Origin of the sequence: Novosphingobium taihuense, from assembly GCF_007830315.1 — a bacterium.
Classification (GTDB): Bacteria; Pseudomonadota; Alphaproteobacteria; order Sphingomonadales; family Sphingomonadaceae; genus Novosphingobium; species Novosphingobium taihuense.
This window is the reverse complement of sequence record NZ_VLKJ01000005.1, coordinates 113,990-171,660: the sequence shown is the minus strand read 5'-3', so window position 1 is coordinate 171,660 and position 57,671 is coordinate 113,990. Positions and strand designations below refer to the sequence as shown.

Below are 57,671 nucleotides of genomic sequence, written 5' to 3'. Positions count from 1 at the left end.
CCGGATAGCCCGCATGATTGTGCGTGCGCGGAATCAGCGCGGCGCGGCTTTGCCCGGCGTCAATCACCGCGATGCGCAAATGGAAGCGGGCAAGGTAGATCGCCGCGGTCAAACCTGCGGGTCCTGCGCCGATGATCAGGCAATCGAGAGGCTGTTCCATCCACGCCCAAACCGGCCACGCCCGGATGGTTCCACGCTCCCGCATCCGCATGGCGCTGGCCAAGCCTTGCAAGATCGTGCTAGGGGCACCCCTGCAAACTTGCCGATGGCGCAGATACAGGCACTTGGCTGCCTTGTGCCGATAGATCCAAGCCCTTGCAAAAGCGGCGAAGCGCTCCGCCTCGCCTGACGTCACTTCAATTCCCAAGGTCTTCGATTACAAATGGCAGGATACAAGGAACCCGGTTTCAACGACCGTATCGCGGCAGCCGCAGCTGCGCGTGAAAAGGCGCTCGCCAAGTTGAAGGCCAAGCCCGCCCCCGATCCGGCAGCGCTTGCCGCCGCCGCCGCCAAGGCCGAAGCCAAAGCTGCTGAACGCGAAGCCGCTCAGGCTGCCCGCCGCGCCGCGGCCCAGGCCAAGGCCGAGGCGAAGGCCGCCGAAGAGGCCGCCCAGCGCCAGGCAGAGATCGACGCCGAGGCTGCGCTCGCCGCACAGACCGAAATGACCGAAGCCGAACGCAAGGCTGCTCGCGATGCGCGCTACGCTGCGCGCAAGGCCCGCAAGAAGTAGTCCGGATCATCACAAGCACAGAAAAGGCGTCCGATGCGGCGTCGTCGGACACCTGGGCCGGGCACGACTGGATCGATACCACGTTCGTTCCCGGCGGTGGGGAAATGCGCCTGATGCAGCGCGGTGACGAGTTCACCATTCTGCTCTCCGATGCCGAACTGATGGGCACGCGCGTCAGCGCCTCCGAACAGTCGCTAGCCACAATGGCGCAGGCACGCCTCGGCGCGCGCGCCGGTGCGGAATGGCTGATCGGCGGCTATGGCATGGGCTTCACCCTGCGCGCCGCGCTCGCATGCCTGCCACGGGACGCCGTCGTCACCGTGGCCGAGATCGTCCCCGATATCATCCGCTGGGCCCGTGGTCCGATGCAGACCCTGACCGCAGGCTGCCTCGATGATCCGCGCGTTGTCGTGGTCGACGATGATGTCGCCATGCTGATAGGTTCGGCACGCGAGGCCTATGACGCGATCCTGCTCGACGTGGACAACGGCCCCGAGGGACTGACCTGCGACGACAACGACGCGCTCTATCACCCCAAGGGTATCCGCGCGGCCCTGGCCGCGCTCCGCCCTGGCGGCATTCTCGCCGTCTGGTCGGCCTGGCCGGACGACGGCTTCGCCTTGCGTCTCCACGACGCCGGTTTCGAGGTCGACGAAGAGATCGTCGAGGAATGCGCCACCGGCACTGGCGCCAAGCATGTCATCTGGTTCGCTCGAAAGCCGATCGCCTAGTCAGCAAACACCGTGCGATAGGACCGGCGCGTGAACTTCCACGCGCCGCCGATCCTGCGCAGCTCGTCGTCGTAGCGGCCGGTAGCGTGGATGCGCTTGCGTGAGGCCGGATCGTCGAAGATCTCGATGGTATAGGCAACCGCCTTGGCCGCGTCGCCATCGACCTCGATCGATCCGGGTTGCATGAAATAGACCATCGGCTTCGTGCAATTGTCGAGGCCATAGTGCTTCATCGATTCCGACCAACCCTCAACGATCGCCGCCTTACCAGAAAAGCCGCCGAGGTCGGGATACTCGGGCAGTTCCCAATAGGCATCGTCCGCCCAGATCGATCCCCAAAGTTCGGCGTCGAGCGTCATCACCCCGTGGGCGTGCGTGTCCATCAGTTCGCGGATCGCCATGCGATCCTCGAGAGGTCCGGTGAACGGCATTGTCGCGTCTCCTTACCAGGCGTGCGGTTCGCCGTTCCACTGTAGAAAGTCGCCCGAGGTTTCGAGCGTCCATTCCGCGGCAACCTTGCGAATGCCGGCAGCGCTCTCGGCCGGGGTGATATCTGCATCCGGCCCACCCAGATCGGTCTGCACGTATCCGGGGTGGAGCAGTCCCACCACCACGCCACGATCCTTGAGGTCCACCGCAACCGAGCGCATCACCCGGTTCAGGGCCGCCTTGGCCCCCGCGTAGGCATAGAATCCGCCATAGGGCCACGTCGAAGCGGCAAGCTGGCTGCTGAAGTTGATGACCTTCGATCCGGCCCCAAGCCGCGGGAGAAACGCCTGCAGGACGCGTAACGGCCCCTGCAGCATGATCCGGAAGACATTGTCCCATTCTGCCCAGTCGGAGCTTTCCAGCTCGGGCGATGTCGGTCCAAGCACGCCCGCCACATTGTAGAGCACGTCCACCGGCTCGTCCGTCGTCTGCGCCGCACCTGCACGGACCGAAGCATCATCGGCAACATCCATCGCGTGAACCGTCAGCCGTCCGCCCGACGATGCGGCAAGTTCGGCAAGCTCGGTTGCGCCTTCCAGATCGCGCACCAGCGCGATCACACGGTCGCCCGCCTCGACATGCTGGCGGGCGAGTTCCAACCCGATACCGCGCGCTGCGCCGGTGATTGCCACGGTGGTCATGTTGTCGTCTCCCAAATATCTCGGTTTATTGTCTGCAATTCCGACACCGCTGCCGGGAATCTCGGATCAGCTCAGCGGATCGTAGAGCCTGCGCACGGTGGCGATGGTCAGCTTGAGCACCTGCTCGATCCGCTCCGGCCCGAACACCGGGCGGTGCATCAGCAGCCCGGAATGGACCGCGATCGCGAAATCGCTGCCCAGCTTCATTGCCTGCCACTGGTCCTGCCACTGCGGGAAGGATTCGATCATCTCGGCGGTCCACACCTCGTCATAGCGGCGCGCCGCCGGCTCGAACGCCGCGTTCAGTTCCGGGTCGGTCCGCGCCGCCACGGCCAGTTCCAGATAGGCCGCGTACTCGCGCGTCAGCACGCTGCGCCAGTGGGCCTCGGTGGCGAGATCGATCAGCAGCGCACCTTTGCTCTGCGCCATAGCGGCGATATAATCGTCGAGAAACAGGCGCATGCGCTGGTAGAAGATGTGCTCGACTACCGCTGCAACAAGATCCATCCGCGTTGCGAAATGGTGGTGCATGGCCCCGCGCGAAACTTGCGCGCGCTCGGCCACCTGCGCGGTGGTAAGGCCCTGATATCCGCTTTCGACAAGGCAATCGACCGCTGCCTCCAGCATCTTCAGGCGCGTCTGCGCGGACTTGCGCTGCTGCCAGCGCACGGGCTCGCCTTCGCCCAGGCTTGCGGGGCGCATTGCGGCAAGCATCCGTTTCTGCATCGTGGAACCGGCCATCGTCATTGTCCTGTCATGCCTGCGAATGGCGCGCAAGACCGCCTGACAAAACGGCCAGTTCACCAGTCCCTTGGTACGAGAGCATAAAACAGGCAGAGGCGCCGGTTATTGCCGAATCGCGCTTTCGAGAACGGTGATCGGACATCAGCCCGGCGCCATGGGAGGGGAAGAGATCATGAAAAGGCATACCACGTCGCATCTCCTGAGCAGCCTCTCGGTGCTCGCACTGGCAACGCTGCCTGCGTCAGCCTTTGCCCAGGCTGAAGACACGGGTTCGACCGGTGGGCTGTCTGAAATCGTCGTCACCGCGCAGAAGAAGGCCGAAAGCATCCAATCGGTGCCCATCTCGATCGCGGCGGTCGGCGGCGAACAGCTCACTGCGATGAACGTCACGACCCTCCAGGCGCTGCAGGGTTCGGTTCCCAACGTCCAGATCGACAACTTCGCGAACACCCCCAACAACGCCGTCTTCACCATCCGCGGCATCGGCGTGATCGAGCCCGACCCTTACGCAGGCAACACGGTGTCGATCGTGGTCGATGGCGTGCCGCAATTCTTCTCGATGGGCGCACTGCTCGATACCTATGACACCGGCCGCGTCGAGATCCTGCGCGGGCCGCAGGGCACGCTGTTCGGCGCGAACACCACCGGCGGCGTCGTCAACGTCGTGACCAACCAACCCACCGGCGATTTCGGCGGCTACGTGCGCGGCACCTACGGCAACTGGAAGCGGTTCGACGTCAACGCCTCGATCGAGGCCCCGCTCGTCAAGGATGTGGTCAGCGTCAAGGTTGCCGGCATCCACACACAGCGCGATGGCTGGGTGACGAACGTTTGGAACGGCGAGGACATGGGCCGGAAGAACGTCGATGCGGTGCGCGGCCAACTCTACATCACGCCAAGTCCCGACCTCAAGATCACGCTTCAGGGCGAATATGTCGCCGCCCGCAACGGTGCGCCGATCGTCGTCAATGGCGGCCTTCCGGGCGAAGCCAATTATGTCCCGGAAGGCACGTTCTGGAACGGCGCCGTCTTGCCGATGTACCGCAGCCCCTGCGCCGTCGCGGGCCGGCCGTGCAAGGCGCCCGACAAGTACTTCTCGGGCAACAACGAAGTGCCCGACCAGTCGGACATGACCACGAAGTTCTTCATCGGCACGATCCAGTATGACAACACCCCGCTGGGCGACATCACGGCGATCACCGGCTACAAGCGCTTCACGCTGTTCGAATATACCGATCAGGACGGCACCGCGAAGACCAACAATGCCACACGCCGCCGCACCCGTGGCTGGCAGTTCAGCCAGGAACTGCGCAGCGCTTTTTCTGCCGGTGACAGCTTCAATGCGGTGGCGGGCCTGTTCTACCTCAAGACCCACTACAACCACTACCAGATGTACCATCTGGACTTCGCGCTGCCCGGGCTGATCCAGTACAACGTGCAGGATCAGGGCACCGAATCCTTTTCGGCCTTCCTGCAGAGCTACACCCAGATCACCGACGCGCTGAAGTTCTCCGCCGGCATCCGCTACACGCATGACAGCATCGACGCGCGCGCCACGCTCGATACCGGCCTCGGCAGCCAGCCGCTCACCTCGGCCCAGTGGGACAAGTTTGACGTCACCTTCCCCGGCAGCCTCGATGTCGGCGGCAAGAAGAGCTGGGGCAACGTCGGCTGGAAGCTCGGTCTGGACTACGAAACGGGGCGGAACCAGCTGATTTATGCAAGCTGGGCGCGTGGCTTCAAATCGGGCGGCTACACCGGCCGCATCGGTGTGGCGGCAGACGGCGACACGCCCTACAACCCCGAAAAGGTCGATACCTTCGAGGTGGGCCTGAAGGCGGACTTCCTCGACCGTCGCCTGCGCACGAACTTCGCCGCGTTCTACACCAACTACCGCGACATGCAGGTTGCCCAGATCTACTTCGATCCGGCCACCAACGTGCAGGGCAATCGCATCCTCAATGCCGCAAAGTCCGAGATCAAGGGCTTCGAGCTCGAGGTCCAGGCCGTGCCGGTCGACGGATTCACCCTGCGCGGCTCGCTCGCCTACCTCGACACGAAGTACAAGAGCTTCCTCTATTTCGATCCGGTGGCAGCCAAGTTCATCGATCTCAAGGGCTATGCCCTCCAGAACGCACCGAAGTGGGCCTCCACGCTCGGCGCGAACTTCACCCACGCCTTCGCCGACGACAGCAGCATCGTGGCGGACGTGAGTTGGATGTACACCGGCCAGAAGTTCTACACCGCCGTGGTGAACACCCCGCGCTCGTCCGTGCAGCCGACCTACTACGTCGACGCGCTGCTGACCTACTACGGTCCGGAGAAGCGCTACTCGATCGGCCTGTGGGGCAAGAACCTCTTCGACAAGCGCTATATCTCCACTGTCTACGACAGCCCCGGCTACATGGGCATTGTGGGCTACGCCCCGCCGCGGCAGTTCGGCGTGTCAGCCGGCTACAACTTCTGACCTGACCAAATCCTCCCTGGCCCCGGTTACTTCAACGTAACCGGGGCACTTTTTCGAATTGAGGATACTCCGCATGGGTAAAATGGACGGCAAGGTTGCACTGATAACGGGCGCCGCATCGGGCCTTGGTGCCGAGGACGCCCGCGTGCTCGCCCGCGAAGGCGCGCGCGTGGTCATCACCGACATGCAGGAGGATCTCGGCACGCAGGTCGCATCCGAAATCCCGAACTGCGTGTTCATGCACCACGACGTGCGCGATGAAGCGCGCTGGAGCGAGATCGTCGCCGAAACGCTGCGCCGCTTCGGCAGGCTCGATACGCTGGTCAACAACGCGGGCCTCGTTCGCTTCGGCACGGTCGAGGACCTTTCTTACGAGGACTACAAACTTCAGACCGACGTCATGGCAGGCGGCACGTTCCTTGGTTGCAAGGCGGCACTCCCGCACATGAGCCGAGACGGCTCGGGCTCGATCATCAACATGGCCTCGGTCGGCGGGATCAAGGGCATCAGCGTGATCCCCGCCTATACGGCCGCCAAGGCCGGGATCATCGGCATGACCCGCTCGATCGCAGTCCATTGCCGCGAACAGGGCTACCGCATCCGCGTCAACTCCATCGCGCCGGGCGGCATCGTCACCCCGATGACCGCACAGGCCCTCGCCCAACTGCCGACAGACCACGCCGGACTCGATCAGGCCAACAACCACGGCATGGGCCGGCCAATCGACATCGCCAACATGGTCCTATACCTCGCCTGCGAAGACGGCCGCCACATCACCGGCACGAACATCGTCATCGACAATGGTGAGACGATGGGCTGACGGCTAAGATTGGCTGAGAAGCCGGATCGAAGCTCATAAGCGTAACGGCATCCTGCTTCTCCCCATCCCGATAAACTAACATCTTTCACTTCAGGTATGATAGCGCTATCATGGCTATGACTGGCCTAAAGGCTACGCAACTTGGGAAGGAAGACTGTGACAAGCGCAGGCAGCATCACGCGCCGTCAAGGCCTTGGGTTCATTGCAGGCGGTGCCACAATGTTGGCCCATCCGATCAGCAGCATGGCTGCAACTCATTCCCCTTCGTTGTCCGATCTTGCTGCTGCGAAGGGCATTCGCTTCGGTTCTGCTGTCGCTGGCCAGGGAGGCGGCTCTTGGCGCAATCCCGCGCTTGCCGATTTGCTGAAGCGCGAATGCTCAATTCTCGTGGCTGAGAATGAGATGAAATGGCAGGCGATACGCCCCTCGCCAACCGCATTCGATTTTGCCGCTTTCGACGACATCGCTCGGTTCGCCGGTCAGACAAAGATGGCACTGCGCGGCCACACCCTGCTTTGGCATCGATCCAAATGGATGCCTCGCTGGCTGGAAAAGCACGATTTCGGCCCACAACCAGCGACCGCCGCGGCAAGGCTGATGGCAAACCATGTCGAGACCGTTTGCGCCCGGTACAACGGAAAGATCACCTCATTCGACGTGGTGAACGAGACTGTCCTGCCTGAAGACGGGATCTTGGCTCAAACCGCCTTGTCCAAGGCAATGGGCAGCACCGAGGCGCTGGTTGATCTCGCATTCCATACCGCGCGCATGGCCGCGCCGGGCGTAGAACTCGTCTATAACGATTACATGAGTTGGGAACCGGGCAACGCGCTACATCGCATGGGCGTGCTTCGCTTGCTGGAAGGATTTCGCAAACGGGGAACGCCGGTCGATGCACTTGGCATCCAGTCCCATCTGATAGCGCCTGTCCCGGACGCTGCGTACCAGCGCGAATGGCGGCGCTTCGTCGACGAGGTCGTCGCGATGGATTATCGCCTCGTGATCACGGAGTTCGATGTCCGCGATCGCGATCTGCCGGTCGACATTCCGAGCCGCGATCGCACGGTAGCGGATACAGCCAAGGCGTATTTCGAAACGATGCTGGATTACCCCCAGCTCCGAGATGTGCTCGCCTGGGGAATGGTTGACGCTTACTCCTGGCTTCAGGGCTATGAGCCGCGCGCCGACAAAGCCGAAGCACGCGGCTGTCTATACGATTCCCATTTCAGGCCGAAGCCGGTCTATGCTGCTTTGGCGCAGGCTTTCGTCGAAGCGAGACCCCGGACCTGAACATCATCTGCCGGGGGCGCGATGCCCCCGGCGACGCACTCAATGATTGTCGCGCGGCAGGCCCATCGTCTGGGCAATGCGCTGGTACTTTTCCGCCCCTTCGAGGATCGCACCATGCGACAGCTGGCCCACGCGCTCGCGCTGGATCTCCTGCCAAGGCGTCTGTGATGCTGGATAGGCATAGCCACCCGCCGCCTCGAGCGCTGCACGGCGCGAAGCCAGTTCCTCTTCCGGCACAAGCATGTCGGCCGTGCCCTTGCGCAAATCTATGCGAACCCGGTCGCCAGTCTTCAGGAGGGCGAGTCCACCCATTGCCGCAGCCTCTGGGCTGGCGTTCAGGATGGAAGGGCTGCCGCTGGTGCCGGACTGGCGCCCGTCGCCGATGCAGGGCAACGCCGTCACACCTGCGGTAATCAGGTATGCGGGGGCACGCATGTTCACCACTTCCGCTGCACCTGGATAGCCGATCGGCCCTGCTCCGCGCATGAAAAGCAGGGTTTCCGCAGTGATGCCGGTTACCGGATCATCGATGCGCGCGTGATAATCCTCGGGCCCGTCGAACACCACCGCAGGACCTTCGAATGCGTCGGGATCATCTGGGTTTGAAAGATAGCGGGCGCGGAACTCATCGCTGATCACGCTGGTCTTCATGATCGCGGAATCGAACAGGTTGCCCGAAAGCACGAGAAAACCTGCGTCCTTGAGCAGGGGCTCACTGAACGGGCGGATCACGCGTTCGTCCTCGATCTGCACATCGCGGCAGTTATCGCCCATCGTCTTGCCGTTCACGGTCATGGCGTTCTCGGCGATCAGGCCTTGCGCGATAAGCTGGCCGACCACGGCCGGAACGCCCCCAGCTCGGTAATAATCCTCGCCAAGATACTCGCCAGCCGGCTGCAGGTTCACCAGCAGCGGCACCTTGTGGCCAAGGCGCTGCCAATCGGTCAGCGGTAGTTCGACTCCAACGTGGCGGGCGATGGCTGCAAGATGGATCGGCGCGTTGGTCGAACCGCCGATCGCAGAGTTAACGACGATGGCGTTGTGGAACGCGTCCAGCGTCATGATGTCGGAAGGCTTCAGGTCCTCGTGCACCATGTCGACGATCCGCTTGCCGGTGCGCCAGGCGCATTCCTGCCGATCACGATAGGGCGCGGGGATGGCGGCAGAGCCGGGGAGCATCATGCCCAGCGCTTCGGCCAGGCTGTTCATCGTCGTTGCCGTACCCATGGTGTTGCAATAGCCGGTGGACGGCGCGGAACTGGCCACGAGCTTGATGAAGCCTTCCTCGTCCAGCTCGCCCTTGGCCATAAGCTCGCGGCCCTTCCAGACGATCGTGCCTGAACCCGTGCGTTCGCCCTTGAACCAGCCATTGAGCATAGGGCCAACCGACAGCGCAATAGCCGGGATGTTGACCGTGGCCGCCGCCATCAGCAGCGCGGGCGTGGTCTTGTCGCAGCCCGTGGTCAGGACCACGCCATCGATCGGATAGCCATATAGCGCTTCCACCAGCCCGATATAGGCAAGGTTGCGATCAAGCCCTGCAGTCGGCCTCTTTCCGGTCTCCTGGATCGGATGAACCGGGATCTCCAGCGCGATGCCGCCTGCCTCGCGGATCCCTTCGCGCACACGCTCAGCCAACACGATGTGATGGCGATTGCACGGGGACAAGTCGCTGCCGGTCTGCGCGATGCCAATGATCGGCTTGCCTGAACGCAGCTCCTCCAAGCTCAACCCGAAGTTGAGGTAACGCTCGAGGTAGAGCGAGGTCATGTCGATATTGTCGGGATTGTCGAACCACGCGCGCGAGCGGAGCTTCTGGGCCTTTGGAGAGAATTCGGTCATTGCAGCTTTCGGCTATTCGAGTGGAGTTTAGCGAGGGCGAGGCGCGATGCTGACGCGGTAGATCATCTGGTGGCGATAGGGCTTGCCCGGCTCGATCCGGGTCGAGGCAAACTTGGGCTGGTTGGGCGCATCAGGAAACTTCTGCGGTTCAAGCGCGATGCCATCGCCCATGCGATAGACATGGCCGCTCTTGCCCTGCACCGTGCCGTCGAGGAAGTTGCCGGTGTAGAACTGGACGCCGGGTTCGGTCGTCAGGACTTCGAGCATGCGGCCTGACGCCTGATCGACCAGACGTGCGGCGAGCTGCGGCGTTGCAGTCACCCCCTTGTCGAGCGCGAAGTTGTGGTCATAGCCGCGGCCGATGGCGATCTGTTCGTCGCGCCCATCGCGCAACCCGTCGGCGATGCGCTTCGGCCGGGAGAAATCGAATACTGTGCCGGAAACCTTGCGCAGTTCGCCAGTGGGGATCAGCGTTGCGTCTACAGGTGTATACGTAGAAGCCGGAATCATCAGACGGTTGCCCATCGCGCCCATCGGCGATCCTTCGCCCGCCATGTTGAACAGCGCGTGGTTGGTCATGTTGACGATCGTCGGCTTGTCGGTCGCCGCTTCGAAGGTGATGCCCAGATTGCCGCGCTCGTCGAGTGTGTAGGTGACCTTGGTATCGAGCTTGCCCGGATAGCCCTCTTCGCCATCGGCGCTGACATAGGAAAGCACGATGCTCGCCACCGGGCCAGACTTGATAGAGACCACCTTCCAGTTGTGCTTGTCGAAGCCCTTCACGCCGCCGTGCAGTGAATTGCCAAGGTTGTTCTGGGCAAGCTGATAGCCCTTGCCATCAAGCGTGAACCGGCCCTTGGCAATGCGGTTGGCATAGCGGCCCACGGTCACGCCGAAGAAGTTGGGCTTTGCCTCATACGTCTGGACATCGTCATAGCCGAGCACGACATCAGCCACCTTGCCATCTCGGCCGGGTGCTATGAGCGACTGCAGCGTGGCGCCATAGGTCAGGACGCGGGCCGACACGCCATTTGATGCCTTCAGCGTGATCGCAAATGCCTCGCTGCCGTCAGCCAGCCTGCCAGCGCTTTCCTGCCTTGCCTCGGCTGCGCTGGCGGACTGGGCCAGCACGGCAACCGGTGCCGCCAAAGCCAGCATCAGCAGGGTGCCGTTGTTCGGCTTTCCCGCAATCCTCATCCTCTCGATCCTTTCGGAGACTTGCATGTTCTTGCGCCCATTGACGCGAAGCGTGCACGGATATAGTCCGACAAATAGAATTTGCGCAAGACGGTAAGCTAACCAAACCGTCAGCGCGACCAGTGAGAGGAAGCGCAAATCCATGCCGCCAGTGGCTTCATCCCAGGCAAACTCCGCAATCGAGGGCGATTCCAGCGTGCGCTATGGCCCCGCGCTGACCCTGCTCGCCAGCCTGTTCTTCATGTGGGGGTTCATCACGGTCATCAATAACACGCTTCTGCCACACCTGCGCAGCGTGTTCGAACTGAACTATACACAGACAACATTGATCGAATCGGTCTGGTTCATCGCCTACTTCGTCGCCTCGATCCCATCGGCAAAGCTGATCGAGAAGATCGGCTACCAGAAGTCGCTGGTGATCGGACTGCTGGTCATGGCAGCAGGCGCGCTTGGCATGATGCTGGCGGCCTCGATTCCGTCCTATGGCGTAACGCTTGCGATGCTGTTCGTAATCGCCAGTGGCATCACGCTGCTGCAGGTCGCGGCCAACCCTTATGTCGCCGTGGTCGGCAAGCCTGAGACAGCCTCCTCGCGCCTCAACCTTGTGCAGGCGATGAACTCGGCCGGAACGATGCTCGCGCCCATGTTCGGTGCCTACCTGATCCTTGGCCGCTCGAAGGGTGGCACGGCCACCTCCGATGTCGTTCTGACGCAGGCTGAACGCATGGCCGATGCCCAATCGGTAATCCTCCCTTATGGCCTGGTTGCAGTGGTTCTCATTGCCCTCGCCGTCATCATCGGACGTTTTCCCCTGCCCGCCATGGGCAGCGCCACGCAGCGCATTGCCCCGGAAGAACGGGCCAAGCTCTCGCTATGGAAACACCGCAATCTCGTATTCGGCATTCCGGCGATCTTCATCTACCTGATCGCCGAGATCGGCGTTGCCAACCTCTTCGTGAACTTCGTCAGCCAGCCCGACATCGCCAACCTGACGCATGAGAAAGCGGGCCAGTATCTGACGTTCCTCTGGGGTGGAATGATGGTCGGGCGCTTCCTCGGCTCGGCGATCATGCAGAAAATCGATGCGGGCCTCGTGCTTGCCGCCTTCTCGGTCGGCGCCTTCGTCGTCATGCTCGTCACCGTGTTTACCACCGGCCCTGTCGCGATGTGGGCGCTGATCCTGGTCGGCCTGTTCCACTCGATCATGTTCCCGACGATCTTCACGCTCGGGATCAAGGGCCTCGGCCCCCTCACCGAGGAAGGCTCGGGCCTGCTGATCATGGCCATCGCCGGTGGTGCGCTGGTGGTGGTGCAGGGCTGGCTGGCCGATGCCTATGGCCTGCAGACCTCGTTCCTGCTGACCGCAGTGTGCGAATTGTATGTGCTGTTCTATGCGCTGTGGGGTTCGAAGACCACTTCAGAACCCGCCTGACGCATAGCTATGAACGCCACAGGGTCGGAACGCACAAGGTTGCGTTCCGGCCCTTCTGATAATATGTCAGACTAAATCAGGAGATTTTCGATGACAGAATTCCGCTCCGTGGTCGCCGCCACGGGTGAGCCGACCGGCCCTGCCTTTGCCGTGCATGGCCCTGCCGAAGTCGATGCGGCCTGCGCTGCTGCAGCCGCCGCGTTCGACACCTATCGCGCCACCACGCGCGAAGAGCGCGCCGCGTTCCTCGAAGCCATCGCCTCGGAGATTTTCGCCATTGGCGATGACCTGATCGAAGCGGCCATGAGCGAATCCGGCCTGCCCCGCGCCCGCCTCGAAGGCGAACGCGGGCGCACGGTAGGTCAGCTCCGCCTGTTTGCCGATGTGGTCCGGAAGGGCACATGGCAGCAACTGCGCATCGACCCGGCGATGCCCGATCGCCAGCCCCTGCCCCGGCCCGACATCCGCCTGCGCATGATCCCGGTGGGCCCGGTGGCGGTGTTCGGAGCCTCAAACTTCCCGCTGGCGTTCTCCACCGCCGGAGGTGACACCGCCTCGGCGCTGGCGGCTGGCTGCCCGGTCGTGGTCAAGGGCCACCCGGCCCATCCCCGCACCGGTGAACTCGTCGCAGCGGCAATCACGCGTGCCGTTGCCGCTTGTGGCTTGCCCGCTGGTGTTTTCGGCCATCTCGTTGGACCTTCCAATGAACTTGGCGCCGTTCTCGTGCAGGACCAGCGCATTGCCGCTGTCGGCTTTACCGGTTCGCGCAGCGGTGGCCTCGCTCTTGTCCGCCTTGCGCAGGGTCGCGAGGTGCCGATCCCCGTCTACGCGGAAATGTCGAGCATCAACCCGGTTCTGCTCTTGCCCGAAGCGCTGAAGGCGCGCGGGGCAGCACTCGGCACCGCGTTCGTCGGCTCGCTGACCATGGGCGCAGGGCAGTTCTGCACCAATCCGGGCCTCGTGCTCGCCATCGAAGGCGAAGGTCTCGAAGCCTTTCTTGCTGCTGCTACCGAAGCCGTCAGCGGCGCGGGCGCGCAGACCATGCTTACCGGCGGCATCTGCAAGGCCTACCTGTCAGGAGTCGCCGCGCTCGAAACTGCCAACGGGGTTGAAAAGCTCGCCGAAGGTCTGGCAGGTGAAGCCATGCAAGGTCACGCGGCACTGTTCCGCACTACAGCGCAGGCTTTCCTGGCTGACAAGGCATTGGGCCACGAAGTATTCGGCGCGTCTTCGGTTGTCGTCGTCTGCAAGAACGAAGCCGAACTCGCCACTGTCCTTTCAGGGCTCGAGGGTCAATTGACGGCCACCCTTCACATGGACGCCGCCGACGAAGCGCTGGCCGCGCGTCTGATGCCGGTGCTGGAAGTGAAGGCCGGGCGCATCCTCGCCAATGGCTGGCCGACGGGGGTGGAAGTCTGCCATGCGATGGTCCACGGCGGGCCCTTCCCGGCAACGTCCGATCCGCGGACAACCTCAGTCGGCAGCCTTGCCATCGCCCGTTTCCTGCGCCCGGTCAGCTATCAGAACCTCACCACTGGTCTGCTCCCGCCAGAGTTGCGCGATGATGCCCGCGGCGATGGCGCACCCCGCCTGATCGACGGCACGTTGACGCTCTGAGCGGCTGACAGGAGATTATCATCATGTCCCTCCGCCTCCTGCAGCATCGTGCCAGCGATGGCACGCGCAGCGTTATCCTTGCCGATTGCGATGTGGCGCACTTTCTTGAAGGTGTGGCACGCACCACGGACCTTGCCCGCCGCGCCATTGCCGCCGGAACGTCGCTGGCGCAGGAGGCGAGAGCCTGTCCGGTCGGCGCATCGGTAGATTTGGCGGCAGAGTTCGCAGCAGGGAGCCTGCTCGCGCCGGTCGACCACGAGGACCCTGCGCACCTCGCGCTGACCGGCACTGGCCTGACTCACCTCGGTTCTGCCGAAGGACGCGACAAGATGCACCGCGAAGCCGCCGCCGCAGCGCACCAGACCGATTCCATGCGCATGTTCCTTGAAGGGCTCGAAGGCGGCAAGCCTGCGGGCAGGGGTGTGGGCCAGCAGCCCGAGTGGTTCTACAAGGGCGATGGCAGCCAGCTTGTCGGCCCCGGCGAGCCACTGGAGATGCCGGCGTTCGCGCAGGATGGCGGCGAAGAGCCGGAACTCGCCGGTATCTATCTGATCGGCCCCGATGGCACTCCGTTCCGCCTCGGCTTCGCGCTTGCCAACGAGTTTTCCGACCATGTGACCGAACGGCACAACTACCTTTGGCTGGCCCATTCGAAGTTGCGCCGCGCCGCTCTCGGCCCGGAACTCCTTATCGGAGAAACGCCTACGGACATTCGCGGCACCAGCCGCATCATGCGCGATGGCGCGGTGCTGTGGGAAAAGCCGTTCCTTACCGGCGAGGACAACATGAGCCACAGCCTCGCCAATCTTGAGCATCATCACTTCAAGTACGAGCTGTTTCGCCGTCCCGGCGATGTCCACGTCCATTTCTTCGGCACCGCAACCCTTTCGTTCAGCGATGCGGTCCGTACGCAAGTGGGCGACGTGTTCGAGATCGAGGCGGCACCCTTTGCCCTGCCCTGCCGCAATCCATTGACCCAGACCGCAGGCGATGCTTCCGCGCCGCTGAAGGTGCGGGTACTCTAAAAGCATGGACCCGATCAGGATCGCCGTCGTTGGCGTGGGCAAGATCGCCCGCGACCAGCATTTGCCCGCCATCGCCGGCAATCGCGCGTTCGGGCTTGCGGCGACGGTCAGCCCGCACGACCCCGGCGTCGAAGGCGTGCCCCACTTCGCCAGCCTTGACGCGTTGCTTGCCGGTGGTCCTGCGGTCGATGCGGTGGCGCTCTGCACGCCCCCGCAGGTCCGTTATGATCTTGCCAGCAGCGCGCTCGCCCGGGGCGTCCACGTGTTCCTCGAAAAACCCCCCGGGGCAACGCTAGCCGAGGTCGCGGCGCTGCATTCGCAAGCCGACAAGGTCGGCGCGACACTGTTCGCAGCTTGGCATTCGAGGTTTGCGGCGGGCGTTGCCCCGGCCCGCGCCTGGCTGGCCGAGCGGCGCATCGACAAGGTCGAGATCACCTGGCGTGAGGACGTGCGGGTCTGGCATCCGGGGCAGGCGTGGATATGGGAACCGGGCGGCCTCGGCGTATTCGATCCCGGCATCAATGCCCTGTCCATCGCCACCCGCATCCTGCCTCGCCCGATCTTCCTGCAAGCGGGCACGCTCGAGATTCCCGCCAACCGCGCCGCGCCGATCGCTGCCGACCTGCAGTTTCGCGATACTGCCGGCGCGCCGGTTCACATGGACCTCGATTGGCGGCAGACCGGCCCGCAAAGCTGGGACATCGTCATCGAAACCGACGCCGGGACGCTGAAGCTTTCCAGCGGCGGCGCGGTGCTGACGCTTCCTTCGGGCACCAGCCACGACGAGGATCACGAATACCCCGGCCTCTATGCCCGTTTCGCCACGCTGATCCGCACGGGCCAGAGCGATGTCGACATCGACCCGCTGCGCTTGGTCGCAGATGCTTTCCTGCGTGCCACGCGGGTCAGCGTCGAACCGTTCGAGGATTGACCATGACCGGGTTTGCGAGACGCGTCATCGGAGACTGGGGCAGCACCCGGCTTCGGCTGTTCCTTGTGGAGCACGGAGAGATTGCCGCCCGGCTCGATGGCCCCGGCGTTACCCAGCTTGGCGAACCGGCCGAGCGCGTGCTGGCACGGATGCTTTCGGTATGGCTGGCAAAGGGCCCGATCGATGCCATCACCCTGTGCGGCATGGTTGGATCGCCTGCGGGGCTTGCCGTTGCTCCGTATGCGCCCTGCCCGGTTGACGCCGAAGGATGGCATCGCGCCCGCACCCGCCTGCGCGTACTCGGCCTTGATGTCGAGATCCTGCCCGGACTTTCGCTTCGCACGGCAGACGGCGTGCCGGAAGTAATGAGGGGAGAGGAGACGCAGGTCTTTGGCGCGATGGCGCTCGACCCTGCACTGCGGGGCGGAAGCCACCTCTTCGCACTGCCCGGCACCCACGGCAAATGGGTGAGCACGTCCGATGGCGTGATCACCGGCTTCCGCACCGCTCCAACGGGCGAGGTTTACGCCGCGATCACCGGCCACACTTCGTTGACCGGGCCCGAAACGCCTGGCCAAGGCAGCTTTGAAGATGGCTTTGCGCGGGGCTTGTCGCGATCATCGGAAGCGCTGCCAGGTGCCCTGTTCGAGGCTCGCGCCGCACGGCTACTGGACTCTCGCTCGAAGGAATGGGCGAAGGGATACCTCTCCGGCCTGCTGATCGGCGCGGAAGTTTCGCAGTTTGGCAGTGCCCCGCAAACGATCCCACTGATCGGCGATCCCTCGCTCACCGCGCTCTATGCGGCCGCGCTTGCGCATCATGGCGGATCGTCGCAGGTGGTGGACGGCGAAGCCGCCGTCATTGCGGGCCTCGTCCACGCCATCACCCTTGCCGAAAGCCGCCATCCGTGAAGATCGCAGACGTCCTCGCCCAAGGCACTCCTCCCATCGTTGCCATCCTTCGCGGGATCGAGACGCATGAAGCGGTAAAGATCGCCACGGCGCTGGTTGAGTCCGGGATCCGCCTGATCGAGGTTCCGTTCAATTCGCCCGATCCTGCAGGGTCGATCGCGGCGATGGCGAACACCCTTGGTGATCGCGCCGCTTTCGGTGGTGGCACCGTCACGAGCGTCGCGCTGACCAAACAGCTGGCAGATGCAGGCGGCACCTTCATGGTTTCGCCCAACACCGATCCCGCCGTCATCATGCGCTCGCTCGAATTCGGCATGGACGTCCTCCCCGGTTTCCTGACCCCGACCGAAGCTTTCGCGGCCATCGGCGCGGGCGCACGCGATCTCAAACTGTTTCCCGGCTCGGTGCTAGGCAGCGGCTATGTCAAGGCGATCCGCGAAGTCCTGCCACCATCAACCAGGGTCTGGGCGGTCGGCGGCGTTGGCGCTGCCAACATCGCGGAGTTTCGTGCTGCCGGGGTGTTCGGGATTGGTGCAGGCGGAAGCCTCTACCGGCCAGGCGATGATGCAAGCACCGTCGGCGCGCGTGCGAAAGCGCTAATTGCAGCGTGGAACGCAAGCGTTTGACGGCCGCGCTTGGCGCTTGCCAAGCAACCTGACAGCGGATAATTAGAATGCATATTTCAGATTGCCGTCAGGTTTAGGTAGCGCTATCATCGCCACAGCAATTACGCGAAAGGTCGGAAAAATCGACCTGCAAGGGGATGTCATGATGAAGGCGAGAATCACCACTGCTGCCCTGTGCCTGTCCAGCGCGCTTGCGCTTGCTGCCTGTTCTCAGGCCGGCACCGATGCCAAGCCTAGCAACGGCGGCGCGGACGCCAGCGCTTTCCGCGATCAGCCACTGGTCAGCGAGATCTATACCGCCGACCCCTCCGCCCACGTGTTTGACGGCAAGATCTACGTCTATCCTTCGCACGACATCGAAACTCCGACGGCAGACGACGATCTCGGCAACCAGTATGCGATGCGCGACTACCGCGTGCTGAGCATGGACAAGGTCGGCGGCAAGGTTACCGTCGGCCCCGTCGCGCTCGACGTGAAGGACGTGCCATGGGCCTCGCAGCAAATGTGGGCACCCGATGCCGCCTACAAGGACGGCACATATTTACTCTATTTCCCGGCGCGCGACAAATCGAAGGACAAGAACGGCCTTGGCGCATTCCGCATCGGCGTCGCCACCTCGAAAAACCCGATGGGCCCGTTCGTGGCCGAACAGGAAGCCATCCCAGGCTCGTTCTCGATGGACCCCGCCGTGTTCGCCGACGACGACGGCACCGCCTACATGTATTTCGGCGGGATCTGGGGCGGCCAGTTGCAGCGCTGGGCCACGGGCAAGTACGATCCCAACGGCTCGGACACCGATCTGATGCAGGATGACAAGCCCGCGCTCTCGGGCAAGGTCGTCAGGATGAATGCCGACATGAAGACCTTTGCCGAGGCGCCGCGCGATGCGGTGATCCTGGGCGAAGACGGCAAGCCGGTGCTCGGCGGGGATCACGAACGCCGCTTCTTCGAAGCCTCATGGGTCTTCAAGAAGGACGGCAAGTACTACTACACCTACTCGACCGGTGACACGCACTTCCTGAACTATGCCATAGGCACCAGTCCCTACGGCCCGTTCAAGTACGCCGGCCACATCCTGAAGCCCGTGCAGGGCTGGACCACGCACCATTCGATCATCCAGCACGATGGCAAGTGGTGGCTGTTCTATGCCGACACGCAGCTTTCCAACAAGAACCACCTCCGCAACGTCAAGGTGACGGAGCTGACCTTCAACCCCGATGGTTCGATCCAGACGATCGATCCCTTCAAGGCAAAGTAACCCGCGCATGTTTCTTGGCATCGATGTCGGCACCAGCTGCGTGAAGGCGGTCGTCACCGCCGAAACCGGGGAGGTCCTGACACAGAGCAGTTCGGACCTCACCGTGTCCCGCCCTCATCCGCTGTGGTCGGAACAGGCCCCGGCGGACTGGGTGGAGGCAGCACACAAGGCAGTGCTTGGCATCGATGCAGAATTGCGCAAAGGCGTGCGCGGCATCGGTCTTGCCGGGCAGATGCATGGCTCCACGTTGCTCGGATCGGACGACAAGCCGCTGCGCCCCGCCATCCTGTGGAACGATGGCCGCAGCTTTGCCGAATGCGCCGAGATCGAGGCGGCGGAGCCGCGGGCGCGCGATATCACCGGCAACATCGCCATGCCGGGCTTTACCGCGCCCAAGCTTGCATGGGTCCGGAACCACGAACCCGACGTGTTCGCCGCCACGCGCACGGTTCTCCTGCCCAAGGACTACGTCCGCCTTGCCCTTACCGGCGAGAAGGCGAGCGACATGTCGGACAGCGCAGGCACCCTCTGGCTCGATGTTGCCAAGCGGGCCTGGTCGGCTGAAATGCTTGCCGCCACAGGCCTTGATGAAAGCCACATGCCGCGCCTGCACGAAGGCCCGGAAGTCACCGGCGTGCTGCGCGAGGATGTGGCGAGGGCCTGGGGGATGGAGCGCGTGCCTGTGGTGGCCGGCGCGGGCGACAATGCGGCAGGCGCGCTTGGCGTCGGCGTGCTGTCGGATGGGCAGGGCATGCTTTCGCTTGGCACATCGGGCGTGATCTTCGTGGCCAATGCAGCGTTCCGGCCCAACCCGGCCGAAGCCGTCCACGCCTTCTGCCATGCCCTTCCCGGCGTGTGGCACCAGATGAGCGTGCACCTTTCCGCCGCATCCTGCATCGATTGGGCGGCCAAGGCCTGCAACGTGCCCGGCCCTGCCGAATTCTTCGCCCTTGCCGAACAGGCCGGAGCCGCCTGTGGACCGGAACTGTTCCTGCCCTACCTCTCGGGTGAGCGTACCCCGCACAACGATCCACACATCCGCGCCGCATTCCTCCGCATCGGCAATGAAAGCACGACGCCGCGCATGGCTGCCGCCGTGCTTGAAGGCGTGGCCTTTGCCCATGCTGACGGGATCGATGCCCTGCGCAACGCCGGCACGCAGATCGAGGAACTTAGCGTGATCGGTGGCGGCTCACGCTCGGCGCATTGGGGCCGCATCCTGTCGAGCGTGCTCGGCGTCCGCCTCGTCTACCTGCGCGGGGGCGAGGTTGGTCCGGCGCTGGGCGGTGCCAGACTCGCGCAGATCGCTGTCACGGGCGCGTCTGCCGCCGAAGTTTGCACCCGCCCGCCAGTTCGCGCCGTGATCGAACCCGATCTCGACCTTGCCGCCCGCCTCGCTCCCAAACGCGCCCGTTTCCGCGCTGCCTATGCGGCGCTCGCCCCGATCAAGGAGTAACCCGATATGTCCGCTGCCTACTTCGATGAATTTTCGACCATTCGCTACGAAGGTCCCGAAAGCACCAACGATCTTGCCTATCGCTTCTATGACAAGGACCGCGTCGTTTTCGGCAAGCGCATGGAAGACTACCTGCGCTTTGCCGTTTGCATGTGGCACACCTTCTGCTGGCCCGGCAGCGACGTGTTCGGCGCCGGCACGTTTGACCGCCCGTGGCTGAACGGCCCGCAGGACGAAAACGCCGCCCGCGCCAAGCGCGAAGCGGCCCTCGCCTTCGTCGAGAAGCTCGACCTGCCGTTCTACTGCTTCCATGACGTGGACGTCATGGCGCCTGCCGAAACCATTGGCGAATTCCGCGCCAGCTTCGCCAAGGCGGTCGATCATCTCGAAGAACTGCAGGCCAGGCATGGCCGCAAGCTGCTGTGGGGTACGGCCAACCTGTTCGGTCATCCGCGCTACCTTGCAGGGGCCGCCACCTCCCCCCGCCCCGAAGTCTATGCCTGGGGGGCCAGCCAGGTTCGCGACGCGCTCGAAGCCACGCATCGTCTTGGCGGCTTCAATTACGTTTTGTGGGGCGGCCGCGAGGGTTACGACACGATCCTCAACACCGATCTCAAGACCGAGCAGGAGAATTTCGGTCGTTTCCTCAGCCTCGTGGTCGAGCACAAGCACAAAATCGGCTTCAAGGGCACGATCCTGATCGAGCCCAAGCCGCACGAGCCGACCAAGCACCAGTACGACTTCGACACCCAGACGGTGTACGGCTTCCTCAAGCGTTTCGGCCTTGAAAACGAAGTGAAGGTCAATATCGAGGCCAACCACGCCACGCTTTCAGGCCATACCTTCGAGCACGAAATCGCGATGGCCGGTGCGCTTGGCGTGTTCGGTTCGATCGACGCCAACCGTGGCGACCCGCAGAATGGCTGGGACACCGACCAGTTCCCCAACTCGGTCGAGGAACTGACGCTGGCCTGCATCGAGATCGAGCGCGCCGGCGGCTTCACTAATGGCGGCTTCAACTTCGATGCCAAGGTCCGCCGCCAATCGGTTGATGCGGCTGATCTTTTCCACGGCCACATCGGTGGCGTCGACGTCATCGCCAAGGCCCTGCTGCGCGCCGAAGCCATCATTGCCGATGGCCGCATCGATGCTTTCCGCGCCAAACGCTATGCAGGCTGGAACGGCGTGCTGGGCCAGACCATCCGCAAGTCGAGCCTTGCCGAAATCGCCGATCTTGCCGTGGCGCAGGACCTGAAGCCCGCCCCGGTTTCTGGCCGGCAGGAATGGCTGGAGAACATGCTCAACCGGTTCTGATCGAATTGGTCTGAGTAAATTTAGGGCTCGTGGCGGATCAGGGTTCGCCACGAGCCCTTTTTCACGGTTATAACCCATAAATATCGTTGAAAGCCCATCCTCTTTAACTCATACTTTTCGAAAGTTTGAGAGGATATCATGATTCGATTGTCCCGCGTTCTTGCGACGGCGGCCGCAGCGTTGTGCGCTTCGGCCAGCCCCACCCTCTGCCAGACCGATCCGTCACTCGCGCCCTATTTTGAGCAAGCCACAGCCGGGAGCGCTGCGGTTGACGGGGACGGCTTCGTCCGCCGCTGGATGCTGCTTGAACCGATCGCCAAGCCGAACCGCACGAACCAGCTGTTCACCAGCGATTATGTGCGCAAGGCCTTCGCCGAGGATCGTCCTGCAAGCCTCGGCGAAAAGCTGCCGCGTGACGGACAGGCCCTGACCCACAAGGGTGCGAAGCTGGCATGGCATGCCCTTGATGCCACGCAGTGGGACGCCAAGCTGTTCTACTTCGCCGCAGCCTACGGCAAGCCGACTTATGGTGTGATCTTCTGGGCAACAACAGTGATCGAGGCGCCACGCGACATGCCCGAGGCCCGCCTCGCCGTTGGCTCGAATTCCGCCTCGATGTGGTGGCTGAATGACAAGGAAGCCGCAGCCCTGTTTGGTGACCGCCGCATGGTCATGGACGATGTCGTTTCGCCCGCCCTCGGTTTGAAGAAAGGCCGAAACGTCCTGCAGGGCGCAGTGATCAACGGCCCCGGCTTGTCCGATTTCGCGGTCCGCTTTGTCGACGGCAAGGGCCAGCCCATCCGCGATCTCAAAGTAACCCTGCGCTGAAAGAGGCCCTCATGAACCACAAGCTTCTCGCTGCAGTTGCGGCCATCGCCTGCCTGCCCGCCTCGCTCCTCGCGCAGAGCAATCCCGTCGCGCAAATGGAGGGGGAACCCTACATCCACGATCCGTCGACAATCGTCGAATCCGATGGCCGTTACTACACGTTCGGAACTGGCAAGGGCGGTCTGGTTTCATCTGATGGCTGGAACTGGACAGGCGGGCCGGTGCGCCCCGGCGGCGGCGTGGCCCCGGACGTGATAAAACTGGGTGATCGCTACTACGTGGCGTGGGCTGTTGGCGGCGGCGGGATGAACGGCGGCCACAAGAGCGATGTGAAAATCATGTGGACCAAGTCGCTCGACCCTGCGTCGAAAGACTTCGAATTTCATGACGTCGGAACTGTTGCATCCAGCGACGGCTTCGAGAACAACGACGCGATCGATCCCGCCTTTCTGCTCGCCGAAGGTCGCCTGTGGCTCAGCTACGGCACCTACTTCGGCACGATCCGCATGGTCGAACTCGATCCGAAGACTGCCCAACGCCTGCCCGGTAATCAACCCGTCGATATCGCGATTGACATGGAAGCCACCGCCCTCCTGCATCGTGACGGCTGGTACTACCTACTTGGCACCCACGGCACCTGCTGCGATGGACCGAACTCCACCTACAACATCCGCGTCGGCCGTTCGCGCAGCCCGCTGGGGCCCTATGTCGACAACTTTGGCGTGCCCCTGCTGAAAGGGGGCGGCAAGCTGGTCTGGGGATCGAACGGGCGCGGTCGCGGCGCTGGCCACTTCGGCCTCGTCGATCTGGGTGACGGCGTGGAAAAGTTCTCGTTCCATTACGAGGCTGACATGGACCGGTCTGCTCGCAGCGTGCTGGCAATCCTTCCCCTCACCTGGAAGAACGGTTGGCCCGTAGGACAGGAAAATCTTCGCCCCGGCACATACGAAATCCAGTCCGAACGCGGAGGCGCGCTGCAGCTGGCAGTCGATGAAGTCCGGCTGCCGTGGTCGTGGACCGGATTTGGCCCGCCGAAGGAGCCGGTGAAGCCAGTGCCCGACCAGACACTTGAGCAAAACCGGGCCGTCTGGCCAAAGGGCAATATCCCGGTAGACATGGGTGCCTATCAGGTTCGGCCCAACCAGCACTGGACGATTGCACCCGTAACTGGCGCTGGTGGCTGGTTCGGAGCGCCATATGTCAAGATCGTCGTCGCCGGAACCAGTCACGCCCTCGCCGCAACGCCGACAGGCGATGTCGTGGCCGTGCCGGAATACACTGGCACGCCCGAACAGCTCTGGCGGATCGATATGCTGGCGGACGGCACCTATCGCATCGTGCCCAAAGCCACGCCCGATCCGATGAAGCCGCTGGCCCTCGCCGCCGTCGGCGCCAGTACCCCGCGCCTCGTCCGCTTCGATCAGAATTCGGACGCCGCCAGATGGACTTTCCGCCTGCCCTGATCAAATGGACTGACAGATGGCCAATCGTGCTGACGACGTCGAACTGCTGGACTTTGCCGAAATTGCGCCCAAATAGGACACAGGGGCGCAAGGAGCTGATAGTGTCGCGAAGCAAGGAACAGGGCGGGGACGCGATCGACAGATCAGACAAATCACTTCGGCTGCACGGCAGCATTGCGCGCGATCTCGGCATAGCCATTGTCACGGGCAAGTATCCTCCCGGCCACGTGCTGACCAGCGAAGTAGATTTTGCCGAGCAGAATCACATTTCGCGCACCGCCTATCGCGAGGCGATCCGCATTCTCGCCGCCAAGGGCTTGGTTGAAAGTCGCCCGAAGGCAGGAACCAAGATTACCGATCCCTCGCGCTGGCACATCCTCGACCCCGACGTCCTCGCCTGGACCTTCGAGGGCGAGCCGAGCCAGGCCGCGATTGATGATTTGTTCGAACTGCGACTTATTATCGAACCGGCGGCAGCGGAAATCGCGGCCAAGCGCCGTTCCGGCACGCAACTGGCGCAGATGGGCCATGCGCTTGAAGAAATGGCCAAGCACACACTGGCTTCGCCCCTTGGCCAGGCGGCGGATCAGAACTTCCACACCACCCTGCTGAAGGCCACCGGCAACATGGCGCTGATCTCGCTGGCCAGCACGATCTCGGCCGCGGTGCGGTGGACCACGATCTACAAGCAGCGCAAGCGCAAGCTGCCGCGTGATCCCCTGCCCGATCACCGCGTGCTGTTCGATGCCGTGGCGGATGGAAATGGCCCGGCCGCGCGCGCTGCGATGCAGAACCTGATCGAGCTTGCGCTGGCAGACATCAATCCCCCAGCGTGAGGATCGAGCCTGTGCATTTCGCTGGACAGCAACGCATTTAGTCATACTTATTATCCGGTAGCGGTAACGCTGCCGGATCCGGCCACTAGCCTGATCTGCTAACAAGCCTGGAAGCTTGAAGGATCGGGAAGAGCAATGTCACTCACACGCAGGCAGGCCATCGCAACAGGCGCGGCGGTGGCCAGCCAAGGACTTGTCAGGCTTCCGGCCGGAGCCACCACGCCCCGTCGCCCTCGCAACGATATCCTCTGGTATCGCCAGCCTGCCAAAGAGTGGACCGAGGCGCTCCCTGTTGGCAACGGCAGGCTTGGCGCAATGGTGTTCGGCGGCACGGCCATCGAACGGATCCAGCTGAACGAGGACACACTGTGGAGCGGCGGACCGTATGATCCGCTCAATCCCAAGGCCAATCCCGAAGCCGTCGAAGAGGTGCGTCGCCTGATCTCCGAACGACGGTTCGCCGAGGCCGAGGCAATGGCCAACGATTGCCTTATCGCGCGACCTGTCGGCCAGATGTCCTACCAGACCTTCGGGGACCTGTTCATCGAGATGGATCTGAAGGACGAGCCGGAGGCGTACACCCGCCAACTCGATCTGGACACGGCAACTTCCCTGACCCGGTTTGACATCTCAACCGGCACGATAACGCGCAAAGTTCTGGCCAGCCCCGTCGATCAGGTCATCGCCATCCGCCTGTCCGCGACAAAGGGGGCGAACCTGAGGTGCGTCCTCCGCCTCGAAACCCCGCAGGATGCAACGGTCGTCGCCACGAGCCAATCCCGAAGCGGCGAAATCCGCGTCGAAGGCCGCAACCGTTCAGATCAGGGTGTGCCCGCTGCCTTGCGCCTGGCCGGCCAGCTGGCGGTGAAGGCATCGGACGGCACTGTCGTTGTCCAAGGATCAGATCTCGTCATCGAAGGCGCAACTGAGGCAACCATCCTCGTCGCTATCGCCACCAGCCATTCGGGCGATCCCGTTGCTACCGTCGAACGGCAGATCACGGGCGCTGTGTCACGTTCCTGGTCTGACCTGTGCAAGCGGCATATTGCCGAGCATCGCCGCCTTTACCGCCGCGCCTCTCTCGATCTGGGCACCGCCAGCGCCTTGCCCACCGACGAGCGCATAAAGGCCAATGTCGATACGGATGAGCCAGCGCTCGCCGCACTCTATTTCGCCTATGCCCGCTACCTGATGATCTGTTCGTCGCGCCCTGGCACGCAGCCCGCGAATCTGCAGGGCATCTGGAACGAAAGCACCAAGCCGCCATGGGGATCGAAGTACACGATCAACATCAACACCCAGATGAACTACTGGCTGGCGGACCCTGCAAACCTCGGCGAATGTGCCGAGCCGCTGCTGCGCATGGTTCGCGAGCTTGCCGTCAGCGGCGCGAAGACCGCCCGGTCCATCTATGGGGCCAGAGGCTGGGTCGCCCATCACAATACCGACCTGTGGCGTGCCTCCAGCCCGATTGACGGCGCGGCCTGGGGCATGTGGCCAATGGGCGGCGCATGGCTTTGCAACGCCCTGTGGGATCGCTGGGATTACGGCCGCGATCGCGCCTGGCTCTCGGCGATCTACCCGTTGATGCGTGGCGCGGCAGAGTTCTTCCTGGATACTTTGCAGCCCTCACCACAAGGGCTTGTCACCTCGCCCTCGATCTCGCCCGAGAACCGCCACCCCTTCGGCGCTTCGGTCTGCGCGGGCCCGGCCATGGACCGCCAGATCCTGCGCGACCTGTTCGCCCGGACTGCCGCCGCAGCGGTAGTGCTGGGCAAGGACGATGACTTCGCCGAGCGTCTCCGCAAGACCCGCGCCGCGCTCGCGCCTGATCGGATAGGCGCGGCCGGGCAGCTACAGGAATGGCTCGAAGACTGGGACGAAGCCGCCCCCGAACAGGATCACCGCCACGTCTCGCACCTTTATGCGCTCTACCCCAGCCATCAGATTGACCCCGACGGTACGCCGGATCTCGCCCGGGCAGCCCGGGTATCGCTGAACCGGCGCGGTGATGAAACGACCGGATGGGCAACCGCCTGGCGCATCGCACTTTGGGCACGGCTGCGGGATGGCGAGCGCGCGCACAAGATTCTGCGCAGTCTGCTTTCGCCCACTCGCACTTATCCAAACATGTTCGATGCCCACCCGCCCTTCCAGATTGACGGCAACTTCGGTGGCAGCACGGCCATCGTCGAAATGCTGATGCTAAGCCGTAACAACTCGCTTCACCTTCTTCCCGCCTTGCCGAGGGCCTGGCCCAATGGAAGCGCGCGAGGGCTCGTCGCGCGGGGCGGGCTTGTGGTCGATCTCGCCTGGACGGCAGGGCATCTCGCATACGCGCGGCTTCAGCCTATGTACGATGGGACGATCGAAGTCCGTCTTGGCAATGTGCGCCGCACTTTGAGGCTTTCAGCAGGGCGCGCAATGACGCTGAAAGGCTCGACACTGGCGACAAGCTGAAACCTCTTGCCCTGCCGGGCGTTGCGCTGGCACTTGGACATCTGTGGGCCTTGCCACAAGACGGGGGATCAATGCTGGAGCGCAACAGGATCGAAAGGGGAGGATTTATCCTCCTCTTGGTGATGGTCACCCTCGGGCTTACGCTCGTTGTTTCCCATTTCCTCAGCGCGATGCTCTGGGCCGCGCTGGCCGCCATCATGTTCCATTCGCTGAACGATCGCCTGCTCGAACGTTGGCCCGAAAAGCGCACACGCGCAGCTACTATGACGCTGCTGATCATTACCTTCGCTGTGATCATCCCGGCGATGCTGATCGGCACCATGGTGGTTGAACAGGCCTCCGGCGTATTCGAACAGATGCGAACCGGCCAGATCAACTTCGCAGCCTACTTCGAACAGGTGCATGATGCCCTTCCGCTGCGGCTCCAAGGCGTGCTCGAGAACGCTGGTTTCGGCACATTCGAACTGGCGCAAAGCAAGATTTCCGAAGCGCTTGGCAACAGTGCCAGCATGATCACCCAGCGCGCGCTGGCAATCGGTGCCGACGCCGCCTCGTTCCTGCTCGCCTTCGCGGTCGGCCTTTACGTGACCTTCTTTCTATTGCGCGATGGTTACGCCCTCGGACCGCAGATCGAGCGCGCTCTGCCGCTTGAACCGTCCATCGCCAGCCGTCTGGTCGATCGCTTCGTCACGGTCGTTCGTGCCACGATCAAGGGCTCGGTCCTTGTCGCGCTTGCGCAGGGCGCGCTTGGTGCGATCACATTTGCCATTGTGGGCCTGCCGGCCTCGCTGCTGTGGGGCACGCTCATGGCGATTGCCGCACTTCTCCCTGCCATCGGGCCGGCAATCGTCTGGGCGCCGGTAGCGATCTACCTCTTCGCCACCGGTGCAATCTGGCAGGGCGCCGTGGTGATCGGATCGGGCGTCGTGGTCATCGGCCTTGCCGACAATGTCCTGCGGCCGATGCTGGTCGGTCGCGATACCGGCATTCCTGACTGGCTGGTGCTGGTAACCACGCTCGGCGGCATCGAACTGCTCGGCCTGTCCGGCATTGTCGTCGGCCCAGTCGTCGGTGCGCTCTTCCTGACTGGCTGGCAGATCCTGACCGAACAGAGACTGGCGCTCCACCCTGCCGAAGGGCAAGGCGAAGCGCCCTGATCATTACTTCGGCAGGTCGACTACCCGGTCTATGCTGAAAGTGGTCTCCGTCCCCGGCAGCCCGCTGTCGGGCTGGCCACCGCCAAGGTTCAGGCGATAGGTTCCTGCAAAGACCTGCCGTACACCGTCCGGGCGCACCGCCGAAAGGTCACGCGGCGAAAGCTCGAGCGTCACGGCCTTGCTTTCTCCCGGCTTCAGGGAAACCCGCTGCAGCCCGCGCAGCGCCACGCGCGGTGCGCCGGGCTGTTCGGGGAAGCGCAGGTAGGCCTGAACGACTTCCTCACCCTCGCGCGCGCCGGTGTTGGTCACCTGCGTCGTCACGCGGATGCCGTTGGCCGTGCTGCCGCCGACAGGCTCGATCTTCGCCGGGCCATAGCCGAAGGTCGTGTAGCTGAGGCCAAAGCCGAAGCCATAGACCGGCTTGCCGGTGAAGTAGCGATAGGTCCGCCCCTTCATCGAATAATCGGTGAAGGCTGGCAGGTCCGTCGTGTCCTTGTAGAACGTCAGCGGCAGGCGGCCGGAGGGGTTGGTCTTGCCGGTCAGCACGTTGGCAATGGCAAGCCCGCCGGCCTGCCCCGGATACCAAGCCTCGACCAGCGCGTCGGCATTGTCCCTGGCCCATGAAAGGTTGATCGGGCTGCCATTCATCGTCACCACGACGAGCGGCTTGCCCAGCGTCCGCGCGCGGATCAGCAGTTCGCGCTGGTCCATCGGTAGTTCAAGGCTGGTCTTGTCGCCGCCATCGAAACCTTCGATCTTGAGCGGCATTTCCTCGCCTTCGAGGTCCGCCGTCAGCCCGACGACCGCCACCAGCACATCGGCCTCAGCCGCGCCGCGTACAAGATCGCCCCAGGGATCGCGGCTGATGCGCTTCCAGAACAAGCCCGGCCCGGCAGCGCCGCCGCCTTCGATGTCGAAGTGCAGCGGATAGCGCTCGCCCTTCTTGAGTTCGACCTCGACGTACTTCGGGGGCTCGCCCCACAGCGAATAGTGATCGGACGTGATCACCGGCTTCCCCCCGATCTCGATCGCGCCCTTCACCGCGGTCACGCCCATCTTGTAGAGCCCGCTTTCGGGCGCCACGAAGAAGCCGTCCCACACCACCTTGTGCGCAGGGCTCACCTCTTTCAGCTGCATGGCGCTGCTCTTGAGGTTCGTCTCGATCCGGGTGACCACCGGCTTCGCGCCGAACGTCCGCTCCCCGCGCGGCTTCGAAGGGTCGACCGCGTTGTAATAGACAGCCTTCAGCCCCGGCTTGCCGTCGGGCGTCAGGAAATTGCCATCGGTCACCAGATCGCCATCGACGATCGAGGGCGAGAACGGCACGTAATTCACCTGTGCCCCCGGCATCGCGCGACGAAGGCCATCCACCACCGAGATCGGCGGAGCGGAGTTTGCCGAGGAATAGTTGCCGCGCAACACGCGGGTCGCATCGCCCAGCGGCCCGATCACGGCAACCCGTGCACCGGGCTTCAGCGGCAGAACGCCCGAGTTCTTGAGCAGGACAAGGCTCTTCTCGGCGGACTTCAGCGAAAGGTCCCAACCCTCCTGCGTGCCGACTGCACTGACTGGCGTGGCATTGGGCTTGCGAGCGGCCATCCCGCCGAGGTCGCCATTGCGGTAGCGTGCCGAGAACAGGCGCACCAGCACGCGATCAAGGTCACCTTCGGTCAGATAGCCAGCCTTCAGCGCGGCCTTGTAGCGATCGGCCAGACCCTTGGCCTCGCCAATGGTGCCTGTGTGGCACTCATTGTCAACGCCAGCCAGCAGGCCCACCGCCACGCCCGAAGCAGCATCGGGCGTGTACTTGTGGCGGTCATAGATATCGACCACCGCATCGCAGTCCGAAACGACATAGCCCTTGAAGCCCCATGCCCCGCGCAGCCGGTCCTTCAGCAGGAGGTCGCTGGCACAGGCCGGTTGCCCATCCACGCGGTTATAGGCGCACATGATCGATCCAGCCTTGCCTTCCACAATCGCGGCGCGAAACGCAGGCAGATAAGTGTCTTCCAGATCGTGGCGCGAAACCATGATGTTGTCGGTGTGCCGCGTCGGCTCCGGCCCGGAATGCACGGCAAAGTGCTTGGGGCTGGCGATCACGTCGGGCAATTCGGGGTTCGGCCCCTGAATGCCCTTCACATAGGCGACGCCCAGTTGCGCCGTCAGGTAAGGGTCCTCGCCATAGGTCTCCTGCCCCCGGCCCCAGCGCGGATCGCGGAAGATGTTGATGTTGGGCGCCCAGGTATCGAGCCCAGTGCCGATCTTGCCGAGATGCCCGGTCTGCCGCGCCAGCGTATGCAGGCCCTGCAGTTCGGTGCTGATTACCCGCGCCACGTCATGGATCAGGGGCGGATCGAAGGTGGCGGCAAGGCCGATCGATTGCGGGAAATTCGTGGTCGGCACCGCACCGCCAGCGCCATGCAGGCTCTCGGTCCACCAGTTGTAGGCCGGAACGCCGAGACGCGGAATTGCCGGTGCAACGTTCAGCAACTGCTCCACCTTCTCGTCGGTGGTCATTTTGCCGACAAGCGACGAAGCCAACTGGTCTGCCTCGGCCCGAGGATCGGTCACCTGCGCGTGAGCACCGGAGATAGTTAACGCTACCAAGCCTGCAGAAGCGAGCAGCACTCGCGCGAGGCCGCGCGTTGGCAATGAACTGGCGATCACGATTTTCCTCTCAAGTATCCCGTACCGATGCGACCCGGCAGGGCTGGTCTTTGCGGATCAGACTGGCTGCAATCCGTATTTCACGATGCGGTCGATCAGGTCTCGATGTTTGGGTAGACTGCCAAGCATCCGCGAGGTCATGTCGGCATTCTCCGCCCGCGCGCGCCGCGCCTCACGCACTTCCGGCTCCAGAGTCAGCGCCGAAACCTCGGTTCGGAAGCCCATGCCATAGAGCACGTACTGGTACGACGCAGATGGGAACACCTCGTCCACCCGATCAAACTCTTCGTGCATGTACGGCCCCTGATACTGCCACAGCGCCATCAGTTCCTGCAGCCTCTCGGGGATAGAGGCCGGGTCCATGTTGTCACGCCAGAAGGCAGTGTCGCGTCTCTTGCTCAACACGTAGTGCAGCTTGAGGAAGTCGATGATGCGGCCCCAGCGGTACAGCGTCTTCTCATTGTAGCGCCGCGCCACCACGTCCATCACCTCGCGCACCGGTGGCATCTGGTCGGCGATCATCTTGGCCGAAAGCTCGATCAGCACGATGGCCGATGCTTCCAGCGGCTCGAGGAAACCCGCCGCCAGGCCGACGGCCACGCAGTTGTTCTTCCAGAAGGTCTCGCGATGGCCCGAACGGATGTCGATCTTGCGCACCGAAAGGCCTTCGGCTGCGGGGCCGACATAGGCGCGCAGCTCAGCCTCTGCGTCCTCTCGGGAAACATGACGGCTTGAATAGACATGCCCCACGCCCCGCCGCGTCGGCAGACCAATGTCCCAGATCCAACCCGCTGATTGCGCGGTCGAAATGGTGTGCGTCGCCACCGGCGCATCGGGCGCTGGATATGGCACCTGCATCGCCAGCGCGGTGTCGCAGAACAGCACGTCATTGCAGTCCTTGAAGCCCACGCCCAGCGTCTGGCCGAGCAGCAGGCTGCGCATGCCGGTGCAATCGATGAACAGATCGCCGCTGATCTCGCCCGCCTGCTCAGTGCTGATCGCGCGGATGTCGCCGCTTTCGTCCTGGAGCACTTCCCGCATGTCGGCCAGCACGTGGCGCACGCCCAGTTTCCCGGTGCAATGCCGCTGCATGAACGGTGCGAACTTCCCGGCATCGAGATGATAGGCATAGTTCGCCTGCCCCTCGTACTCGGCGTTGACCATCGATTTGGGCGCAAGGTTCTCGTCGCACAGCCGCCCTTGCGGACAGACGGCGTCGCAGAAGGTCTCGCCGTTGTCGCCGCCCTCGTTCAGCGTGCCCGCGAGCCAGTGCGGCGCAAGGTTCAGCTGCCCGAATCGCTGTGGCAGGACCAGTGGATGGTAATAGGCGTCATCCTCGGCGCCCGTGGTCCACTTCGCGAAGAGCGCGCCCTGCTTGAAGGCGGCATCGCATTCGCGGAAGAAATCGGTTTCGGAAATGCCCACGCTCTTCAGCGTCGAGCGCAATGTCGGCCAGGTCCCCTCGCCCACGCCAATGATCGGCACGTTGGGGCTTTCGACCAGTGTGACGGAGAAATCGTGTCCGATCCGCGCTTTATGCTTTGCGGCAATGATCGCTGCGGTCAGCCACCCGGCTGTTCCGCCACCGACAATCACGACATCGCGCACTGCACGAACCATCCGCGTCCTGCTCCGTCCTGTTTTTGCAGCAGTGCCGGGGCTTGAAACCCCGGCACTACCTTCACGTCTTATCAGTAGTTGAAACGGGCACCGAAGACAAAGCGGCGGCCGTAATTGAACGTGTCGAGCGACATGTTCGAGAAGCGGCCATAAGTGCTGTAGTTCGAATTGTTGAGGTTGGTGCCCTCGACAAAGACCGACAGCTGCTTGGTCACCTGGTAGCTCGCGCTGGCATCGATCTGGAACTGCTTGTTCACGTTGACCGGTTCCGCACCGAACGTGCCGCCCTGACCCTGGCCAAGACCCAGCAAGTACTTGTCGCGCCAGTTGCCGGCAACACGCACTTCCAGACCGTTCTTGTCATAGAACGCGACGAGGTTCGCCGAGTTGGCAAGGCCAGTGATGGCGAATGCCGAACCCGAGATGTCCGAAGTGTCGAAGTTGCGGTTGGTGTTGACCAGCGTGGCGTTGGCATTGAAGCCGAAGCCAGTCTCGCCGAACACCTGCTGCCAGGCGATTTCCACGCCGCGCACAACGCCGTCCGGACCGTTGACCTTGCTGTTCACCTGGAACTGCGCGGGCTGGTTGGTGAACGGATCGACCACGCCATTGATCGTCTGGGTGCTGACGCCGCCGACGATGAAGTTCGAGATGAACTTCATGAAGCCGTTGACCGCGAAGTACGAGTTGGAACCGTAGTACCATTCGACGCCCAGATCGAGGTTGTCGGCAAGGTAGGGCTTGAGGCCGGCATTGCCGCCCGATGCCGCAAGGCTGCCCTTGCGCAGCGTGCCGAGATTGATGGTCGGACGCAGATCCCCCAGCGCAGGACGGGTCAGCGTGCGCGAGGCATCGAAGCGCAGGATCAGGTTCGGCTTCACTTCCAGCTTCACGTCAAGGCTCGGCAGGACGTAGTTGTAGGAAATGCTGCGCTCGATCAGCTGCTGCGGCGTAAAGCTCCCCACCTGGATCAGCGTCGGGTCGGTCGGTACGGTGATCAGGTTCACCGGGTTGCGACCGATCGCGCCCGAAGTCAGCTTGGTGTACTCGTCACGAACACCAGCGCTGACCTTGAACGGCATATCGCCGATCTCGCTCTCGAAGTTGATGCGCAGGTAGGCAGCGAAGGTCTGCTCCTTCACGTTCAGCACGCTGTCCGGATTGAAAGCAGGCGCGGTGGTGCCACGTCCGGTTGCCTCCAGCACCTTGTAAACCGCAACTGGATCGTACTTGATGATCGCCGGGGCAAGGTTGCCCTGATACCCGGGGATGAAGTTGTTGGTGCTGATGATGCCTTGGTAGATGCTGTCAGGCAGCGGAGCCACGGCGCCGGTGCGGCCCGATGGTGCGCCGTAGCCGCCATAGCGGAAGAACGTGCCGTTCACGAACGGGCTTTCGCCTTCCTGATGGTATTTGTTCTCCTGGAAGCTGCCGCCGAAGTGAACCTTCAAGTTATCGCCATCCCACTTGCCGCCAATCTTGATCTGCTTGACCAGGTTGGTGAAGTAGTTGGGGAAGCCTGCAATCACGTGGCTGCCGATCAGCGATTTGTCGGTGAAGCGCGAAACGTCTCCGCCCGGACCAACATCGTGGATGCTCGGCAGGAAGTCACTGCTCGGCCCACCGATCTTCACGCCGGTGTTAGCACCCAGAATCGTGGAATAATTGGTGCACGAAGTCGGTGCGGTGGTCGGCGTTGCGCCCGCCGGATAGCTGCAGCCGGTCGAAAGGAACGGCCCGTTCGGATCGGCATTGGTGCCGCCGTAACCGATGTCCATCGCGTTCTGGTAGCCATTGCGGCCGGGATTCAGGACGGAGCGCGAAAGCGAAGCGTCGAAGTCGAAGCTCAGGCGGTCCGATGCATCCCACTTCAGGTTGCCACCGAACATGTAGGTCTGGTTGATCGTCCGCGCGAGGCTGGCGTTGAAGTCCATCGGCGTGCCGAACTGGTTGAAATCAACAACGGTGCCATTGCCGTCCTGCTTCACATTGCGCAGGTCATCACCGTTAAACCATGCGCCGTAACCGTAAGTCGCAGTGTTCAGCGTCTGGCGCGTGAAGTTGCCGTCGAGAGTCAGCAGCACATCGTCGCTGGCCTGCCACTGATAGGCAAGGCGGCCGTCGATGCGCTCATCCTTGGTGGTGATCTGGTTGGCGCCGACCTGCTGCGGGAACCAGCCCAGCACGTTCTTCTTGGCAGGCGTGAAATCGCTGGTCTGGCAAGCGGCCTGCGCCTGGCACTGATAGAAGTAGTTGCCGATCCAGCCCGGGATGAACACCTGGTTGGTTTCGGTGTCGACACGGCGATAGGCGGCATAGGCAAGGATGCCCATGGTATCGTCGGCAAAGCGCGTGCTGGCGAGCGCCGCACCCGAAGGCGTGACCTTGCCGCTGCGATCCTGCACAGCACCCGATGCCTTCACCGCAAACTTGCTGTCCGCGCTGTCGAACGGCTTGGGCAGGGCAACGTTGATCGTCGCACCGATGGCGCTCGCACCCAGTTCGACGTCAGGCGTCTTGTAGACCGAGATGTTCGAAACAAAGTCCGAACCGATCGTGGTGAAATCCACCGCGCGACCGCCCGATGCGGTCGAAAGGTGGCGACCATCGAACTGCGTGTCGTTGAAGTCACCGCCAAATCCGCGCACGGTCACGCCATTGGCTTCGCCACGTGCGCCGGAACGCTGGATCGAAATGCCCGGAAGTCGCTGCAGCGCATCGGCCACGTTGGCATCCGGGAACTTGCCGATGTCCTCGGCAGAGATCGCATCGACCACACCCGATGACGTGCGCTTGATTTCCATGTTGCGCTGAAGCGAGCCGCGGATACCGGTTACGATGATCTCGGCATTGCTAGGCTCGTCCACACTGGCCTGTGCCGCTTCCTGCGCCACCGCCGGCATGGCCGCTGCAAGCGCAATAGCACCTGCCGCACTCCCGATCAGGAGCCGCGAATTGATGGACATCCTCATTATCCTCTCCACTGCTATCTCTGACGGCCCCCCCGCCCGGGAAGATGATCCAACTCGGCCCGCCCCACACAATCAGGACCAGCAGCCGGAATAGAGAGCACGCATTCGGAGAGATCGCGCACGGACGAACCCGTGATTCCAGAAACCTCTCAACCATGCAGGCGCTCTGTCAGCGTCACCTTGCGAGACCGGTGTAACTGATCTAGGTAGCGCTATCAATAATAAATTGTCTGCGGAATGAGCAGCGTGCTTCACAGTGTTGCAAGTGTGCCGCAGATACGCTTAGACCATCGAAGATAGCGCACACATCGCGCTGCCCTGCAATGAGCGCCAAACTGCGCCAGATACGACGAAACCGGGAGAGGACAATTGGCGGAACAGCTCGAAATCCTGAGCGCAGAAGCGCACCGCAACCTCGCAATGCACCGCTTCGCGGGCCAGCATCCGCACATGGTACAGATCGTCCTGCCAGAAGTGGAAGCCGCAGCTTCGTGCTGCCCGGTGTTCCTCGCCAAGTCTCCCGAGACTGGCCGATTCGCCCTCGTCGCACTGTTCGGATTCGCGCCCGGCGAGGTGCTCGTCGAAGGCGCAGACACTGGCAGCGCAGCCTTTCTTCCGCTCGACCTTCAGCGCCAGGGCTTCTTCACTTCGGACGACAACATCGCGGTCGACATTGCGCATCCGCGTTTTGCGCAAGGCGCCTCGATCGCCCTGTTCGATGAAACCGGAAGCCCCACCATCGCGATGCGGGCGGTGCAGCGTGCGATCGGCACGCTGATGGGCAGCGCAGGCCAGACTGAACAGTTCATCGCCGCGCTGGTTCAAGGAAAGCTGGTCGAGCCGGTCGACATTTCCCTCAGCTTCGATGACGGGCAGACCGTGAGGCTCGATGGTCTCTATTCAGTCAGCGGCGAGGCCTTGTCTGCAATCGATGATAATGAAATGATCAGACTATTTCGCAATGGCTCGCTGCAGGCTGCATTCGCCATCCGCGCTTCCTTGCGTCAGGTGGGGATTCTGGCACGCCGTCGCAACGATCGGATCACGCAGCCTTCGCTCCAGAGCTGGGCCTGAGCAGGCGTAGGTCGATGCTTGAGACGCCGCTTCTTGAATTTTCAGGTGACGATCCGTCCCTTGGCGATGCCGAAGCCTTCCATGGATCTATCGTTCTCGGATGCCGTCCGGCCGTCATCCGGGGCATGTGCACTGATTTCGCCGCTATCAACGCTGCTCGCCATTCATCGCGTGCCGCGCTCGAATATCTGTTGAAGTTCGATATCGGGCGCCGTCCCCAGGTATTCCAAGGCGACCCTGCCAATGCCGGACGCTATTTCTACGCGCCTGACTTGTCCGGCTTCAACTTCACGCGCACCGAGCTGGGCCTTGCAGAAGCATTTCAGCGCATCCTGGCCCATGCAGACGACACTTCCGCGCCAACGACCTACATCGGATCCCTGGTCGCGCCTGCCTACTTGCCGGGCTTTGCCGAAGCGAACCGCGTTGCCATCGTTCCCCCTTCGGTCGAACCCCGGCTGTGGATCGGCAACCCATCCACGGCTGCTGCCCATTACGACGCCTACGAGAACCTCGCCTGCGTGATCGCCGGGGAGCGCACCTTCACGCTCTATCCGCCCGACGCGATCGGCGATCTCTACATCGGCCCGATCGACAACACGATGGCCGGGCAACCCGCGAGCCTTGCCGCCGGCAATCCCGATCCTGCGCGCTACCCCCGCTTCGAAAAGGCCCGCGAACGCGCTGTTACAGTCACCCTGCAGCCCGGAGACGCCCTGTTCCTGCCCAAGCTGTGGTGGCATCAGGTCGAGGCCAAGGCCCCGGTCAACGTCATGCTGAACTATTGGTGGGATGCCACCGCCACCGGGCCTGACACACCGTCCCTGTCGATGCTGCATGCCATGATCGCCATCGCCGAACGCCCCGAGGCCGAGCGCATGGCCTTCCGCGCCTTCTTCGATCACTACGTTTTCCGCACCGAGGGCCACCCCCTCGCCCACCTGCCCGAGGACAAGCGCGGCGTCCTCGGCAATCTCAAGGCCAACTACGGCCAGATTCGCGCCATGCTCGTCCGCGCCCTGCGCGGCAGCTGACGACCAGAACCACCACCGGGAGATAGTCCAATGCGCCTCTTGCCCCTGATGACACTCTCAGCTCTCGCAATGGGAGCGCTACCTTTAAGCTCGCCTGCAGTCGCCCAAGTCCAGACGCCGGCCCCTTCAGCCATTCCCGGCGCGCCGAAGGCCACAGTCCAGAAACTCACGGTGCATGGCAACGCGCTTGAGAACGCCCTTGAAGGCGACAGCGCGGATCGCGAGGTCTTCGTCGTCCTTCCGCCCAGCTACGGCAAAAGCCCGAAGCGCCGATATCCCGTCGTCTATGCGCTGCACGGATACTCGATCGGTGCGCAGCAATGGATGGGCGAAATCCACGTGCCGCAGGTGATCGAGGGCGGCATGGCCCAAGGCGCGCGCGAGATGATCTACGTCTTTCCCGACAGCAAGACCGTGCACAACGGCTCGATGTATTCCTCGTCCGCCACCACCGGCAACTTCGAGACCTTCATCTCGCGCGATCTCGTCGCCTATGTCGATAGCCACTTTCGCACCCTGCCCACACGCGAGAGCCGAGGCCTCGTCGGCCATTCCATGGGAGGCTACGGCGCAACCCGCATCGGCATGAAGCATGCCGACGTATTCGGCGCGCTCTACCTGATGAGCCCGTGCTGCCTCTCGGCGCGCGGCCTGTTCGGCGTCACGCCTGAGGCCATGCAAGCCTATGCCGCGATGAAGAGTCCCGCCGATTCGGCAAAGCTGCAATGGGCGCAGCGCGGCACGCTTGCCGCCGCCGCCGCATGGTCGCCCAACCCCAAGAACCCGCCGCTCTACCTCGATCTGCCGCTCACCGCCGACGGCAAGACGCGCGACGATGTGATGGCCAAGTGGGCCGCCAACGCGCCCCTCGCCTTCGTTGACCAGTACATCCCCAACATGCGCCGCTACGCCGCCATCGCCATGGATGTGGGCGACAAGGACGGCCTCAAGACTGACACCGAGACCCTGCACAAGGTGCTGGAAACCTACGGCATCGCCAACAGCTTCACGCTCTACGAGGGCGATCACACCAACCGCGTCGCCTTCCGCTTCCAGGAACAGGTCGTGCCGTTCTTCAGCCAGCATCTCGCATTCGGAGCGGCAAAGTGAAGCGCCTCGCCATCGCAACCCTGCTTGCCGCCACCGCCCTCGCCTCCCCCGCCAGCGGCGCGGACAAGCCGCTGGATGCCAAAGGAACCTGGAGCGTCACTACCCGAGGCTCCGCCCCATTGCCGCCAATGGGCTGGAACAGCTGGAACGCCTTCGGCACCGACATTGACGAGGAGAAGGTCATCGCCTCGGCGCAACTGATCGTCGATTCCGGCCTCGCCGCCAAGGGCTACCGCTATGTCAACATCGACGATGGCTGGTGGGCCAAGCGGCGGCAGGCTGATGGCCGCGTGCTGATCCGCACCGACAATTTCCCCTCGGCCCGAACCGCCGATGGCAACACAAGTTTCCGCCCCTTCACCGATCGCCTGCACGCCATGGGATTGAAGGCGGGCATCTACAGCGAGATCGGCCGCAATAGCTGCGGCCAGATCTATGGCGATCCGAAGGGCCCCGGCCAGCCTGCCGGCACCATAACCGAGCGCGAGATCGGGCTCTACGGCCATATCGATCAGGACATCGCGCTCTATTTCGGCGAATGGAACTTCGATTACATCAAGGTCGATGGCTGCGGCATCCGCGCACTTGCGGCTGACAGTCCTCAGGTCAAATCAGGCCGCCTGCGCGCGCTCGATCCGCTGATCGATTACGATACGATCCCGCGCACCAATATCCCCGCAGTGAAGGCTCTGTTTGATCAGGTCGGCGAGGCCCTCTCGCGCAACAAGCCCGGCAACGATTTCGTCCTGTCGATCTGCCTGTGGGGCTCGGCTGACGTGCGCTCATGGGCGCGCACCCTCGGCAACCTTTCGCGCACCAGCGAGGACATCTCGCCCAACTGGGAGCGCATGCTGCATAATCTCGATTCCGCATCCCGGCGCGAGCTATACGCCAAGCCCAACAGCTGGAACGATCCCGACATGCTGTTCATTGGCAGCGGAGAGTTCGACGACGCACACCTCACCGAAGCGCGCTCGCATATGTCGCTCTGGGCCATGCTCAACGCCCCGCTGATCATCGGCTTCGATCTGCGCAAGGCCTCACCCGCAATGATGGGCGTCCTCGGCAATGCTCAGGTCATCGCGCTCAATCAGGATGCCGCCGCGCATCAGGCCGTGCTCGCCTATGATGGCGACAGCGTGCAGATCTTCACCAAGACGCTCGCCGATGGCTCAAAGGCAGTCGCCCTGTTCAACCGCACCGGCAGCCCGATCGACGTGAAACTGATCGCATCGCACCTCAAGTACCGCGCCGACCAACCCATCACCCTGACCGATCTGTGGGACGGCGGCACCCAGTCCTTTACCAGCGAAATGCCGGTCCACCTCGAACGCCACCAGACCCTGCTGTTCAAAGCCAGCGGCACGCGCGAGCGCGCGCAGGGCCTTTACCTGTCCGAACAACCCGGCAACGTGAATCCTGCGGTAGACGGCATCGTGCATCCCATGGCCGATCCGATGGTCTATCGCGGCCTCCTGCCCTGGCGCTCTACCAAGGCCGATGGCGAGCATCCCGTCTACGGCGGCTGGGGCGGCGCAAGGGCCGACGCAACACCCTTCGCCCAGACACCGAAGATCGCAGGCAGGACCTACCACAACGCCATCGGCACCCTCGCCAACTCCCGCCTCGAAGTCCGCAACACCGGCTTCTCGAGCTTCACCACTCTCGCCGGGATCGACGACTCCGTCGCCGACCCCGCCGTCCGCGTCCGCTTCTCGGTCCACGCCGATGGCAAGCTGCTCAAGCAGACTGGATGGATGAAGCCCGGCGATTCCCCGGCCACCATTGCCGTGCCAGTAAAGGGCGCAAGGATCGTGGAACTGGTCGCCGAGGGGAACCGCCCGGAGATGCAGACCGTCGCCGTCGACTGGGCCGAAGCCGCGCTGGATCGGTAAACTCACCGCCGCAACACCCGCCAGAGCCGCATCACACCCAGCGTCACCAGCGCCCAGAAGCCAAGATCCGCGACAAACGGTCCGGGCCGGAAGTCATCCTCCGGCCCGATCTGGTGCGGAACCGAAGTCTCGCCACTATCGGCCAGAAACGGTGCAGGCCACCCGGCCAGCTCACGCGGCAACCAGTTCTGCTCCAGCGCCCCCTCAAACCCGTACATTATGCGTTCGTCGGACGCGGGATGAATGATCGCGCTCGCGCAGGTCAGGAGCAGTGCGGAAGTGACCACGAATATCGTTCTGAGCATCTGATCCAAAACGCAGCAGCAATCCCAAAGTGCCACGGTAGCAAGGCACATGCAAAAATCGGCCCGGAAAGCGCGAAGCTCTCCGGGCCGTTCAGGTATGGCAGCAGTCTCAGGAGGGAGGATGGAGACCGCCGCAGGGCACTTGGTCAGATCACTTCGATACTTTCACCACCGTGACCGAGCGCGGCGGCAGCGCGATCGTCACGCCGTTGCCGGATGCCTTCCCGCTGATCGCCTTGGGCGCGACGACCGACGGTGCAGCGAAGGTGTTGACGCTGTCCACCTTGGGTGCGGTCAGCACTTCGCCGCTGGCAGTGCGGAAGCCCGGGATCGTCACGCTCGTGCCCGCATCGGGATCGACGTTGACGAGCGAGACCCACACCTGCCCGCTCTTGTCCTTGGCCGCCATGGCATCGACACGCGGGATCTTGCGTTCGCCCACCGCGTAGTCGCCGCTTGCGAACTTAACCGGGGCGAACTGCGCATCCTGGAACGGCACGTACATCCTGAACACATGATAGGTCGGTGTCAGCACCATCTTGCTGCCATCGGTCAGGATCATCGCCTGCAGCACGTTGATCATCTGCGCGATGTTGGCGATCTTCACGCGGTCCGCATGGCGCGCAAAGATGTTGAGGTTCAGCGCTGCGATCACGCCATCGCGCATTGAGTTCTGCTGCTGCAGGAAGCCAGGATTGCTGCCCGGCGTCGGGGCAAGCCATGCACCCCATTCGTCCACCGCGATCAGCAGTTTCTTTTCTGGGTCGTACTTGTCCATGATCGCCTTCTGCTTCTTGAGCAGAGTGTCCATGGACAGCGTGTCGCCGATCATCAGTGCATAGTCGTCATTGCCGAACCCGGTTGATGGGCGGCTCGGCGGCCAGCCGCCGCCAACCGTATACTTGTGCAGCGAAACGCCCTCGATATCCCAGGAATAGACGTGCGTGCTCCACGCCTTCATCACTTCTTCGGTATAGTCGAGCTTGTCGCTGTCCCAACCCACGGCGATACGCTTCATCCGCGCCGCGCCTTCACGCTGCGCCGGATTGAAGTTGCGCGTGAAGTTGGCGAAGCGCTTCATTTCCTCGACATAGTGGTCGGCAGACATCGCGCCACCGCAGCCCCAGTTCTCGTTGCCGAGGCCGAGGATCGGCACCTTCCACGGCGCCGGATGGCCGTTCGCAGCCCGCTCCTTCGCCAGCGTCGTGTCCTTCTCGGCGGTCATGTATTCGATCCAGGCAGAGGCTTCCGCCGCCGTGCCCGATCCGATATTTACCGAGATATAGGCCTCCGACCCGATCTGTTCGGCAAAGTCCATGAACTCGTGCGTGCCAAAGGCGTTGGATTCGGGCACGCCGCCCCAATTGGTGTTGATCTGAACGCGGCGCTTGTCGACAGGGCCAATGCCATCGCGCCAATGGTATTCGTCGGCAAAGCACCCGCCCGGCCAGCGCACGTTTGGCACCTTCAGCGCCTTGAGCGCCGTCACCACGTCGGTCCGGATGCCGCGAACGTTGGGAATGGGCGAATCCTTGCCCACCCAGACGCCACCATAGATTCCGGTGCCAAGATGTTCGGCGAACTGGCCGAAGATGTGCTTGTCGATCACTGGCCCGGTCGTGGCGGTATCAACCGTAACCTCAACCGATGCATCCTTTGCCAAAGCGGGCACGCTCAACCCTGCGGCGAATGTCGCCGCCAGCAGCGCGTTACGGAATGTCTTGGCAACGGACGTCATCGGATTCGCTCTCCTGTATCGCCGGGGGCATTCCCGCCCCCGGTTCTGTCTTTTGGCGTGGAACGGATCAGTGTCCGCCCCAGCCTTCCATCTGCTCCAGTTCCTTGCCCTTGGTCTCGGGCAGGAACGCCTTGACCAGCCAGAAGCTGACCGCTGCGCTCACGGTGTAGAGCACGTAGGTCTCGGCAAGGCCGAGGCCGCTCGCCATCGCGGGGAAGCTCTGCACCACCGCATAGTTCGCGCCCCACTGCGCCAGGCCGCACACCGCAAGCGCCGACCCGCGCAGCTGGTTGGGGAACATCTCGCCCAGCATGACCCACATGACCGGACCCCAGCTGACGTTGAAGAAGATCACGTAGATATTGGCCGCGATCACCGCGATCATTCCCAGCGAGGGGTCCATCTGAAGCGCACCGGCGGCATCGAGCGTTCCTTGCGAAAACGCCCAGCTCATCGCGCCGAGTGCCAGCGTCATGCCTGCCGAGCCAACCAGCAGCAGCGGCTTTCGGCCCACCTTGTCGACCAGCGCCATGGTGATGAAGCACGCCGCGATCGAAACCACGCCCGAGATGATGTTGCGTTCAAGCGCCGCCTTTTCGGAAACGCCCGCCAGCTTCCACAATGTCTCGCCGTAGTAGAAGATCACGTTGATGCCTACGAACTGCTGGAACACCGCGATGATCAGGCCCGCCCACACGATCGGGCGCAGAACCGTGCCCGGTGCCAGCACGTCGGCCAGGCGCGGGCGGTGATCGTCAGCGAACGAGGCACGAATTTCATCGACCTTGCGGTTCGCTTCGGTCGTGCCGAAAATGCGGGTAAGAACACCACGCGCGTCTTCCTCACGCCCGCTGCTGACGAGATAGCGCGGGCTCTCCGGAATGAACTGCAGCGCCACCAGGAACACCACCGCCGGCACCGCCTGCGCCAGATACATCCAGCGCCACGCAGGAACGCCAGCCAGCTCGCCCAGCGAATCCCCAGCCTGCTGCGCCAACACATAGTTGACGACAAAGGCTGCGGTCAGGCCGGTAATGATCATCACCTGCTGCACACTCGTCAGTCGCCCGCGGATCGCCGCTGGGGCCACTTCTGAAATATAGGCGGGCGAAAGTACGCTTGCCGCACCCACTGCCATGCCGCCAAGGAAGCGGAACACCACGAACAGCGTGTGATTGTCGGTGGTCCCCTGCACCAGCGCGCCGACTAGGAACAGGATCGCGGCCAGAACCATGATGCGCTTGCGGCCAAAACGGTCGGCCATGCGGCCTGCCGTGAAGGCGCCTGCCGCGCAGCCAACCAGCAGCGAACCCACGGTAAAGCCAAGGCCATTGTCATCGAGCGCGAAGGCGGCTTTCAGGCCCGCCTGAGTACCGTTCACAGCGCCGCTGTCGTATCCGAACAGCAAACCACCGATTGTCGCTACCGAGACGATTGCGCCGACAAGCGCCATGTTGACCCGGTCCTGCTGCACTGCAGCCATTTCCCTCTCCCAACTCGTTGAACTGGCCCGGACATTGCCATGCGCGATACACAGCGTCGACGGCCCTGTTTACGTTCTCACCAGTTATCCCGGCTTCGTCGCCGTGTTTCTGATAGCGCTACCTTTGTATCGCAAGCCGGGCGGCATGCAAGTGCCAATTGCGTTTAAGTCTGCTTTATTCACAAAGTCGCTTGCCAAGGCGGTGCTCCATCGTCAGGACTTCGCCATCGGGAGCCTGCCAGAATGAACGATACCAAGTCTCGCCGCAGCGCCGGACGCCCCACCGTCAACGATGTTGCGCGCCTCGCGCAGTGCTCGCCAATGACCGTAAGTCGCGTGGTCAACGGCGGTTCGGGCGTGCGCGAAGAGACGCGCCTTGCCGTCGAAGCCGCGATCAAGCAGCTCAACTACGCACCCAACCGCGCCGCGCGCAGCCTTGCCGGTGCCTCGCAACTGCGCATTGCCCTCCTCTATTCAAACCCCTCGGCCGCCTATCTGAGCGAGCTTCTGATCGGATGCATGGACGCCGCCACGCGGCTCGATGCGCACCTCATGGTCGAACGTTGCGATCCCGAACGCGATCAGTCCAAGATGATCGCCCGCCTGATCGAAAGTTCGGTCGACGGCTTCCTGCTGCCGCCGCCACTGTGCGACGACACCGCCCTGCTCGCCCGCCTGCGCCGCGCCGGAGCCCGTGCGGTCCTGATCGGTCCCGGACAGGCCGAAGCACACCATGGCGTGGTGATGATCGACGATTATCAGGCCGCCTATGACATGACGCAGCACATCCTCGGCCTTGGGCACAAGCACATCGGCTTCATCATCGGTAACCCGCAGCAGTCGGCCAGCGCGCTGCGCCTCGCAGGTTTCCGCGATGCCATGGCCGAAGCTGGCGCGCAGGTGGATGAGGCGCTCGTCCGGCAGGGCCAGTTCACCTATCGCTCGGGCCACGATGCCGCGATGGAAATGCTCGGACTCTCCGATCGCCCTACAGCGATCTTTGCTTCGAACGACGACATGGCCGCTGGCTGCGTTGCCGCCGCCCATCGCAACGATCTGGAGGTCCCCCGCGATCTCACCATCTGCGGCTTCGACGATACCGCGCTCGCATCCACGATCTGGCCGGAATTGACCACGATCCGCCAACCGATCCGCCAGATGGCCGAAACCGCCACCGACCTGCTCGCCAATGAAATCCGCGCCGACCGCGCCTCGGAAAAAGCACGGCCGCAACTGGTGACGCTCGATTACGAACTGGTCCGCCGCGAATCCGATGCCGCTCCGCAGCAGGCCTGATCAGTTCGGCGTCACCGCCAATTCGAACCCCGGCACCGCCTGCGCGCGCCCGTCAAACAGGTTGACCACCGGGCTGTCCGCCCAGCCATAGCGCACTTTGGCTGCGGGCTTGCCCTCGGCTGAAAGGACCACGGCTTCGCCATCCACGCGCGCTGGCGCGAACCGGCACGCCCCCGCCGCATCGCACAGCTCGAAGCCTATCGCCTGTGCCGAACTCCAGGCGTGCAGCCCGCCCTCGACACCGCTGAACGTCACCCGCACCGCATCGCCCTCGGCCTTCGCCGTCACTGGCAGCGGCAGCGCCTTCCCGTCTGCCCCCATGGCAAGCCGTTGCGCCACGAGCAGCTTGTTCGCCGGATGAATGTCGGTCCGTTCGCCCAGATCGATGGCCGTGGCGAGGAATGCCCTGGGATCGTCCATCACGATCCGCCGCTGCACGTCGCGTGTCCGGGCCCAGCCGCTTTCCACTGGCTTGTCAGAGGCTGGGCCATAATTGGCAAGCTGCACGATCCCGACCTTGAGATCCGAACCGAAGCGGGCGCGCCACCCGGCGATCAGGCCCTTCATCCGCCTGTCATAGTCCGCCGTATCGACGTCGCTCTCACCCTGATACCAGACCGCACCGTCCATCGCGAAACGCCCCAGCGGCGCGATCATGCGATTATGCATCAACCCGATGCCCGCGTTGGCATCCCACGGCGCGCGGGGCGGATAGGTCCTGGTCGGCGCAATGGCAAAACGCCATCCCTCGCCCAGCGGCACTGTCTCGCCACTTGCCTGCGTCATGAACAAGCGCTCAGGCGCGCTCGCAAAACCGCCATTGCCATAGGTGTTGGTCACCGCGACCATGATCTCGTTCATGCCGGCTTTCAGGAACTTCGGCGGCACCGCATAGGAACGCTCCTCGTCCCAGCCGAATGTGTTGCCCACCGCGTTGCCGTTGACGAAGGTCATGTCCATGTCGTCAAGCACGCCCAGTGCCAGCGTCACCCCAGCCCTGGCCTGCGCGCGGGTGAGCGTCACCTGCCGCCGCAACCACACCGTACCTGTCGGCTTGGCGGCCAATGGCGTCTTGTCCCAGCCGAGCCAACCCTTGACGGCAGGCACCGCCTTCCACTGCAGCGCATCGGGCTTGGCCCAAGGCGCACTCCCGCCAGTCTCGCCGGAATACCACGCCAGCCAGCGCGGCGTGAACTGCGTAACCGCTGCCAGCTTGTCTCTCGCAAAAAGGCCTAGCAGCGCCATCTCCTGCGGCCCACCGATTGCCGCCCCCGCTTCTGGATCGAGCCACGGCGTCACTTTCGATCCGCCCCAGCTGGCATGAACCGCCCCAATCGGCACACCCCTCGCCCGCCGCAGTTCACGCGCCATGAACCAGCACACGGCAGAAAAATTGCCACTCGTCTCCGGCCCGGAAACCGCCCAGCGCGTGTCACCGCCGAAGCGGCGCTCGGGCAGGTACGACATCGTCTTGGGCACTTGCAGCAGACGCAGCGAAGGGTCGGCCGACATCGCGACCTCCATGCCGCCATTGAGCGCGCGCGAAAGCTGGAACTCCATGTTCGACTGGCCCGAACAAAGCCAGACATCCCCCACCAGCAAGTCTGCCACGGACACGGATTCAGGACCTGAAGTGACTTTTAGGTTCGTGGAATCCGCTGAAGCTTGGCGGGCTTTGAACGTCAGCGCAAACGCACCGTCAGCACCGGCCTTGGCCTGCGCCGCTTCACTCCCCAGCGTACCCGAAACCATTGCCCCCGGAGCGGCACGGCCTTCCACCACCACCGGGCGGTCGCGCTGGATGACCGCATGATCGCTCCACACCGCACCCAGTTCCAGCGTCGACGCAGCCATGGCCTGCCCGGAAACGCACGCTGCCAGAATGAACAGCAGCCCGCCCCTCACGCCCGGAACTCCGCCAGCGGTGCTGCAAAGCCCGGCACTTCAACCTCGAACGCGAAAAGATCGCCCGCCATCGGCTGCGCTGCCAGCGCCGCTTCATCCAGCCCCTTGCGCGCCGTCGTCACGAAAGCGGTCTTCAGGTCCGGACCGCCAAACGCCAGCTTGGTCACATTGGCGACAGGCAGGTCGACCTTCTCCAGCAATTCGCCCTCAGGTGAATAGCGCGCCACGCCCCAGCCGTTCCACAAGCCTGTCCAGACGCAGCCTCCCGCATCGCACACCGGCCCGTCAGCATAGGCCTCGGGAAAATCGTCGGAAACCTGCGCAAACACGCGTGCAGCGCCCACGCTGCCATCCTCTGCCACATCGGCGACGAAGATCGTCTTCGCAAGCGTATCGGTGAAGTAGATCCGCATGCCATCGGGCGAAACCGCCGGACCGTTGGTGATACACACCCCATCGGGCCCTTGGGCGACCACCTCTCGGCCATGCGCACGATAGAACCGGCCGCTCGGATCGTTCTCGCCATCGTCCATCGAACCGAACCACACGCGTCCCTGCATGTCGACGCAGGCATCGTTCAGGCGGTTGCCCACAGGCTCGCCTGGCACGTCGGCCACGTGCACGCTGGTGCCGAGCGCGGGATCGAACAGGTCGAGCCCGTCCTTCATCCCCGCCAGCAGCTTGCCACCCACCGCCGGCACCACCCAGCCGACCTGTTCGCGCACGTCGAAACTTTCGTGCCGCCCGCTGGCTGGCTCGAAGCTGTGAATGCGCTTGTTCTTGATATCGACGAACCACAGGCACTCGCGCGCCGAGTCCCACACCGGTCCTTCGCCCAGCGTGCAGCCCAGTTCGAGAACGCGCCGCACCGCTGCCATCACCGCCATCCCCCATCGACCCAGTATTCGTGCCCGGTGCAGTACCGCGCATCGTCCGACGAGAGGAACAGGGCCATCGCCGCGATGTCAACCGGCTGAAGCCTGCCCTTCAGGCATTGCGCCGATACGATCTCCGCCTCGCCTTCGGGCGTGTACCAGCGCATTTGCCGCTCGGTCTGTACGTTGCCGGGGATGATCGTGTTCACGCGGATGTTGAAGGGGCCCAGTTCGCGCGCCAGGCTGCGCGTCAAACCTTCAACCCCTGCCTTGGCAATCTGGTAGAGCGCCAGATCATCAAGCCCGAGGTGCCAGGAGATCGACCCCAAGTTCAGGATCACTCCGCCACCGTTGGCCTTCATGTCGGGCCAGACTGCCTGTGAGGCAAAGAACTTGTGCTTGAGATTCACCGCAAGACGTTCATCCCAATAGGCAGGGGTCACGTCTTCGAGCTGGTGGCGGTCGTCGCTGGCGGCATTGTTGATCAGCACGTCGCAGCCGCCCAGTTCGTCGAGCAGCGAAGTCATCGCCACACCAAGCCCTTCCACGTCCGAAACGTCCTGCAGCCGGAACGCCGGCACATGGTGAGCCGAGCCCATCCGCGCGATCAGGTCCTGAGCCGGTTCACCGAGGATATCGACAAACCCGACCTGCGCACCCTGCAGCACAAAGGCCTCGACGATGCCTTCGCCGATGCCGCTCGCCCCGCCGGTCACGATCACCCGCTTGTCACGCAGGCTGGGGTACTGTGCCGCCATGACACGCGGCTCCGACTTCTTCTCCGAAGTGGGATTGGCAAGCGTGTGATGCGGCATGTCAGGCCTTCTCCACCAGGCCGCGCGCGGCCAGATTTCGCATGAATTCGGCGATGCCCACAGTCCACTTGGGCGCATCGCGTGATGTCGTGACGGTGTTGGTCAGCGCACCGAGCCGCTCGGAGCGGATCGTCACCACGTCGCCCACCTTGTGGGTAAAGCCGCTGCCGGGCTCGTCGCGATCCTGCACCGGGGCAAACAGCGTGCCACAGAACAGCACGAAGCCGTCGGGATAGCTGTGTTCGCTCATCGTCTGGCGCACCAGCTCAAGAGGATCGCGGCTGATCTCGGTCATCCGGTTGGTGCCTTCCATGCGGAAGTTGTCCGTCCCTTCGACCACCAGTTCCACCTCGGCCCCGCGCACGTCGTCGATGCCGAAGCGGTCATCGAACAGGCGAATGAACGGGCCGATGGCGCACGATGCGGTATTGTCCTTCGCCTTGGACAGCAGCAGCGCCGAGCGACCTTCAAAATCGCGAAGGTTCACGTCATTGCCCAACGTGGCGCCGACCACTTCACCCGCAGCATCGCACACCAGCACCACTTCAGGCTCGGGGTTGTTCCAGCTCGAATCGGAACGCACCCCGATCAGCGCACCATGACCGACCGTGGACAGCACGGGAGACTTGGAGAACACTTCCGCGTCCGGCCCGATGGCCACCTCGAGGTACTGCGACCACATTCCCTGCTCGATCAGCGCAGCCTTCAGCGCCATCGCTTCCTCGCTGCCGGGCACCACGGCGCGGATGCCTGCGCCAACCGTTTCCTCGAGTCCCTGGCGGATCGCCACGGCAGCGCTGGCATCGCCGCGCGCCCGTTCCTCGATCACACGTTCGATAGCGCTAACAGCGAAAGTCACGCCGCAGGCCTTCACGCACTGCAGATCGATCGGCGACAGCAGCGCCCAGTCATGCGGCAAGCCGCCCTCGATCGGACCGAGATCGTCACCACCCGAAAACACGCGACGGGCGACCGCACCCGAGACCGTGCTTGCCAGACCGGTAATGTCAGTTATCCGTCCATCGCGCAGCACGATGACGTGCGGGCCGTCCGAGCCTTGCGCACGGCCGACAAACACACCTTCTGCGTAATCCTGCGGCAGGCAAGCCGTAAGGCTCAGACCCATCAAAACATCCCCCGGCTCTCTCTTTGATAGCGCTACCTTAAGGCAGGACAAGTTTCAGATCAAGGGGACATGCAAGCGAATTTGCCCGCGCGGTGGCCAAGGCTCAAATCGCGGAAAGGTCCGCTGTGGAGAGAATTTTGCCCGACTAATCAGATGAATGGTCCTCACCACCTCTTGTCACGGGCCGCGCCGTAGCGCTAGGGTCGAGCTATTGTGAGATAATGTGCCAGTGTTTTCTGATGACGGCAGTCAGAACTATTTGCGTATTTAAGGGGAATACGGGGTATGGATATGAGTGATCGAAATGACGGGTCGCGCAACATCCGCCCAATTCTCGCCGCGTTGGTCGTTTCATTGTCTCTTGCGCTTGCCGCCTGCGGTGGCGGCAGCTCGGGAAGCGTTGCCAGCACGCCTGCGCCAACACCCTCGCCCAGCCCGACGCCTGTCAACGCATCGCTGGCGGAACTCACGCAGTCGCAGTCCTTCACGAACGATTCCTCAGGCCTGTCTGCCAATTTCGATCTCAGCACGCGCACGACTATCGATGGCAAGCTAAATGCGGACACGCTGACGATCCGTTACGATGCCACGACCAAGGGCTACACCGTGACATCGGGTTCCCGCAGCCAGACCTTCACATCCGCCAACGTAACGCGACGCGAGAGTGATCTGGTAGAGTACCGCAATACGGCCGGTAGCGGACAGATCCTTTCGCTGTTTACGGAAACGGGGACGGCAGCCAAGCGCAAATACGTCGGAATGGGCTTCTGGCAGAGCAACTCGGAAGTATCCTCGCGGCAGTCTTCCGACTTTTCGGCTTTTGCCTACGGCCTGCCAACCAATGCAACCGCCGTCCCGCGTACCGGCTCTGCGGCTTATGCAATTGACATTTTCGGTGCTGTCATTGCGCCGGGCATAGAACCAAAATCGTTCTCCGGCTCAGGCAAGTTCAGCCTGGATTTCGCCCAGGGACAGTTCAGTGCCCTGGCATCTGCCTATGAATATGGACTTGGAACCGGAAGCGAAACCTCGGGCGGCGGGATAGAGTTGCGCGCGGGTGGCCTGTTGTCGAGCAGTGATGGTACTTTCACTGGCAACGCCTTTTACGGCAGCACGCTCGGCAATTCGGCCGGGACCATCTCCGGCCGCCTGTTCGGTCCCCAAGGGCAGGAAATCGGCGCAACGTTCCAGACCAGCAACGCAGCCGGCATGGCCGCGATCGGTTCGCTTGCCGGAGCGCGAGACACCTCTTCTCTGGCTGAAAACCTCACTCTGACCGCGCTCCGTTCAGAGCAGCGCTTTCTCACCTTCGGCGGAGGGGGAATCGGCAGTATCACGCTGATCGGGCCTGATACGTTCGACTTCGTGGGGTATTCATCCGACATGGTCGGCGGTCGCTTTACCGCCAACGAAAAGGTCGCGAGCAGCAACCCGAACTTCACCGCCTACGAAAAAACCGGCGACAATGGCTACGGTCCACAGAAAGTCCGGATCGAATTGTTCAAACCCGGCACAGCCAACACCGAAATCGCCCTCACCTATGCCAGCTTCGGCAAGTGGACCGGAAGCGGTTCCAACACGGTCGGCACGCACTACTTCACCTATGGCTTCCAGACCGCCAATGGCCTTCTGGCCGCACGTACCGGCCGAGCACGGTATGAGGGCATTGCCTACGGCTCAGGCCTGAACAGCAACGCCTCGGCAAGTTACGACATCAAGGGCACAACCAGCTTTGACGTCGACTTCTCCACCCAGAAGTTCGGCGGCACGCTCGCCCTGACCGGCGTCGAACGAACCAGCGGCACGCGTGCTGATTTTGGCGCCTACGCGCTGGGCGGCGATCTCTTCCTGCAGCAATCATACTTGCTCGGCAACATCACCCGCGCCGGATCGAGCGTCGGCAACGTCTGGGGCGAATTCTACGGACCCAATGGTCAGGAACTCGGCGGCTCGTTCTACCTCAACGCACCAGCAGGTAGCGGAGAGGCGCGCGAGGTCGGCATCAAGGGTGCATTTGTCACCGTCGGCAAATGAGCGCATTGCGCATTCGGATGGCCTCACCACGATAAAACCGCGGCACCGGCTCGGGTGCCCTGACGACAACTGCCCCAAGCAAACCTAGCGCAACCGCTAGGTTGAGCCGACTCGCGCCCGCGTCCATAAAACAGGCAACACTGCCGGTTTTAAAGCGGCAGCCCCGGAGAGTCCGATGCTTGACGCGATCACCCCCCATGGCTTGCCCGAGCCTGCGCAAACGGAAGACCTTGCCGCGATACGTTGCCCCGGCGCGCCCACCATGCAGCAGATCGTCGCAGGCGATGCCCTGCCCCCGCCGCCGGTGCTGGCGATGGAGGAGCCGATGTTCCTTGGCACTGCGCCCGTCTCGGTGGACCGCTATTTCGATCAGGACATCTTCGAGGCCGAGATCGAGAAGATCTGGAAGCGCACCTGGCAATGGGTCTGCCGCGAGGATCACATCCCCGAACCGGGCGACTACTACACCTACGAAGTCGGCCACCTCTCCTACGTCGTGGTCCGGCAGGACGACATGTCTGTCCGCGCCTTCGTAAACTCCTGCCTCCACCGCTCGACCAAGTTCAAGCGCGGCGAGGGCGTCGGCTCGGGCAGCAATTTACGCTGCCCCTACCACGGCTGGACGTGGAACAACGACGGCACGCTGGCACAGGTCCCCTGCGCCTGGGACTTCAAGCATATCGACCCTGCCAGGACCAACCTGCCCGAAGCCCGCGTCGGCCACTGGGGCGGCTTCGTGTTTATCAACCCGAGCGCTGAAGGCCCCAGCCTCGAGGACTTCCTCGCCCCCCTGCCCGATCACTTCAGCGGCTGGGACATCGCCAATCGCCATGTCGCGGTCCACGTGGCGAAGGAACTGCCCTGCAACTGGAAGACCGCGCAGGAGGCCTTCCTCGAATCCTACCACGTCCTCGAAACCCATCCCCAACTACTAAAGGGCGTGGGCGATGCCAACGTGCAGTACGATTGCCATTCGGACCATGTGACCCGGTTCTATGCCGCCAGCGGCGTCAATTCCCCCCACCTCGCCACCCCCCTCAGCGAGGAAGAGCTCCTCGCCACGATGATCCTTGGCGACAAGGATTCGCGTGGCGAGGGCCTCACCGTCGGCCCCGGCGAGACTGCTCGCACCGTCATGGCCCGCCACCTCAGGAAGGTCATGGGCGAGGCCTACCAGTGCGATCTCTCGGCGGTCTCCGACAGCGAGATGATCGACACCATCGAATACCACGTGTTCCCCAACATGGTGCTGTTTCCAGGCCTGTCGCTGCCGATGGTCTATCGCTTCCGCCCGATCGGGCTCGATCCCAACCGTACCCTGTTCGAAATCCTGTTCCTGCGCCCCAATCCCGAAGGTGGGCCCGCGCCCGAACCTGCCGAGCCCTTCCGCGTCGCCGAGGACCAGAGTTACGCCACCGCCCCCGGCTTCGATCCCGCGATGGGCCACGTCTATGATCAGGATACCGACAACCTGCGCGCCCAGCAGCAGGGCTTCCGCGCCAGCGCGGTCGGTGTGCAGAACCTCGGCAACTATCAGGAATCGCGCATCCGCCACTTCCAGATGGTCGTCGACAAGTACCTCGCGGGAGAAGCCTGATGGCATTCGACCTCGAAGCGGAAGTCCGCGACCTCTGTGCCCGGCGCGACATCCACGATGCGCTGTGCCGCTACATGCGTGGGCAGGATCGGCTCGACCCGGAACTCCACCGCAGCGCATTCCACGATGACGCATGGGTCGATTGCGGGCTGATGCAGGGCACGGCGGACGAATTCGTCGCCTTTGCGCAAGGTTTCCTCGCCGATCTCGACGGCAGCCAGCATATCATCGGGCAGGCCCAGATCAGCGTCGATGGCGAGCGTGCCAGCGGCGAAGTCTACTTCTACGCCTGGCACCGCACCCGCGAGGATGGCGAGCCCAAGGACCTTGTCGTCGCCGGGCGCTATGTCGACGAATACACCTGCAAGAATGGGCAGTGGCGTATCAGCCGCCGCCGCGAAATAGTGGACTGGGCGCGTACCGACCAGGCAGCTGACGGATTCCTCGAAGGCAATCCGCTGGTCCGGCCGGGAAGGCGCGGAACAGACTTCAGCCAGACCCGCGACTGGCCAGTTTGAGAAGAATTCAAGAGGACGCCGAAATGACCGCTCAGGACAAGATTTCCCGTTATTCCCCGGAGTTCGACGTTGCCGTGCGCGGCGATACGATCACCGCCGACCGCTACATCACGCGCGAGTGGATGGAGCTGGAGAACAAGCACCTCTGGCCCAAGGTCTGGCACCTCGGCGGCGTTCTGGCCGATCTCGAGGAAGAGGGCGATTTCATCCGCCACAACTTCGGCAAGGAATCGGTCGTCATGGTCAAACAGGCCGACGGTTCCGTAAAGGCGTTCTACAACACCTGCCCCCACCGCGGTAACCGCCTTGTCCTCGGCGATGTCGGCTCGGCCCCGCGCCTGACCTGCGGCTATCACGGCTGGCAGTTCGATCCCGATGGCACTCTGGTCCACGTGCAGGACCCGGACGATTTTGCCGGCGGCAACCCGTGCGGCAAGGTCACGCTTTCGGAGCTGCGCTGCGATACCTGGGGACCGTTCGTGTTCTGGTGCATGGACGACGATGTCGCCCCGCTACACGAGTGGCTCTGGCCCTATACCGAGCGCCTTGCGGGCTACAAGCTCGACAACTGGGTGCGCGTGTTCAACGTCTCGGCCGATTGCGACTTCAACTGGAAGATCATCCGCGACAACTTCAACGAGAGCTACCACCTCCCCACGATCCACCCAGAACTCGCCACCTTTATCAACGATGGCCTGCCGACCACCGTGTTCGAGATGTACGAGAACGGCCACAACGCGATGTGGATGATCGGCCACCAGGCCACAAGCCGCAAGGACTACGTCAGCGGCGACGTGCCGCCGGGCCTCTATGAAGCGGCCGAAGCATGGGGCATCGATCCCAAGGATTATCGCGGCCGCACCGCCGACATCCGCGAGGCCGTGATCAAGGCCAAGCGCGAGCGTGGCGCCGATGCGGGCTACGACTATTCGTCGATGACCGACCAGCAACTGGTGGACTATTTCCACTGCACGCTGTTCCCCAACCTGACGATCACGATGTCGCCCGAACAGTGCCAGATCCTGCGCACCGAACCGCACCCGACCGACCCCGAAAAGTGCGTGTTCCAGCACTGGTGCCTCTATCCGCCGAACGCGAAGATGCCCGAAGTGCTGACTCCTGTCGGCATGGCCCCGCTGCGCCATGATGCCATCGCCCGCCATTCGACTTACGGCGATGGCGTGTCGGTCGGCTACGTCGCCGATCAGGACCTGTCGATCGGCACGACCCAGCAGCAGGGTCTCAACTCGCGCGGCTTCAAGGGCTGCCTGCTTCCGGGCCAGGAAAAGCGCGTGCAGCGGTTCCATGAGAAGCTGAACGACATGGTGCTGGGGCATCCGACCAAGGCGCGGGAATAACCCCACTTTCGTCATTGCGAGGAGGCAAAGCCGACGAAGCAATCCAGAGCTGCGCAAACCGCCCTGGATTGCTTCGCTGTGCTCGCAATGACCCACGAAGGTGGTCTTGCAAGAATAGGAGAGGGACAACAAATGGCCAGCACCACCATCACCCCCGGGCAGGTCGGCCCCCACGTCATGCAGGCCGCCTTCATCGTCGAGGACGTGGAAGCCGCTGTCCAGGCGTGGATCGCGACCACCGGGATCGGCCCGTTCTTCATGGTCCCGCACATCGAGCTGGCAGAGGCGACCTATCGCGGGACACCGTCCGAAGGCATCGACTTCTCGGTCGCGCTCGCACAGTCCGGCGGCGTGCAAATCGAATTGATCCAGCAGCACTGCGACCGCCCCAGCGCCTATCGTGATACCATCGCCAAGGGCCAGACCGGCTTCCACCACTTCTGCATCTACACGGGCGACTATGACGCCTGCCGCCAGCGCTATGTCGATCAGGGCTTTGCCGTGGCCATCGACGGCAAGTTCGGTGCGATGCGCTTCTGCTACGTCGACACGTCAGCGGCGCTCGGCTGCATGATCGAGATCGTCGAAGAAGATGAAAACCAGACATCGGCCTTTACCCGCATCGCCCAAGGCGCGGCGGAGTGGGACGGGGTGACTGACCCGATACGGCCATTGTTCACATAATGTTCTTCAAAGTGTTTCCCCGGGGAAACATGCACCAAAAACCATAAGTATCTGAGAGGAAACGAGAATGCAGTGCCCGGTCGAAGACAGGATCGCGATTCAGGACCTGATGATCACTTATGCCCACGCCGTTGACACCATCGGCAACATCGATGGCATTCTCGAAGTCTTCACCGAGGACGCGGTGTTCGACCTGTCCGGCATCGGCCTCGCCGCGCTCGAAGGGCACGATGGCATCCGCGCCTTCTTCACCAACGTCTTCGCCAACATGGCGCACCACGCTCATTACCTGACGAACTTTGCGGTCACCGCCTACGATGGCGATACTGCCTCCATGCGCGCCTATGTGATCGGCATGGGCCAGGGCAAGGACGGCAGCACCGTGACCGTCAATGGTCGCTACTATTTTGACGTGCGCCGCACCGAAGCTGGCTGGAAGGCGACGCGCTATACCATGGACTTCCTGATGCCGCTGTCGGGTACGCTCGAAAACGCCAGATAGCGCCCAGTTCCTGCCGCAAATGGACACATCCGGGGAGAGCAGGACAGTGACCAAGCCAAGAGGTATGGATCGTCGCCAGATGCTGGCCGGCGCAGGTGTCGTGGCAGCAGTGGCCGCAGGCGGAGGCATCGCCACGGCCGCAAAGGCTGCTGATGCGCCCGCAGCGGACTGGGATCATGAATGCGACGTGCTGTGCGTCGGCAGCGGCCCGGCAGTGACCTTCGGCTGCATCGCCGGGCGCCATGCGGTGTCGGCGTGAAATGGCTCGCGCTCGGCGCGGGGCTGGTGGCGCTCGCTATCTCGGCGCAGGCTGAGGAACCGGCCGCAACCATCTCCTATCAAAAGGAAATAGTTCCGATCCTTGAGCAGAACTGCGCCACTTGCCACCTGACCGGCGAGGAAGCGGGCGGCATGTCCCTGATTGGCGATGCAGCCATCGGCTTCCTCGTCGGCAAGCCCTCGGATGGTGCGCCCGCGATCCTGCGCGTCGCACCGGGCGAGCCGGGCAAGTCCTATCTCGTGATGAAAATTGAAGGCACGCATCTGGACCACGGCGGACAAGGTGCGCGCATGCCATTCGGCGGCTTCCCGCTCGACGATGCCGACACGGCCAAGATACGCGCATGGATTGCACAAGGAGCAAAGTCTTGAATCCCAACCTGGTATCGCTTGAAGGCAAGGTCGCCATCGTCACCGGCGCAGGCGTCGGCATGGGTGCGGCAACCGCCCGCCTGCTCGCCGCGCGCGGGGCAAAAGTCATCGTCTCTGACATCAACCCGGACACAGCCGCCGCAACCG

The 57,671-nt window shown here is 63.2% G+C and carries 49 protein-coding genes (2 of these 49 running past the window's edge); 33 read left to right on the top strand and 16 right to left on the bottom strand.

Annotated features, from left to right (window positions below):
- Nucleotides 1-160 carry the 5' end (the start) of an NAD(P)/FAD-dependent oxidoreductase gene (locus IQ25_RS12040; protein WP_144906109.1) on the bottom strand. 755 nt of this gene lie to the left of the window's left edge, so only the first 160 of its 915 coding nucleotides appear in the window; its start codon is at nt 158-160; its stop codon lies off the left edge, out of view.
- Nucleotides 161-382: 222 nt separating this feature from the next.
- Between IQ25_RS12040 and IQ25_RS12035 the strand changes: the two genes are divergently transcribed.
- Nucleotides 383-730 carry a DUF6481 family protein gene (locus tag IQ25_RS12035; RefSeq protein WP_144906107.1) on the top strand — a complete coding sequence of 116 codons (348 nt, stop codon included), beginning with the start codon at nt 383-385 and terminating at the stop codon, nt 728-730.
- 113 nt (nt 731-843) lie between these two features.
- Entirely contained in the window at nt 844-1,461 is a 618-nt protein-coding gene (locus tag IQ25_RS12030) for a spermidine synthase (RefSeq protein ID WP_338113537.1), read from the top strand.
- Here the strand turns inward: IQ25_RS12030 and IQ25_RS12025 are convergent.
- From IQ25_RS12025 to IQ25_RS12015, 3 genes are all read right to left on the bottom strand, one after another.
- On the bottom strand, nt 1,458-1,892 hold the full coding sequence (locus IQ25_RS12025; RefSeq protein WP_144906103.1) for a nuclear transport factor 2 family protein: 435 nt from the start codon (nt 1,890-1,892) through the stop codon (nt 1,458-1,460). The two genes, IQ25_RS12030 and IQ25_RS12025, sit on opposite strands and share 4 nt — an antisense overlap.
- A gap of 12 nt (nt 1,893-1,904) precedes the next feature.
- Nucleotides 1,905-2,591, bottom strand: coding sequence for an SDR family oxidoreductase (locus IQ25_RS12020; RefSeq protein ID WP_144906101.1), 687 nt, complete (start codon nt 2,589-2,591; stop codon nt 1,905-1,907).
- A gap of 66 nt (nt 2,592-2,657) precedes the next feature.
- Complete coding sequence (locus IQ25_RS12015; protein ID WP_144906099.1) at nt 2,658-3,332, bottom strand: TetR/AcrR family transcriptional regulator; 675 nt, start codon at nt 3,330-3,332, stop codon at nt 2,658-2,660.
- A gap of 175 nt (nt 3,333-3,507) precedes the next feature.
- Between IQ25_RS12015 and IQ25_RS12010 the strand changes: the two genes are divergently transcribed.
- The 3 genes from IQ25_RS12010 (at nt 3,508) to IQ25_RS12000 (ending at nt 7,912) form a co-directional block, all read left to right on the top strand.
- Complete coding sequence (locus IQ25_RS12010) at nt 3,508-5,802, top strand: TonB-dependent receptor (protein WP_144906097.1); 2,295 nt, start codon at nt 3,508-3,510, stop codon at nt 5,800-5,802.
- Between the two features lie 73 nt (nt 5,803-5,875).
- On the top strand, nt 5,876-6,622 hold the full coding sequence (locus IQ25_RS12005; protein ID WP_144906095.1) for an SDR family oxidoreductase: 747 nt from the start codon (nt 5,876-5,878) through the stop codon (nt 6,620-6,622).
- 219 nt (nt 6,623-6,841) lie between these two features.
- Nucleotides 6,842-7,912 (top strand): endo-1,4-beta-xylanase, encoded by a 1,071-nt coding sequence (locus IQ25_RS12000; RefSeq protein ID WP_144906093.1) that lies wholly within the window; start codon nt 6,842-6,844, stop codon nt 7,910-7,912.
- A gap of 39 nt (nt 7,913-7,951) precedes the next feature.
- Here IQ25_RS12000 and IQ25_RS11995 read toward each other — a convergent pair whose 3' ends face one another.
- Nucleotides 7,952-9,754, bottom strand: coding sequence for an IlvD/Edd family dehydratase (locus IQ25_RS11995; protein ID WP_144906091.1), 1,803 nt, complete (start codon nt 9,752-9,754; stop codon nt 7,952-7,954).
- Between the two features lie 27 nt (nt 9,755-9,781).
- Nucleotides 9,782-10,912, bottom strand: coding sequence for an aldose epimerase family protein (locus tag IQ25_RS11990; protein ID WP_246415759.1), 1,131 nt, complete (start codon nt 10,910-10,912; stop codon nt 9,782-9,784).
- Between the two features lie 181 nt (nt 10,913-11,093).
- Here IQ25_RS11990 and IQ25_RS11985 point away from each other — a divergent pair, with 181 nt between their 5' ends.
- The 14 genes from IQ25_RS11985 to IQ25_RS11920 all read left to right on the top strand — a co-directional run bounded on the left by IQ25_RS11985 (nt 11,094) and on the right by IQ25_RS11920 (nt 28,265).
- The gene (locus tag IQ25_RS11985) at nt 11,094-12,383 is read left to right on the top strand and encodes a sugar MFS transporter (protein WP_144906087.1); all 1,290 of its coding nucleotides are present in this window, start codon (nt 11,094-11,096) and stop codon (nt 12,381-12,383) included.
- A 90-nt stretch (nt 12,384-12,473) separates the two neighbouring features.
- On the top strand, nt 12,474-14,000 hold the full coding sequence (locus IQ25_RS11980; protein ID WP_144906085.1) for an aldehyde dehydrogenase (NADP(+)): 1,527 nt from the start codon (nt 12,474-12,476) through the stop codon (nt 13,998-14,000).
- Nucleotides 14,001-14,023: 23 nt separating this feature from the next.
- On the top strand, nt 14,024-15,025 hold the full coding sequence (gene araD1, locus IQ25_RS11975; protein ID WP_144906083.1) for an AraD1 family protein: 1,002 nt from the start codon (nt 14,024-14,026) through the stop codon (nt 15,023-15,025).
- Between the two features lie 4 nt (nt 15,026-15,029).
- Nucleotides 15,030-15,956: a Gfo/Idh/MocA family protein gene (locus IQ25_RS11970; protein ID WP_144906081.1), complete on the top strand. Its 927-nt coding sequence runs from the start codon at nt 15,030-15,032 to the stop codon at nt 15,954-15,956.
- A 2-nt stretch (nt 15,957-15,958) separates the two neighbouring features.
- Nucleotides 15,959-16,867 (top strand): 2-dehydro-3-deoxygalactonokinase, encoded by a 909-nt coding sequence (locus IQ25_RS11965; protein ID WP_144906079.1) that lies wholly within the window; start codon nt 15,959-15,961, stop codon nt 16,865-16,867.
- On the top strand, nt 16,864-17,493 hold the full coding sequence (locus tag IQ25_RS11960; RefSeq protein WP_144906078.1) for a 2-dehydro-3-deoxy-6-phosphogalactonate aldolase: 630 nt from the start codon (nt 16,864-16,866) through the stop codon (nt 17,491-17,493). Before IQ25_RS11965 ends, IQ25_RS11960 begins: the two co-directional genes overlap by 4 nt.
- Before the next feature lie 145 nt (nt 17,494-17,638).
- Complete coding sequence (locus IQ25_RS11955; protein ID WP_144906346.1) at nt 17,639-18,751, top strand: glycoside hydrolase family 43 protein; 1,113 nt, start codon at nt 17,639-17,641, stop codon at nt 18,749-18,751.
- A 7-nt stretch (nt 18,752-18,758) separates the two neighbouring features.
- Complete coding sequence (gene xylB / locus IQ25_RS11950) at nt 18,759-20,207, top strand: xylulokinase (RefSeq protein ID WP_144906076.1); 1,449 nt, start codon at nt 18,759-18,761, stop codon at nt 20,205-20,207.
- Nucleotides 20,208-20,213: 6 nt separating this feature from the next.
- The gene (gene xylA / locus IQ25_RS11945) at nt 20,214-21,521 is read left to right on the top strand and encodes a xylose isomerase (RefSeq protein WP_144906074.1); all 1,308 of its coding nucleotides are present in this window, start codon (nt 20,214-20,216) and stop codon (nt 21,519-21,521) included.
- Between the two features lie 138 nt (nt 21,522-21,659).
- Complete coding sequence (locus tag IQ25_RS11940; protein WP_144906072.1) at nt 21,660-22,349, top strand: acetylxylan esterase; 690 nt, start codon at nt 21,660-21,662, stop codon at nt 22,347-22,349.
- Nucleotides 22,350-22,360: 11 nt separating this feature from the next.
- Nucleotides 22,361-23,812 carry a family 43 glycosylhydrolase gene (locus IQ25_RS11935; protein ID WP_144906070.1) on the top strand — a complete coding sequence of 484 codons (1,452 nt, stop codon included), beginning with the start codon at nt 22,361-22,363 and terminating at the stop codon, nt 23,810-23,812.
- A 101-nt stretch (nt 23,813-23,913) separates the two neighbouring features.
- Nucleotides 23,914-24,648 (top strand): FadR/GntR family transcriptional regulator, encoded by a 735-nt coding sequence (locus tag IQ25_RS11930; protein WP_258537021.1) that lies wholly within the window; start codon nt 23,914-23,916, stop codon nt 24,646-24,648.
- A 135-nt stretch (nt 24,649-24,783) separates the two neighbouring features.
- Nucleotides 24,784-27,108 (top strand): glycoside hydrolase family 95 protein, encoded by a 2,325-nt coding sequence (locus tag IQ25_RS11925; protein ID WP_144906066.1) that lies wholly within the window; start codon nt 24,784-24,786, stop codon nt 27,106-27,108.
- 71 nt (nt 27,109-27,179) lie between these two features.
- Nucleotides 27,180-28,265, top strand: coding sequence for an AI-2E family transporter (locus IQ25_RS11920; RefSeq protein ID WP_144906064.1), 1,086 nt, complete (start codon nt 27,180-27,182; stop codon nt 28,263-28,265).
- A 3-nt stretch (nt 28,266-28,268) separates the two neighbouring features.
- On the opposite strand, the gene IQ25_RS11915 is transcribed toward IQ25_RS11920, so the two are convergent.
- The 3 genes from IQ25_RS11915 to IQ25_RS11905 form a co-directional block, all read right to left on the bottom strand.
- Nucleotides 28,269-30,929 carry a glycoside hydrolase family 3 C-terminal domain-containing protein gene (locus IQ25_RS11915; protein ID WP_407070595.1) on the bottom strand — a complete coding sequence of 887 codons (2,661 nt, stop codon included), beginning with the start codon at nt 30,927-30,929 and terminating at the stop codon, nt 28,269-28,271.
- A gap of 60 nt (nt 30,930-30,989) precedes the next feature.
- Nucleotides 30,990-32,552: a tryptophan halogenase family protein gene (locus IQ25_RS11910; RefSeq protein WP_144906062.1), complete on the bottom strand. Its 1,563-nt coding sequence runs from the start codon at nt 32,550-32,552 to the stop codon at nt 30,990-30,992.
- A gap of 71 nt (nt 32,553-32,623) precedes the next feature.
- The gene (locus IQ25_RS11905; RefSeq protein ID WP_246415742.1) at nt 32,624-35,518 is read right to left on the bottom strand and encodes a TonB-dependent receptor; all 2,895 of its coding nucleotides are present in this window, start codon (nt 35,516-35,518) and stop codon (nt 32,624-32,626) included.
- A 375-nt stretch (nt 35,519-35,893) separates the two neighbouring features.
- Here IQ25_RS11905 and IQ25_RS11900 point away from each other — a divergent pair, with 375 nt between their 5' ends.
- The 4 genes from IQ25_RS11900 to IQ25_RS11885 are packed head-to-tail and all read left to right on the top strand — an operon-like array spanning nt 35,894 to nt 40,637.
- On the top strand, nt 35,894-36,598 hold the full coding sequence (locus tag IQ25_RS11900) for a SapC family protein (RefSeq protein WP_246415743.1): 705 nt from the start codon (nt 35,894-35,896) through the stop codon (nt 36,596-36,598).
- Nucleotides 36,599-36,612: 14 nt separating this feature from the next.
- Nucleotides 36,613-37,632 (top strand): cupin-like domain-containing protein, encoded by a 1,020-nt coding sequence (locus tag IQ25_RS11895; RefSeq protein WP_144906058.1) that lies wholly within the window; start codon nt 36,613-36,615, stop codon nt 37,630-37,632.
- 30 nt (nt 37,633-37,662) lie between these two features.
- Nucleotides 37,663-38,742 (top strand): alpha/beta hydrolase, encoded by a 1,080-nt coding sequence (locus IQ25_RS11890; RefSeq protein ID WP_246415744.1) that lies wholly within the window; start codon nt 37,663-37,665, stop codon nt 38,740-38,742.
- The gene (locus IQ25_RS11885; RefSeq protein WP_258537020.1) at nt 38,739-40,637 is read left to right on the top strand and encodes an NPCBM/NEW2 domain-containing protein; all 1,899 of its coding nucleotides are present in this window, start codon (nt 38,739-38,741) and stop codon (nt 40,635-40,637) included. Before IQ25_RS11890 ends, IQ25_RS11885 begins: the two co-directional genes overlap by 4 nt.
- Nucleotides 40,638-40,639: 2 nt before the next feature.
- Here IQ25_RS11885 and IQ25_RS11880 read toward each other — a convergent pair whose 3' ends face one another.
- The 3 genes from IQ25_RS11880 to IQ25_RS11870 all read right to left on the bottom strand — a co-directional run bounded on the left by IQ25_RS11880 (nt 40,640) and on the right by IQ25_RS11870 (nt 44,163).
- Nucleotides 40,640-40,924: a hypothetical protein gene (locus IQ25_RS11880; RefSeq protein WP_144906054.1), complete on the bottom strand. Its 285-nt coding sequence runs from the start codon at nt 40,922-40,924 to the stop codon at nt 40,640-40,642.
- Between the two features lie 169 nt (nt 40,925-41,093).
- Nucleotides 41,094-42,680 carry an alpha-N-arabinofuranosidase gene (locus tag IQ25_RS11875; protein ID WP_144906052.1) on the bottom strand — a complete coding sequence of 529 codons (1,587 nt, stop codon included), beginning with the start codon at nt 42,678-42,680 and terminating at the stop codon, nt 41,094-41,096.
- 67 nt (nt 42,681-42,747) lie between these two features.
- The gene (locus tag IQ25_RS11870) at nt 42,748-44,163 is read right to left on the bottom strand and encodes a sugar porter family MFS transporter (RefSeq protein WP_144906050.1); all 1,416 of its coding nucleotides are present in this window, start codon (nt 44,161-44,163) and stop codon (nt 42,748-42,750) included.
- Between the two features lie 243 nt (nt 44,164-44,406).
- On the opposite strand from IQ25_RS11870, the gene IQ25_RS11865 reads away from it, so the two are divergent.
- Nucleotides 44,407-45,459 carry a LacI family DNA-binding transcriptional regulator gene (locus IQ25_RS11865; RefSeq protein ID WP_144906048.1) on the top strand — a complete coding sequence of 351 codons (1,053 nt, stop codon included), beginning with the start codon at nt 44,407-44,409 and terminating at the stop codon, nt 45,457-45,459.
- Here IQ25_RS11865 and IQ25_RS11860 read toward each other — a convergent pair whose 3' ends face one another.
- The 4 genes from IQ25_RS11860 to IQ25_RS11845 are packed head-to-tail and all read right to left on the bottom strand — an operon-like array spanning nt 45,460 to nt 50,180.
- The gene (locus IQ25_RS11860; protein ID WP_258537019.1) at nt 45,460-47,364 is read right to left on the bottom strand and encodes a sialate O-acetylesterase; all 1,905 of its coding nucleotides are present in this window, start codon (nt 47,362-47,364) and stop codon (nt 45,460-45,462) included.
- A complete protein-coding gene (locus tag IQ25_RS11855; protein WP_144906046.1) occupies nt 47,361-48,242 on the bottom strand; it encodes an SMP-30/gluconolactonase/LRE family protein in 882 nt (293 codons plus the stop codon). The genes IQ25_RS11860 and IQ25_RS11855 overlap by 4 nt, the downstream gene beginning before the upstream one ends.
- Entirely contained in the window at nt 48,242-48,997 is a 756-nt protein-coding gene (locus IQ25_RS11850; RefSeq protein WP_407070594.1) for an SDR family NAD(P)-dependent oxidoreductase, read from the bottom strand. The genes IQ25_RS11855 and IQ25_RS11850 overlap by 1 nt, the downstream gene beginning before the upstream one ends.
- Before the next feature lie 58 nt (nt 48,998-49,055).
- Entirely contained in the window at nt 49,056-50,180 is a 1,125-nt protein-coding gene (locus tag IQ25_RS11845) for a fumarylacetoacetate hydrolase family protein (RefSeq protein ID WP_144906042.1), read from the bottom strand.
- 291 nt (nt 50,181-50,471) lie between these two features.
- Between IQ25_RS11845 and IQ25_RS11840 the strand changes: the two genes are divergently transcribed.
- From IQ25_RS11840 to IQ25_RS11800, 9 genes are all read left to right on the top strand, one after another.
- A complete protein-coding gene (locus tag IQ25_RS11840) occupies nt 50,472-52,214 on the top strand; it encodes a transferrin-binding protein-like solute binding protein (protein ID WP_144906040.1) in 1,743 nt (580 codons plus the stop codon).
- 175 nt (nt 52,215-52,389) lie between these two features.
- Nucleotides 52,390-53,811 carry an aromatic ring-hydroxylating oxygenase subunit alpha gene (locus tag IQ25_RS11835; RefSeq protein ID WP_144906038.1) on the top strand — a complete coding sequence of 474 codons (1,422 nt, stop codon included), beginning with the start codon at nt 52,390-52,392 and terminating at the stop codon, nt 53,809-53,811.
- Nucleotides 53,811-54,329 carry a nuclear transport factor 2 family protein gene (locus IQ25_RS11830; protein WP_144906036.1) on the top strand — a complete coding sequence of 173 codons (519 nt, stop codon included), beginning with the start codon at nt 53,811-53,813 and terminating at the stop codon, nt 54,327-54,329. The genes IQ25_RS11835 and IQ25_RS11830 overlap by 1 nt, the downstream gene beginning before the upstream one ends.
- A 23-nt stretch (nt 54,330-54,352) precedes the next feature.
- Nucleotides 54,353-55,687 carry an aromatic ring-hydroxylating oxygenase subunit alpha gene (locus tag IQ25_RS11825; protein ID WP_144906034.1) on the top strand — a complete coding sequence of 445 codons (1,335 nt, stop codon included), beginning with the start codon at nt 54,353-54,355 and terminating at the stop codon, nt 55,685-55,687.
- Between the two features lie 132 nt (nt 55,688-55,819).
- Nucleotides 55,820-56,371: a VOC family protein gene (locus IQ25_RS11820; RefSeq protein WP_144906032.1), complete on the top strand. Its 552-nt coding sequence runs from the start codon at nt 55,820-55,822 to the stop codon at nt 56,369-56,371.
- A gap of 67 nt (nt 56,372-56,438) precedes the next feature.
- On the top strand, nt 56,439-56,873 hold the full coding sequence (locus IQ25_RS11815; RefSeq protein WP_144906030.1) for a nuclear transport factor 2 family protein: 435 nt from the start codon (nt 56,439-56,441) through the stop codon (nt 56,871-56,873).
- Between the two features lie 46 nt (nt 56,874-56,919).
- Nucleotides 56,920-57,132, top strand: a complete 213-nt coding sequence (locus IQ25_RS11810) for a hypothetical protein (RefSeq protein WP_144906028.1) — start codon at nt 56,920-56,922, stop codon at nt 57,130-57,132.
- Nucleotides 57,129-57,524: a c-type cytochrome gene (locus IQ25_RS11805; protein WP_144906026.1), complete on the top strand. Its 396-nt coding sequence runs from the start codon at nt 57,129-57,131 to the stop codon at nt 57,522-57,524. The genes IQ25_RS11810 and IQ25_RS11805 overlap by 4 nt, the downstream gene beginning before the upstream one ends.
- Nucleotides 57,521-57,671, top strand: the start of a protein-coding gene (locus IQ25_RS11800) for an SDR family NAD(P)-dependent oxidoreductase (protein ID WP_220094542.1). 626 nt of this gene lie beyond the right edge of the window; the window shows 151 of its 777 coding nt (coding positions 1-151); its start codon is at nt 57,521-57,523; its stop codon lies off the right edge, out of view. Before IQ25_RS11805 ends, IQ25_RS11800 begins: the two co-directional genes overlap by 4 nt.

Excerpts from the sequence above, each read along its gene's own strand:
- IQ25_RS12035 (WP_144906107.1), top strand. The coding sequence starts at position 383 with ATGGCAGGATACAAGGAACCCGGTTTCAACGACCGTATCGCGGCAGCC.
- IQ25_RS12030 (WP_338113537.1), top strand. The coding sequence starts at position 844 with ATGCAGCGCGGTGACGAGTTCACCATTCTGCTCTCCGATGCCGAACTG.
- IQ25_RS12025 (WP_144906103.1), bottom strand. The coding sequence starts at position 1,892 with ATGCCGTTCACCGGACCTCTCGAGGATCGCATGGCGATCCGCGAACTG.
- IQ25_RS12020 (WP_144906101.1), bottom strand. The coding sequence starts at position 2,591 with ATGACCACCGTGGCAATCACCGGCGCAGCGCGCGGTATCGGGTTGGAA.
- IQ25_RS12015 (WP_144906099.1), bottom strand. The coding sequence starts at position 3,332 with ATGGCCGGTTCCACGATGCAGAAACGGATGCTTGCCGCAATGCGCCCC.
- IQ25_RS12010 (WP_144906097.1), top strand. The coding sequence starts at position 3,508 with ATGAAAAGGCATACCACGTCGCATCTCCTGAGCAGCCTCTCGGTGCTC.
- IQ25_RS12005 (WP_144906095.1), top strand. The coding sequence starts at position 5,876 with ATGGGTAAAATGGACGGCAAGGTTGCACTGATAACGGGCGCCGCATCG.
- IQ25_RS12000 (WP_144906093.1), top strand. The coding sequence starts at position 6,842 with ATGTTGGCCCATCCGATCAGCAGCATGGCTGCAACTCATTCCCCTTCG.
- IQ25_RS11995 (WP_144906091.1), bottom strand. The coding sequence starts at position 9,754 with ATGACCGAATTCTCTCCAAAGGCCCAGAAGCTCCGCTCGCGCGCGTGG.
- IQ25_RS11990 (WP_246415759.1), bottom strand. The coding sequence starts at position 10,912 with ATGCTGGCTTTGGCGGCACCGGTTGCCGTGCTGGCCCAGTCCGCCAGC.
- IQ25_RS11985 (WP_144906087.1), top strand. The coding sequence starts at position 11,094 with ATGCCGCCAGTGGCTTCATCCCAGGCAAACTCCGCAATCGAGGGCGAT.
- IQ25_RS11980 (WP_144906085.1), top strand. The coding sequence starts at position 12,474 with ATGACAGAATTCCGCTCCGTGGTCGCCGCCACGGGTGAGCCGACCGGC.
- araD1 (WP_144906083.1), top strand. The coding sequence starts at position 14,024 with ATGTCCCTCCGCCTCCTGCAGCATCGTGCCAGCGATGGCACGCGCAGC.
- IQ25_RS11970 (WP_144906081.1), top strand. The coding sequence starts at position 15,030 with ATGGACCCGATCAGGATCGCCGTCGTTGGCGTGGGCAAGATCGCCCGC.
- IQ25_RS11965 (WP_144906079.1), top strand. The coding sequence starts at position 15,959 with ATGACCGGGTTTGCGAGACGCGTCATCGGAGACTGGGGCAGCACCCGG.
- IQ25_RS11955 (WP_144906346.1), top strand. The coding sequence starts at position 17,639 with ATGAAGGCGAGAATCACCACTGCTGCCCTGTGCCTGTCCAGCGCGCTT.
- xylB (WP_144906076.1), top strand. The coding sequence starts at position 18,759 with ATGTTTCTTGGCATCGATGTCGGCACCAGCTGCGTGAAGGCGGTCGTC.
- xylA (WP_144906074.1), top strand. The coding sequence starts at position 20,214 with ATGTCCGCTGCCTACTTCGATGAATTTTCGACCATTCGCTACGAAGGT.
- IQ25_RS11940 (WP_144906072.1), top strand. The coding sequence starts at position 21,660 with ATGATTCGATTGTCCCGCGTTCTTGCGACGGCGGCCGCAGCGTTGTGC.
- IQ25_RS11935 (WP_144906070.1), top strand. The coding sequence starts at position 22,361 with ATGAACCACAAGCTTCTCGCTGCAGTTGCGGCCATCGCCTGCCTGCCC.
- IQ25_RS11925 (WP_144906066.1), top strand. The coding sequence starts at position 24,784 with ATGTCACTCACACGCAGGCAGGCCATCGCAACAGGCGCGGCGGTGGCC.
- IQ25_RS11920 (WP_144906064.1), top strand. The coding sequence starts at position 27,180 with ATGCTGGAGCGCAACAGGATCGAAAGGGGAGGATTTATCCTCCTCTTG.
- IQ25_RS11910 (WP_144906062.1), bottom strand. The coding sequence starts at position 32,552 with ATGGTTCGTGCAGTGCGCGATGTCGTGATTGTCGGTGGCGGAACAGCC.
- IQ25_RS11905 (WP_246415742.1), bottom strand. The coding sequence starts at position 35,518 with ATGTCCATCAATTCGCGGCTCCTGATCGGGAGTGCGGCAGGTGCTATT.
- IQ25_RS11895 (WP_144906058.1), top strand. The coding sequence starts at position 36,613 with ATGCTTGAGACGCCGCTTCTTGAATTTTCAGGTGACGATCCGTCCCTT.
- IQ25_RS11890 (WP_246415744.1), top strand. The coding sequence starts at position 37,663 with ATGCGCCTCTTGCCCCTGATGACACTCTCAGCTCTCGCAATGGGAGCG.
- IQ25_RS11875 (WP_144906052.1), bottom strand. The coding sequence starts at position 42,680 with ATGACGTCCGTTGCCAAGACATTCCGTAACGCGCTGCTGGCGGCGACA.
- IQ25_RS11870 (WP_144906050.1), bottom strand. The coding sequence starts at position 44,163 with ATGGCTGCAGTGCAGCAGGACCGGGTCAACATGGCGCTTGTCGGCGCA.
- IQ25_RS11865 (WP_144906048.1), top strand. The coding sequence starts at position 44,407 with ATGAACGATACCAAGTCTCGCCGCAGCGCCGGACGCCCCACCGTCAAC.
- IQ25_RS11855 (WP_144906046.1), bottom strand. The coding sequence starts at position 48,242 with ATGGCAGCGGTGCGGCGCGTTCTCGAACTGGGCTGCACGCTGGGCGAA.
- IQ25_RS11850 (WP_407070594.1), bottom strand. The coding sequence starts at position 48,997 with ATGGCGGCACAGTACCCCAGCCTGCGTGACAAGCGGGTGATCGTGACC.
- IQ25_RS11845 (WP_144906042.1), bottom strand. The coding sequence starts at position 50,180 with ATGGGTCTGAGCCTTACGGCTTGCCTGCCGCAGGATTACGCAGAAGGT.
- IQ25_RS11840 (WP_144906040.1), top strand. The coding sequence starts at position 50,472 with ATGAGTGATCGAAATGACGGGTCGCGCAACATCCGCCCAATTCTCGCC.
- IQ25_RS11835 (WP_144906038.1), top strand. The coding sequence starts at position 52,390 with ATGCTTGACGCGATCACCCCCCATGGCTTGCCCGAGCCTGCGCAAACG.
- IQ25_RS11830 (WP_144906036.1), top strand. The coding sequence starts at position 53,811 with ATGGCATTCGACCTCGAAGCGGAAGTCCGCGACCTCTGTGCCCGGCGC.
- IQ25_RS11825 (WP_144906034.1), top strand. The coding sequence starts at position 54,353 with ATGACCGCTCAGGACAAGATTTCCCGTTATTCCCCGGAGTTCGACGTT.
- IQ25_RS11820 (WP_144906032.1), top strand. The coding sequence starts at position 55,820 with ATGGCCAGCACCACCATCACCCCCGGGCAGGTCGGCCCCCACGTCATG.
- IQ25_RS11815 (WP_144906030.1), top strand. The coding sequence starts at position 56,439 with ATGCAGTGCCCGGTCGAAGACAGGATCGCGATTCAGGACCTGATGATC.